44 protein-coding genes, 2 tRNA genes and 3 pseudogenes (1 of these 49 running past the window's edge) are annotated in these 57,671 nt (G+C 73.6%); 24 read left to right on the forward strand and 25 right to left on the reverse strand.

The features are described from left to right. Positions 1–96: 96 nt before the first annotated feature. Complete coding sequence (locus LY71_RS23180; protein ID WP_146146166.1) at positions 97–327, reverse strand: hypothetical protein; 231 nt, start codon at positions 325–327, stop codon at positions 97–99. Between the two features lie 767 nt (positions 328–1,094). Here LY71_RS23180 and LY71_RS16845 point away from each other — a divergent pair. Then, entirely contained in the window at positions 1,095–2,354 is a 1,260-nt protein-coding gene (locus LY71_RS16845) for an NAD(P)/FAD-dependent oxidoreductase (protein ID WP_106279762.1), read from the forward strand. A gap of 739 nt (positions 2,355–3,093) precedes the next feature. On the opposite strand, the gene LY71_RS24185 is transcribed toward LY71_RS16845, so the two are convergent. Further along, a complete protein-coding gene (locus LY71_RS24185; protein WP_245887967.1) occupies positions 3,094–3,759 on the reverse strand; it encodes an SHOCT domain-containing protein in 666 nt (221 codons plus the stop codon). 1,891 nt (positions 3,760–5,650) lie between these two features. Between LY71_RS24185 and LY71_RS16865 the strand changes: the two genes are divergently transcribed. Next, positions 5,651–6,157, forward strand: a complete 507-nt coding sequence (locus LY71_RS16865; protein ID WP_211297391.1) for a transposase — start codon at positions 5,651–5,653, stop codon at positions 6,155–6,157. A gap of 1,553 nt (positions 6,158–7,710) precedes the next feature. On the opposite strand, the pseudogene LY71_RS16875 reads toward LY71_RS16865, so the two are convergent. From LY71_RS16875 to LY71_RS16885, 3 genes and pseudogenes are all read right to left on the reverse strand, one after another. Continuing rightward, a pseudogene (locus tag LY71_RS16875) lies at positions 7,711–7,842 on the reverse strand (IS5/IS1182 family transposase); the annotation flags it as partial. A 139-nt stretch (positions 7,843–7,981) separates the two neighbouring features. Further along, entirely contained in the window at positions 7,982–8,743 is a 762-nt protein-coding gene (locus LY71_RS16880; protein ID WP_146146167.1) for a hypothetical protein, read from the reverse strand. 183 nt (positions 8,744–8,926) lie between these two features. After that, positions 8,927–9,778: pseudogene (locus LY71_RS16885) on the reverse strand (IS5 family transposase). 485 nt (positions 9,779–10,263) lie between these two features. On the opposite strand from LY71_RS16885, the gene LY71_RS24190 reads away from it, so the two are divergent. After that, complete coding sequence (locus tag LY71_RS24190; RefSeq protein ID WP_170121403.1) at positions 10,264–10,794, forward strand: hypothetical protein; 531 nt, start codon at positions 10,264–10,266, stop codon at positions 10,792–10,794. 229 nt (positions 10,795–11,023) lie between these two features. On the opposite strand, the pseudogene LY71_RS24730 reads toward LY71_RS24190, so the two are convergent. After that, positions 11,024–11,200: pseudogene (locus LY71_RS24730) on the reverse strand (helix-turn-helix domain-containing protein); the annotation flags it as partial. A gap of 351 nt (positions 11,201–11,551) precedes the next feature. On the opposite strand from LY71_RS24730, the gene mobF reads away from it, so the two are divergent. From mobF to LY71_RS24520, 3 genes are all read left to right on the forward strand, one after another. Further along, complete coding sequence (gene mobF, locus LY71_RS16895) at positions 11,552–15,127, forward strand: MobF family relaxase (protein ID WP_106279981.1); 3,576 nt, start codon at positions 11,552–11,554, stop codon at positions 15,125–15,127. A gap of 169 nt (positions 15,128–15,296) precedes the next feature. Then, complete coding sequence (locus tag LY71_RS16900) at positions 15,297–15,530, forward strand: helix-turn-helix transcriptional regulator (protein ID WP_106279775.1); 234 nt, start codon at positions 15,297–15,299, stop codon at positions 15,528–15,530. 999 nt (positions 15,531–16,529) lie between these two features. Next, positions 16,530–16,739 (forward strand): hypothetical protein, encoded by a 210-nt coding sequence (locus LY71_RS24520; RefSeq protein ID WP_281261618.1) that lies wholly within the window; start codon positions 16,530–16,532, stop codon positions 16,737–16,739. 16 nt (positions 16,740–16,755) lie between these two features. On the opposite strand, the gene LY71_RS16910 is transcribed toward LY71_RS24520, so the two are convergent. Further along, positions 16,756–16,829, reverse strand: a tRNA-Ile gene (locus tag LY71_RS16910). A 134-nt stretch (positions 16,830–16,963) separates the two neighbouring features. Here LY71_RS16910 and LY71_RS16915 point away from each other — a divergent pair. Next, positions 16,964–17,383 (forward strand): hypothetical protein, encoded by a 420-nt coding sequence (locus LY71_RS16915; RefSeq protein WP_106279777.1) that lies wholly within the window; start codon positions 16,964–16,966, stop codon positions 17,381–17,383. A gap of 328 nt (positions 17,384–17,711) precedes the next feature. Further along, a complete protein-coding gene (locus LY71_RS16920; protein WP_106279779.1) occupies positions 17,712–17,990 on the forward strand; it encodes a DUF4190 domain-containing protein in 279 nt (92 codons plus the stop codon). 11 nt (positions 17,991–18,001) lie between these two features. On the opposite strand, the gene LY71_RS16925 is transcribed toward LY71_RS16920, so the two are convergent. Continuing rightward, positions 18,002–18,433, reverse strand: a complete 432-nt coding sequence (locus LY71_RS16925) for a DUF1707 SHOCT-like domain-containing protein (protein WP_106279781.1) — start codon at positions 18,431–18,433, stop codon at positions 18,002–18,004. Between the two features lie 447 nt (positions 18,434–18,880). Between LY71_RS16925 and LY71_RS16930 the strand changes: the two genes are divergently transcribed. Next, positions 18,881–20,113: a M23 family metallopeptidase gene (locus LY71_RS16930; protein ID WP_245887968.1), complete on the forward strand. Its 1,233-nt coding sequence runs from the start codon at positions 18,881–18,883 to the stop codon at positions 20,111–20,113. 13 nt (positions 20,114–20,126) lie between these two features. Here the strand turns inward: LY71_RS16930 and LY71_RS16935 are convergent, their stop codons facing one another. Beyond that, on the reverse strand, positions 20,127–21,041 hold the full coding sequence (locus tag LY71_RS16935; RefSeq protein ID WP_106279785.1) for a maleylpyruvate isomerase N-terminal domain-containing protein: 915 nt from the start codon (positions 21,039–21,041) through the stop codon (positions 20,127–20,129). Between the two features lie 499 nt (positions 21,042–21,540). On the opposite strand from LY71_RS16935, the gene LY71_RS16940 reads away from it, so the two are divergent. Next, positions 21,541–22,041, forward strand: a complete 501-nt coding sequence (locus tag LY71_RS16940; protein ID WP_106279787.1) for a DUF3145 domain-containing protein — start codon at positions 21,541–21,543, stop codon at positions 22,039–22,041. Positions 22,042–22,303: 262 nt separating this feature from the next. Here the strand turns inward: LY71_RS16940 and LY71_RS16945 are convergent, their stop codons facing one another. The 6 genes from LY71_RS16945 to LY71_RS16970 form a co-directional block, all read right to left on the reverse strand. Beyond that, on the reverse strand, positions 22,304–23,716 hold the full coding sequence (locus LY71_RS16945) for an acyl-CoA carboxylase subunit beta (RefSeq protein WP_106279789.1): 1,413 nt from the start codon (positions 23,714–23,716) through the stop codon (positions 22,304–22,306). Between the two features lie 119 nt (positions 23,717–23,835). Continuing rightward, on the reverse strand, positions 23,836–25,065 hold the full coding sequence (locus LY71_RS16950) for a beta-ketoacyl-[acyl-carrier-protein] synthase family protein (protein ID WP_106279791.1): 1,230 nt from the start codon (positions 25,063–25,065) through the stop codon (positions 23,836–23,838). A 102-nt stretch (positions 25,066–25,167) separates the two neighbouring features. Beyond that, positions 25,168–25,404 carry an acyl carrier protein gene (locus tag LY71_RS16955; protein WP_106279793.1) on the reverse strand — a complete coding sequence of 79 codons (237 nt, stop codon included), beginning with the start codon at positions 25,402–25,404 and terminating at the stop codon, positions 25,168–25,170. Between the two features lie 77 nt (positions 25,405–25,481). Next, complete coding sequence (locus LY71_RS16960; RefSeq protein WP_211297393.1) at positions 25,482–26,447, reverse strand: beta-ketoacyl-ACP synthase III; 966 nt, start codon at positions 26,445–26,447, stop codon at positions 25,482–25,484. Beyond that, positions 26,444–27,670, reverse strand: a complete 1,227-nt coding sequence (locus LY71_RS16965; RefSeq protein ID WP_245887970.1) for an acyltransferase domain-containing protein — start codon at positions 27,668–27,670, stop codon at positions 26,444–26,446. Before LY71_RS16965 ends, LY71_RS16960 begins: the two co-directional genes overlap by 4 nt. Positions 27,671–27,843: 173 nt before the next feature. Further along, positions 27,844–29,022, reverse strand: a complete 1,179-nt coding sequence (locus LY71_RS16970) for a PucR family transcriptional regulator (RefSeq protein ID WP_106279795.1) — start codon at positions 29,020–29,022, stop codon at positions 27,844–27,846. A gap of 44 nt (positions 29,023–29,066) precedes the next feature. Here LY71_RS16970 and LY71_RS24525 point away from each other — a divergent pair, with 44 nt between their 5' ends. The 3 genes from LY71_RS24525 to LY71_RS16985 all read left to right on the forward strand — a co-directional run bounded on the left by LY71_RS24525 (position 29,067) and on the right by LY71_RS16985 (position 31,749). Continuing rightward, positions 29,067–29,786, forward strand: a complete 720-nt coding sequence (locus LY71_RS24525) for a phosphatase PAP2 family protein (RefSeq protein WP_281261619.1) — start codon at positions 29,067–29,069, stop codon at positions 29,784–29,786. Continuing rightward, positions 29,783–30,271, forward strand: a complete 489-nt coding sequence (locus LY71_RS16980; protein WP_106279798.1) for a pirin family protein — start codon at positions 29,783–29,785, stop codon at positions 30,269–30,271. The genes LY71_RS24525 and LY71_RS16980 overlap by 4 nt, the downstream gene beginning before the upstream one ends. 77 nt (positions 30,272–30,348) lie before the next feature. Then, positions 30,349–31,749: a GH1 family beta-glucosidase gene (locus tag LY71_RS16985; protein WP_106279800.1), complete on the forward strand. Its 1,401-nt coding sequence runs from the start codon at positions 30,349–30,351 to the stop codon at positions 31,747–31,749. A 39-nt stretch (positions 31,750–31,788) separates the two neighbouring features. Here LY71_RS16985 and LY71_RS16990 read toward each other — a convergent pair whose 3' ends face one another. Both LY71_RS16990 and aceE read right to left on the reverse strand, forming a co-directional pair. Beyond that, a complete protein-coding gene (locus tag LY71_RS16990; RefSeq protein WP_245887972.1) occupies positions 31,789–32,736 on the reverse strand; it encodes an FAD-dependent oxidoreductase in 948 nt (315 codons plus the stop codon). Between the two features lie 11 nt (positions 32,737–32,747). After that, positions 32,748–35,546, reverse strand: a complete 2,799-nt coding sequence (aceE, locus tag LY71_RS16995; RefSeq protein WP_106279802.1) for a pyruvate dehydrogenase (acetyl-transferring), homodimeric type — start codon at positions 35,544–35,546, stop codon at positions 32,748–32,750. A 324-nt stretch (positions 35,547–35,870) separates the two neighbouring features. On the opposite strand from aceE, the gene LY71_RS17000 reads away from it, so the two are divergent. The 3 genes from LY71_RS17000 to LY71_RS17010 all read left to right on the forward strand — a co-directional run bounded on the left by LY71_RS17000 (position 35,871) and on the right by LY71_RS17010 (position 37,021). Beyond that, positions 35,871–36,296: a DUF3052 domain-containing protein gene (locus tag LY71_RS17000; RefSeq protein ID WP_106279804.1), complete on the forward strand. Its 426-nt coding sequence runs from the start codon at positions 35,871–35,873 to the stop codon at positions 36,294–36,296. A gap of 100 nt (positions 36,297–36,396) precedes the next feature. Beyond that, on the forward strand, positions 36,397–36,858 hold the full coding sequence (locus LY71_RS17005; protein WP_106279805.1) for a peroxiredoxin: 462 nt from the start codon (positions 36,397–36,399) through the stop codon (positions 36,856–36,858). 91 nt (positions 36,859–36,949) lie between these two features. After that, a tRNA-Val gene (locus LY71_RS17010) sits at positions 36,950–37,021 on the forward strand. 101 nt (positions 37,022–37,122) lie between these two features. Here LY71_RS17010 and LY71_RS17015 read toward each other — a convergent pair. After that, complete coding sequence (locus LY71_RS17015) at positions 37,123–37,923, reverse strand: esterase/lipase family protein (protein ID WP_211297394.1); 801 nt, start codon at positions 37,921–37,923, stop codon at positions 37,123–37,125. Between the two features lie 208 nt (positions 37,924–38,131). Here LY71_RS17015 and LY71_RS17020 point away from each other — a divergent pair, with 208 nt between their 5' ends. Then, positions 38,132–39,040 carry an alpha/beta fold hydrolase gene (locus tag LY71_RS17020; protein ID WP_245887973.1) on the forward strand — a complete coding sequence of 303 codons (909 nt, stop codon included), beginning with the start codon at positions 38,132–38,134 and terminating at the stop codon, positions 39,038–39,040. Here LY71_RS17020 and LY71_RS17025 read toward each other — a convergent pair. The 7 genes from LY71_RS17025 to LY71_RS17055 all read right to left on the reverse strand — a co-directional run bounded on the left by LY71_RS17025 (position 39,015) and on the right by LY71_RS17055 (position 51,497). Beyond that, positions 39,015–40,547 carry a long-chain-fatty-acid--CoA ligase gene (locus tag LY71_RS17025; RefSeq protein WP_106279807.1) on the reverse strand — a complete coding sequence of 511 codons (1,533 nt, stop codon included), beginning with the start codon at positions 40,545–40,547 and terminating at the stop codon, positions 39,015–39,017. The genes LY71_RS17020 and LY71_RS17025 overlap by 26 nt on opposite strands. 79 nt (positions 40,548–40,626) lie before the next feature. Then, positions 40,627–43,581, reverse strand: coding sequence for a wax ester/triacylglycerol synthase family O-acyltransferase (locus LY71_RS17030; protein WP_106279809.1), 2,955 nt, complete (start codon positions 43,579–43,581; stop codon positions 40,627–40,629). Beyond that, on the reverse strand, positions 43,578–45,824 hold the full coding sequence (locus LY71_RS17035) for a glycerol-3-phosphate 1-O-acyltransferase (protein ID WP_106279811.1): 2,247 nt from the start codon (positions 45,822–45,824) through the stop codon (positions 43,578–43,580). Before LY71_RS17035 ends, LY71_RS17030 begins: the two co-directional genes overlap by 4 nt. Before the next feature lie 103 nt (positions 45,825–45,927). After that, positions 45,928–46,935, reverse strand: coding sequence for an NAD-dependent epimerase/dehydratase family protein (locus LY71_RS17040; RefSeq protein ID WP_106279813.1), 1,008 nt, complete (start codon positions 46,933–46,935; stop codon positions 45,928–45,930). A 63-nt stretch (positions 46,936–46,998) separates the two neighbouring features. After that, the gene (locus tag LY71_RS17045; protein WP_106279816.1) at positions 46,999–48,402 is read right to left on the reverse strand and encodes a WS/DGAT/MGAT family O-acyltransferase; all 1,404 of its coding nucleotides are present in this window, start codon (positions 48,400–48,402) and stop codon (positions 46,999–47,001) included. 105 nt (positions 48,403–48,507) lie between these two features. Next, on the reverse strand, positions 48,508–49,488 hold the full coding sequence (locus LY71_RS17050) for an alpha/beta fold hydrolase (protein WP_245887975.1): 981 nt from the start codon (positions 49,486–49,488) through the stop codon (positions 48,508–48,510). A 56-nt stretch (positions 49,489–49,544) separates the two neighbouring features. Further along, positions 49,545–51,497, reverse strand: a complete 1,953-nt coding sequence (locus LY71_RS17055; RefSeq protein ID WP_106279818.1) for an FUSC family protein — start codon at positions 51,495–51,497, stop codon at positions 49,545–49,547. Positions 51,498–51,715: 218 nt separating this feature from the next. On the opposite strand from LY71_RS17055, the gene LY71_RS17060 reads away from it, so the two are divergent. The 7 genes from LY71_RS17060 to LY71_RS17090 form a co-directional block, all read left to right on the forward strand. Further along, a complete protein-coding gene (locus LY71_RS17060) occupies positions 51,716–53,182 on the forward strand; it encodes an FAD-dependent oxidoreductase (RefSeq protein ID WP_211297395.1) in 1,467 nt (488 codons plus the stop codon). A 186-nt stretch (positions 53,183–53,368) separates the two neighbouring features. Next, positions 53,369–53,854: a GNAT family N-acetyltransferase gene (locus tag LY71_RS17065; protein WP_106279820.1), complete on the forward strand. Its 486-nt coding sequence runs from the start codon at positions 53,369–53,371 to the stop codon at positions 53,852–53,854. Positions 53,855–53,865: 11 nt separating this feature from the next. Beyond that, positions 53,866–54,711 (forward strand): Nif3-like dinuclear metal center hexameric protein, encoded by an 846-nt coding sequence (locus tag LY71_RS17070; RefSeq protein ID WP_106279822.1) that lies wholly within the window; start codon positions 53,866–53,868, stop codon positions 54,709–54,711. 36 nt (positions 54,712–54,747) lie between these two features. Then, on the forward strand, positions 54,748–55,071 hold the full coding sequence (locus LY71_RS17075; protein ID WP_106279824.1) for a DUF3311 domain-containing protein: 324 nt from the start codon (positions 54,748–54,750) through the stop codon (positions 55,069–55,071). 3 nt (positions 55,072–55,074) lie between these two features. Beyond that, positions 55,075–56,718 carry a monocarboxylate uptake permease MctP gene (gene mctP, locus LY71_RS17080; RefSeq protein ID WP_106279826.1) on the forward strand — a complete coding sequence of 548 codons (1,644 nt, stop codon included), beginning with the start codon at positions 55,075–55,077 and terminating at the stop codon, positions 56,716–56,718. Positions 56,719–56,744: 26 nt separating this feature from the next. After that, a complete protein-coding gene (locus tag LY71_RS17085; protein WP_106279828.1) occupies positions 56,745–57,485 on the forward strand; it encodes a zinc ribbon domain-containing protein in 741 nt (246 codons plus the stop codon). Beyond that, positions 57,482–57,671 carry the beginning of a bifunctional RNase H/acid phosphatase gene (locus tag LY71_RS17090; RefSeq protein WP_106279830.1) on the forward strand. Its footprint extends 908 nt past the window's final position, so only the first 190 of its 1,098 coding nucleotides appear in the window; it begins with the start codon at positions 57,482–57,484; its stop codon lies off the right edge, out of view. The genes LY71_RS17085 and LY71_RS17090 overlap by 4 nt, the downstream gene beginning before the upstream one ends.

Below are 57,671 nucleotides of genomic sequence, written 5' to 3' on the forward strand. Positions count from 1 at the left end.
ACGTGCCCGAGGCCCGGTTGCTGTTGTTGGCGTTGGCGATGGCCTGGAACACCTCGAGGTGCTCCAGCACCTTCCCGGGAGGCACGTCCACCGCGATCACAGCGACCACTCCGGCGCGGTCGGCTTCGCAACGGCGGGCCCGTCGGTAGAAATGATCAGAGACCAGCGGTCCGCTGCTGACCTGAACGCGGCTTGCTGACCGGGATCCAGTCCGCCAATAATGCCTACCTCGATGTTGTAGCCTTGACCTTCGTTTGCCACCGTCATTGCTCCCTTGGTAATAGCGCGGTCTCTGCTGTATTCATGCGGTGAGCGGTAGAAGGCCACCCTCGTCCCCCCGTGCCCGGTCTGCGTCGTGATACAAAGCCTTCCGGGCGTGCGTCACCGGCACGTCACCGACTCGCCATCGCTTTAAAGCTTGTCTCAAGTGGAGAGCTTCTTATAGCAGGAGAGCGTTGCGGCCAGGGTGAGTGATGCGGTGAACAGCCGGGCGCAGGGCTCATCGCGCAGGCTCAGCCGGCGGTAGCCGGTCAGCCAGGCCAGGGAGCGCTCGATGACCCAGGGGTGCCGGCGCAGCCGATCGCTGGTCTCGATGCCGCGGCGGGCGATCCGGACGTGATCTTCGACATGATTGACGGGTGAGCCGCTGACCTGCGCGGATCACCCGAACCAGCGCTTTGAGCGGCGTTTATGGGTGAGGGAGGTGGTTGACTCTTGATGGCCAAATATGGGCATCCTGCGGACTCTGTGCGGACTACGACTCCGCGACCGTCCCCTTGGACCGCTGCCCGGGGAACTTGACATCCGATCCTGGCGGGCCTCGCCTTTCGCGGCAGCGCCTCGATCCTCAGGGGGCTGATCGATCCATCTGCGCATCGCCCACTGGACGTTGGAGCGGCATCCGCCCAGGACCCAACGGCCTCGGAGCGTCATGACCGCCCGGGGCTGGGAAGTGCCGGTGACGTTCCGGTGACGCGCCTGCCTCTAGCCTCCGAGTCCCGGTCGGCGGGCTACCCACCGTCCACCGGCCCGTCGCAGCGCCGTCAATAGGCAAGTGCCGCGCCGCCTGAGGGACCGAGAAGGGACAGGTCGTCATGTCAGAGACATCCGACGTTCTTGTTGTCGGCGGCAGCCTCAGCGGCTGCACGGCGGCGATCCTCCTCGCCCGGCAGGGCCTCCGGGTTACGGTGCTCGAGCAGCACCGCGACCCAGGCCACTACAAGCGCGCGTGCACCCACTACATCCAGCCCAGCGCCACGGCGGTTTTCGAGAGACTAGGGCTCGTCCCACAGCTGGAAGCAGCCGGAGCCGTTCCGAACAGCATCGACCTCTGGACGCGGTACGGGTGGATCCGACCGCCCGACGAAAGACTTCACGGGTACAACATCCGGCGCAGCGTTCTAGACCCCATCCTGCGGCAGACCGCCGCTGCCACGCCGGGAATCGACCTCCAGCTCGGTGTCAAGGCGACGCAGCTCATCCGGGAGCAGGGGCGCGTGCAGGGAGTGCGGGGCGTCGACCACACCGGCGAGGAGCAGAAGTTCAGCTGCCACGTGGTAGTGGGTGCCGACGGGCGGCAATCGCCTGTCGCCTCGTGGGCCGGGGTGCCCACGAAGGAGAAGAAGCACGGGCGCTTCATCTACTTCGCCTCATTTGAGGACCTCCGTCTCACCCGAGGGTCACGATCATTGATGTGGCTTACGGACCCCGACGTCGCCTACGTGTTCCCCAACGACGGCGGTGTCACCGTCCTCGCCGTCATGCTCACGGCAGACAAGCTGGCCGACTTCCGCCAGGACATCGACGGCAACTTCCGCCGCTTCTTCGCGGACCTCCCGGATGCACCCGACCTCGGCCAGGCCCGGCGGGTGTCGGACTACGTAGGCGTTCCGCACTACCCGGACGTGAGCAGGAGGGCGGGAACACCGGGCCTGGCCCTGGTCGGTGACGCTGCCCTGACGACCGACTACCTGTGGGGGGTGGGCTGCGGATGGGCGCTGGAGTCCTCCGCGTGGCTGGCCGACACAGTCGGACCCGTCCTGGCTCAGCCGGCTCCTGCCGCGGCCGACGTCGACCGCGCCCTCCAGCGCTACGCCCGTCGACACCACCACGCGCTAGCCGCACACCACTTCTTCATCGCCGATCTCGCCGGCGGACGGATGCTAAACCCCCTCGAGCGCCTCATGTTCGCCGCGGCCGCGCATGATGAACGATTGGCGTCGAGCCTGGCCCACTACGGGGGAAGGCTGATTTCGCCCTGGCGGTTCCTCAGCCCCGCCAAGATTGCTCGTAGCCTGCGCGTCTCAGCGGTGGCTTCCAAAGCGACGCGAGCCCGCACCGCTGTCACCCGATAGTGACGCAAATGCGCTTGATGCGCATAAAGCGCTGCGCCCGCTAGAACGCGGCACCACAACCAGGCCACCGCTTTCGACCCGAAGACCATGCGTTATGAATTTAAGTCACCACGGTGCACGACAGGGACGATGTCGGCCGCTGTCCCTCACCTCGGCCAGCTGACCTGCGCCCCAATGCGCGGGTAGGTAGCGCGTCGACCCTCGAATATTTGGTCGTACTTTGACGTAGAACTGCCCCGGGATGCACGGCTGTGTGCGGTAATCGATGGAACCCGGGCTTGACCTGCTCCTTCAGGGTTAGGCGTCGTTGGCGGACGACGAGCGGTTCTGGCTGACTTGCGGACCTTCTGCGGACCCTGCGGTCTGTGTGCGGACCGGGAGCACGCTGCTCCGCGTGGCCATCCGAGCCGTCCTGAGGGGCAGGGAAGCCGCACACCCGGCCGACGGTGTCGGCTGCGGGAAGCGGCCGGACTTGTGTGGAGGGGCGTCGACTCCTGCGTCACATCCCCGCCGCGGGGCCCCGTGCGGCGCCGAGAAGACGCAGCGGACAGAACGCGGCATCTTCGCGAAGCCTGCCGCCAGCTACCGGGTCAACCATCAGGCCACGGCAAGTAGCTCAATGCGTAGTCCAGGGAGGCCCAGCGAGTGACAATCCTGTCACTACCGGGCAAGGGCCGCCGGCGCACTGCTCTATAGGGGTGTCCAACGGGACGAGTAAGACGTCGGCCATTGTTTGAACCTACATATTGTTCAGAAGTCGAGCCTTTGTCTCATCGAACTCCCGATGCGTAACGACGCCAGCGTCGCGAAGTTCGGCGAGCTTACGGAGTTCGTCCATGGCGCTTGCGTGCGCTGTTGATGATTCAGCCGGGGCAGGCAGTGCCGTGATGTCCTGCGCAGCAGCGTTACCTGTTCCGGTCACTTCCGCGGCGAACTGTCTGGCCACCGTCTTCAGCATAGGCGCGACGCTCAAGACCCACTGGAACTCCGGCCCAGTGATGGTCAACCACCACTCCCGGTCGTCAATCTTTTTCTGCCAGCCATGCGCCCCAGGCACTAGGGTCCGTGTAAGCGTTGAGCGAGCACTAACGGCTCCGACCTGATCCAACACTGCCGTCACGCCAGCCACCGGAAAGCATTCTGCTTCGGCTGTGAGGTTCGTAATGGATCCCACGCTGGCGAGTCCGGGCAGGCGAATAATCCGGTCAGAAAAGAGGTGGACGTCCGAAAACTCGGCGACCCGCTCCTTGCGATGTTCCTTCACGTACAACTTGAGGTCGGCTCGGTACGCCTTGTCCGCCTCGGAGCGCTTCTGCGCCTCGGTGCGGCGGTGTTCGCGCTCCTGCTGTCGTTCGGCCTTACGTTGCTCCCGCACCGCTCGCTGTCCCTCATCCCGTCGAAACATTCAGGTCTCCATCGTCAGGCGCGGTCAGCGGCAGGATCCATTACCGTTGGCGGCGAACTCCGCGGCACAGTCTGTCCACTTTAACCTGTCGAGAGGTCCTGCTAGTCACACGAAGGGATGGAACGGCCAAGCCTTACCGCTAGGTAGTCCCTTTGGGTGACGGACGCGGCCGAGGCGGTGCCGCCCACACCTGAGAACGACGAGGGCGGTCCACGAGAGCGCAGGAGGCAGGTCCGCAGCATTGGCCAAGCACGGACACCGCGAGCAGGAAGATGAGGGCAAGGTGATGCCGCTGTTCGCCGCCGGTGCCCGGGGAGCCGGAGCTAGCAGCGCCCGCGAGGTGCTGGTGGTCCCGCCGACGGCCGGCGGAGGGCGACCGGGTACGGCGAGGCCCCATCTCGGCTTCGAGCCCGGCGGCTTTCGCCTCGGCCGCTGCGTCACATACCGGCGTCAGGACGTGGAACCTCTGGCTGACCGAACATCGGCAAGCCCCGTGCCCGTACCGACAACTCGCTCCGAAGGGCCCTTTCGACCGGACGACCGACTCAAGGATTAGGAAACCGATCCAAGCGTGCTCCTGACCTGGGCTCCGCTCGCTCATTGTGGCCTTGACCTGCGGTGTTGTGCCGAGCTGATGTCTCGGTCGCCGAAAGGGCGCTCCGCGTCCCTTCGGGATGAACCTACGGCCCACCCTTCCCCCGCCCTGCGACGGCCGGAGGAGCGCCGGCTGTGAGGAAGCGGCCAGGACTGTGGACGCGGCGAGTCACCGAGACCCAGGACGGAACCACTGACGCGCTCCTGCGCGCAGTGGGTCTTGTTTCCGGCGGCCCTCGACGGGGACATCACCTCGGCGACGCCACTGTCCCCAAAGGCGGCCTATGGGACATGGGCGGCGGTGGCTGCGGACCCAAGGCCCGACCCTTAGACCGCCCGCTGCTCAGGATCTGCCGGCCCGGTCGAGGGACCTGTACCGGTGAGGTTGTAGCGGCGGCGCGCCCAGGCGCGAAAACCAAGTACGACGACTAGCAGTAGAGCGACGTTGATCAGTCCCGCCTGCCATCCCAGCGTCAAGAGTCCGACGACAAACATGATGAGCAGGAGCGGAAGTTCCTTCGCCGGAGTCCGGAGGACCGGTCCCCCGAAGTGGCTTTGCACCCAAGCGGCTCCTTGCTGCTCGTCGCGGGCCTTGCCCGCTTCATAGCGCTGCTGCCACGACCGATTCGGTCCCGAGGTCGTCATCGCACTCTCCGCCCAGGTGGTCGGGCGCGCACGGCTCCCCCCAGCGGATCGCAGCTGGCCAGCACGACGTCGCTGCCCATCTTGCGGGCTTGCGAAAGGCACCGCGATTGAGGGCCACGATCGTGTCCCATAGTGGGCCGCTACGGGACAGCCTTCGAGGCCCTCAGGCGGCGGGCCTCTAGGGAATGTCGTCGACTGGTGTTCGCTATTCCGACTGCTGACCAGTCGCCCTGCGCGCCGCACGTCTCGGACGGCTGCGACGCTCGCAGTACGCGTACCAACTGAACGCCGTGACCAGCGTGGGCGGTAGGAACGTCAGTCGGCCGTACTCGCACACCCACGACCAGCCCAGGAGCCAGGCGAGGCCGAGGACCACGCCATCGACCAGGAGGACCCAGAAGCAGAGCAGGAGTTGATCTCCCAGGGTGAAGCGATGGAGAGGTGTCGCAGGCTCTCGCCGTCGGAAGTCCTCCAGGGTCCGCGCCCGCTGCATCACGCCATCCTTCTCGGCAGACCGCCCGCTGTCCCTAATGGGGCTGCATCCGATCGGTTGTGCAGCAGGATCGGGTGTCCGAGCCGCCGGCGGGTGAGGACTGCATGTCCCGGGCCCGTTAGCCGAGGCCCACGCTCAGACCGTGCCTACGCCGCCGCGGTGCGTTCGCTGGTCACCGTGATCTACGCGCTGGTCAGCCAGACCGAGGTGCTCCACAGCGAGGTGGAGGCGGGTTTTGGCCGGCACCCGGACGCTGAGATCTGCCTGAGCCAGCCCGGGCTCGGGCCGGTCCTCGGCGCCCGGGTGCTCGCCGAGTTCGGCGACGATCCCCACCGCTACGCCAATCCCAAGGCCCGCAAGAACTACTCCGGGATGGCACCAATCACCCGCGCCTCGGGCACCCGACGCATCGTGCTGGCCCGCTATGCGCGCAACCGCCGGCTCGCCGACGCCCTCTACCACCAGGCCTTCACCGCACTCGGCGTCTCACCCGGAGCCCGCGACTACTACGACCGCCAGCGCGCCCGCGGCGCCACTCATCACCAGGCCCTGCGGGCCCTTGCCAACCGGTTGGTCGACATCCTGCACGGCTGCTTGCGCCACCACAGCCGCTACGACGAGGCCATCGCCTGGCACGCAGACTGCGAGAACACCGCCGCCGCTTGACGACTTACGGCCGTGGGATGTCTGAGTGGGCCGCTCAGAGACAGAGGCGGCTCAGGGGTCCCGCAGGACTTACGTCGCTCAAGTCAGGACGCGGAATGCCGCGGCCACCCGAACAGCATCGGTGCGAGTGCCACTCCTCTCCACGAGGGCGCACGACTCCCGCCGGGCCTGGCCGTCCACACGGCCGGTTGCGAGCGCGGTGCTGATCAGGCCGGCGAGTGCCGACTCCGCCTCCTGCCGGTTAATCCAAACCGCTTGTTCCGCGTCGCTGGCGGTGCCCGGGTACGAAGCCAGCTCCGACAGATCCTCGTACACGGACTCAAGCAGCTCGCGTGCGTGTGGCGTCAGCATGGCCCGCTGACCGTGCCACAGTCCGCCGAGGTCAAAGGGCCGGTTGGAAGCGGCAAGATGTGTCCCTTAGAAGACGTTGCATCAGTTGGTCGGTAGGCATCGGGCGCAAATGAGGGTGACGGCCCTTTGAGGCGGCCTCACTCGGGGACACATGGCCCTACCTGGAGAGGGGCCACTTCGCAGCCTCAGGTGTGGGGAAGGCAGGGCAGGGGTTGTCAATGGTTGAACCGGGCGCTCATGTCGACGGCGGGGGAGTAAAAAGCCGTGTCGGAGGGGGTTCTCGTAACCCGTAGCCGCCGGGATACTGGCTCACCGGTGGGAGGAGGCGCATGATGACCGATCGTGCGAGAACGAGTCGCGATCAACTCTCTCGGCCGGCGAAATTCCGAAAGTCGATCAGCAAGCACGCCCAGAAGATCGCGAACGGGTTCAATGAGCTTCACGCGCGGATTGAGAGTCTTGGGCCACTGCTGATCGCCGTGGTCGGGCTGTTGCTCCTCGTTGGTGTAACGACCAACGATGTCTTACCTGCACTGGTCCGCAATGCTCCTCTTCAAATGGCAATCGTGAGCACCCTGCTTATCGGCCTACCACTTCTGGCCGAGGTCTTCCTCGCGGACACGGCCGTCCCTTGGACGGTTGTTGGCCTCATGACGGTAATAGCCCTCTGTTTCGTCATCTTCACGGCAGCCTGGTCACCTACGGCGGCCACCGCCCCATTGCTGAGCGTCGGACAGGATACGCAGACTCAGTTCGTTGTCACCGCTAGTACGACTAGGTTACAGAACGACGAGCACATGTATCTACAGATAGAGTCATCGAATCAGCCTTGCACTCTGCCGAGCAAGCCTGGCGATCGAGGTTACGGCGTTATAGGGAACGGCAACGGCGACCAGCGCGTCCTTTACTCTGCGAGTTCTAACGGAGACGGGACAGGTGAAGCTTTCATCAAGTACACCTTTGCGCGATCCCTCGCGGGGGATGCGGCGTGGCTCTGTGTATGGGCAAGGACGCCACCACGGTGCGGCTGGAAGCTGGGCACTCTGTGCCTCCCCGGCAACCACCCCCTCGACTCGTACTCCTTTGTCTACCTGAACTAACGGTTGGTTGATGCCTGTTGAACTGAAACGGACGGGTTTCCTTGCGAGGTCCTGCTCGGCAGGAGACCGTGTCTGAAATAAGCCTGTACGCGGTTTGGCCTGACGGTCCGAGGTCCCGGGCCGGCCGGTGCGGCCGTGCACGGCCGGCTTGCGCGGTGGGATCAGCGGCTTGACCAGCGCCCACAGCTCGTCACTGGTTAGCCGCGGCGGCGGGACAGACACCGACGACGACATGCCCCGCACCCTGCGCCGAGCCATGACCGACCGGCGGAGCCTGAGGACCTAGTTCCGCAACGTCTTCTTATGGCCGGTACCTGGAGACGTGGACGGAGCCGCGGGACCGCTTGCGGTTGACGTCTGTCGGCGTCGGGCCTCAGCCAGGCGGCTCGTGGCGCAAGATGTCTTCAGGTGCAGCCATGAGTTGTTGCGACCTCTCGCCCTCCCACTGCCGCACTCTCAGATACTCCTCATGCAGCTCGCGGTAGCACGCTCCGACAGGTCCGGGGATCTCAAGGTCCTCGTCCGTAATCCAAAGGGTCTCGACCGCCAAGTGGGGGGCCCCGAGGACGACCACCCCCGCGTCGAGGGTCTCAGAGGCGCCGTCGCGGGTCAAAGATATCCGCACCCGATACATGTGAGTGCCCACGACGTCCTCGGGCTCGGGCACCTGCATGGAGAACTCGAAGCGGTCGGCTTGAGCGGGCTCGATCTCTTGCGCGACGTCAACGTTCAAGACCTGATTTGGCTCTGGATCGAGGGGCAGGGTCACATCGTATGTCTGGCTGACCATCAGTGCTCCCCCGGCCTCGCACACATCGAAAAAGGCATGATCGAGGATCTCGAGTCGCGCACCTTCCACCACAGAAACCTGATCGCCGACGTTCCGGATGGCGATCTGCACCCTCGGGGACACAATCTCGAACTCGCCTTCCCGCTGGCCGTTCACTATTGAGCCGTCTAGGACCGCGATGTCGACGATCTCGAGATCGGTACGAGGTTGATTCACCCACCATGTGATGGCTGCGCCCACCGCGGCGACGAGAATCGGGGCGATCACGAAGGTGGCAACCTTCTCTGCTGTCAGCCAGCGTACTGTCGTCCCCGCTCCACCGGATCGGTCCGGTTCATTCGCCATCGGGCCTCCATGGCGGCAGGAAGCAGGGTTAGGACGCTCCTGACTCAGTTCGATAGCGCTAACTAGCAGGTGGGGTGATGTTGGCCTATCTAGCGTCACGGATCCGTCACCGCGGCGTCACCACTTCGCGCCGCACTGCGAGCAGGGCGCTCGTCCTGCTGAGCTTCAGCAACTTCGGCCTGCTTAGACCACGTTGCGATAGTTCGCCGGTAGGCGTCGGGCGCAGATGAGGGGGATCGCGAGTCGGGCCAGCACGGTGATGGTCACCGCGGTGCGGTCGTAGCGCAGCGCCAGGCGTTTGTAGGACAGCAGCCAGCCGAGGGTGCGCTCGACGACCCAACGGTGGCGGCCGAGGCGGGCGCTGGAGTCCCGGCCCAGGCGGGCGATCCGCGCAGCGATCCCGCGGCGGCGCAGGTAACGGCGGACCGACAGGTTGTCGTAGCCCTTGTTGCCGTGCAACTTGACCGGCCGCCGACGGGGGTGGCCGCGGCCGCCGCGCTAGATCGCCGGCATGCCGTCGAGGATCGGCTCGACGAACAGGCTGTCGTGCCGGTTGGCGGCCGAGACCAGCACGTTGATCGGCAGCCCGTGCGCGTCGACGAGCAGGTGGTAATTGCTGCCGTGTTTCGCCCGGTCGGTGGAGTTGGGGCCGGTCAGCTCACCCCTTTCGCCCGGACGCTCACCGAGTCCAGGCTGGCCCGCGACCAGTCCAGCCAGCCCTGCTTACTGAGCCGGTCGAGCACGGCGTGGTGCAGGCGGTCGAAGACGCCGGCCTCGGCCCATTCGTGCATCCGGCGCCAGCAGGTCCTGCCCGACCCGTAGCCGAGCTCGGTGGGCAGCTTGGACCAGCCGATGCCGGTGGAGAGCACGACGGCGATGCCCTCGAGCGCGTCGCGATCGGAGGTCCGGGGCCGGCCGGTGCGGCCGTGCACCGCGGGGCGGCTGGGGCGGGATCAGCGGCTCGACCAGTGCCCACAGCTCGTCACTGATCAGCCGCTGCGGCGGGGAAGACGCCGGCGACGACTTGCACCGCAGCCTGCGCCAACCCGTCAGGACGGGATCGAGCCCGACGACCTACTTATGCAACGTCATTTTAGCGGGCACCGGCGCGCACGGCCCGCCCCTCTATGCTTAGGCCTGGGTCGTGCTGGACCCGCGCACCGCGGCGCCGAATTATGTCGCAAGCGCAGTTCAAGCAGCCGATCCTCAGCGGTGCCCTCGACTGGCATCAAGGGCTAGTGTTAACTCTTCCGGCATCCTCAGCCGCTCGCCTGTGGGCAACCCGAGAACGGCGTCAGTAGCGTCTTACGGCGCCAAGGAGGGAGCAACCGTTGCTGGCTAGTCTGCTTCCCGGCTTGAGGGAAGTGCGAACCCCGCTGGCCGTAGATTATCTGTGGCTGCTCTTGACGTGGTTGCTAATTGCCGACAGGGTGCCAAGGTTACGACCAGAAGGGGGCGGCTTAGTCTCAGCCCTATTCGATCTGCAGATCCTGCTCGGGCAAGGTGCCGTACTTGCGGCCGTGTCCTTCATCGCGTATCTGATCGGGGCCCTACTCTCACTGCCCCTGGAGGGTCCGGTTGCCACTCGCCTCTTCGATGCTATTCGGCCGGACCGCCACGGCGCCCGAGATGAGTATCAGGAGCATTTGTTCCAACTGCAGGCCTTGATCAACAGAAACCAGGAGAAACTAGGCGATGAACTGGCTCAGGCGCTTAGCGCGGAGTTGGCACGCCCTCCGAGCCGTGAAGGCCTGCGGACCAGGCTGTTAGTCGCAAACGAATCCCTATATGCCGAGTACGACCGCTTGTCCGCCGAAGCGGCATTCAGAGTGAACATCGCCCCGCCCTTGGTGGCACTGTCGTGGATTGTAGGAGCACAGGCTGGTCTTGGGTGGGGACTAGCTGGCACAGTGCTGTCGGCTTTCCTTGCGTATCAAGGCGTTCGCCGGAGAAATGTGTCAGACGAAATCTTTCGCCGCGCAGTTGTGGCAGGGGTGATAGAACTGCCCGTGGCCGCCAAGATAAAGCAAGCGATAGCGGAGGCCAACTGACCACCGTTCTCAGTAGCCGCAACGGGCGACGACAATCCAGCCCGGGCAGGGTGTAGTCCATGGCGAACTTCGCGTGCACGACCTCGGCGATGCGCGGCAACGTCCAGCACTGGTCATTCCGGCCCCAGGCGGCCGGGCCGGCGCCGAGCACCACTTGTAGTTCGTCGAGTTGCGCCGGGCTCAGCCTGCGGCGCGCCCCGCCAGGTCCCTTCGAGGCCAGCGCCGGCCGGCCGCCGGCGGTCAGCGCGCGGTGCCACCGGTTTGCTGACATCCGGGTAACCCGGAAGTGCTCGGCCACCTCCCGGTCGGTGGCCCCTTCCTCGAACCACTCGGCCGCCGCCAGCCGCACCCGCTCTCGGCGGGTGCGCTCCTCGGCGTTCAGCCCGCCACCATCGGGGTACCTCATGCCTCCGGCATCGCGCCGCCTGCCCCGACTGTCAGTAGGGCTTATAACGTCCGCCGTTAACAATCTCTCGATTGTCGGGGAGCGGGCGATCGTTGAGATCGAGCAACCCCGCAGGCAACCAACAAGCTGACCCCTGGGCCCACCCTTCGATACAATTTTCAACAGCTACCGTCAACCACAAAGCCTTTACTGAAGAACGGCACGCATGCTACCAATATAGGTAGTCCGGGCCCCGCTTTGCGGGACCCGTCGGCGTCTTCAGGGGAGACCTGTTGGCCATTGTTGGACGGCGTTGACAATGCGCGGCGGACTAAAATCTACGCCGGCCCGCCAGCCGCTGCCCGGCGGTACCTGGAGGCCGGCCGCGGACGTGCCGATGACTACTACTTGACCGAGGGCACAGGGATCGCCCGCCGCTACACCGCCACCGCCGGTCGAGTACAAGAGCTCGCGGCACTGACCGGGGACGACTACGAGTCTTGGGTGGCCGGCCGGGACCCGGACACGCGCGAACCGCGTGGCCGGCTGCGTACGGATGAGCGCGCGGTGCGATTCGTCGAGGTCGTGGTCAACGGCCCGAAGTCGTGGTCGCTGGCGGCCGCGCTGCACCCCGAGATTGCCGATGCCTATGACGCGGCCCAGGACCGCGCCGCCGCCGAGATCATCGGCTGGCTCGCTCAGCATGCGACCACCCGGGTGGGCCCGCGGGGCGAGCAGGTGCAGCTACCGGTGGAGGTGGTGGAGGCGGTGACCGTGCGGCACTACACCTCCCGCGCCGGCGACCCGCACCGGCATCTGCACCTGCAACTCAACGCCCGAGTGTTCGCCGCCGACAAATGGCGCGGACTGCACACCGTCGGCGTCCGCGATTTCCTGACCGCGATCAACGGGACCGGCCATGCCGCGATGGCGTGCGATCTCCAGTTCCGCACAGCGCTGGCCGCGCACGGCTACAGCCTCGACGCGACTGGAGAACTACAAGAACTCGCCAGTTACGTTGGGCCGTTCAGCGCGCGGGCGGCGCAGATCGGGCGCAATCTGGACCGCTACGAACGCGACTGGAGGACCGCGCATCCCGGCGAATCCCCGGGGTCCGCGCTGCGGCGGGCGTGGGATGCGCGGGCGTGGGCCGACGGCCGCCCGGACAAGATCCTTCCACGCTCGGGTGTCGACCTGATCGCACGCTGGCGGGCAGAGCTGACCGCTCTCGGCTACCGCGACCCCGGAACCCCGGTTCAGCCGCGGCCCACTCCGGTCGGGGCGCTCGACCGCGACGGCGCCGTTCAGATGATGCTCACCCGGCTGGCCGCGAGCCGTTCGGCCTGGAACGCCGCCGACCTGCGTGGCGAAGCCGAACAGCTGATCGCCGCCACTGGGATCGTCGTGGAGCCTGCGGTTCGCACCGACCTGGCCGAGGACATCACCGCCCGCGCCCTGTCCCGCTGCATGCCGCTGCTGGAGCGCGAGGGCGTGCCCGAGCGCATCCGAGCCTGGACCTCGGCGGCGGTGCTTGAGGTCGAAGCCGATCTGACCGCTCGCCTCGCCGCCCGCGGCGACTCCACCAGCTGCAATGCCGACCTCCGGCTGGACCGGATTGCCTCGCTGGAGCGGCTGGATGACGGGCAGGCAGCCATCGCGGCCGCGCTCGCGGGGTCGCGGCCCCTGGTTGTCGTGGAGGGTGCCGCTGGAACCGGAAAGACCACCACCCTGGCCGCCGCCTGCCGACTGCTGGAGCGGCAGGGGCGCCGTCTCGTCGTTGTCACCCCCACCCTCAAGGCGGCTCAGGTCGCCGCGGGCGAGGTCGGCACGGCCGCCGGGTCGGCGGCCTGGCTGGCCTTCCAGCACGGTTGGCGCTGGACCGCCGACGGCGCTTGGAGCCGGCTCACCGCCGGGCAGACCGACCCCAGCACGGGTGTGGTCTACGCCGGGCCGGCCGACGACGCGCGGCTGCGACCACGGGATCTCCTCGTAATCGACGAGGCCCCCATGCTCGACCAGGACACCGCCCGCGCCCTGTTAGCCGTCGCGGACGAGGGCGAGGTCCGGATCGCGCTGCTCGGCGACCGTCACCAGCTTCCTGCGGTGGGCCGCGGCGGCGTGCTCGACCTCGCCGTCCGCGCCGCCGATCCGGCCGCCTGCCTGACTTTGGAGGCGGTGCACCGCTTCGTCCGCACCGACGAGGCCGGCCCTGCCGTGCCCGACACCCAGTACGCCGAGCTGACCCTGGCCATGCGCGGCGGCGTCGATCCTGGCGCGGTGTTCGACGCTCTGCACCTTCGGGGTCAGATCCGGCTACACCCCGACGCCGCTGCCCGGCTCGAGGCACTCGTCGCCGTCGCCGCCGCTTCAACTCTTGATGGTCATGCGGTGACCGTGGTGGTCGGCACCCGGGAGCAGGCCGCCGAGCTCAACGCCGCCATCCGCGACCGGCTGGTCGCCGAAGGCCGAGTCGACGACACCAGCGTCGTCATGACCAGGGCGGGGCAGCGGATCGGCGCCGGGGATCGGATCGCCACCCGCCGCAACGACCGCACCCTGGGCGTGGCCAACCGGGACACCTGGACGGTCGCCGCGGTCACCCCGCACGGGAAGTTGGTCGTCACCCTCGTCGGCCCCACCAGGGGTAACGTCACCCCAGATGTCACCCCGTCCGGCCCGCCCGGCCGGGTGCTGCCCGCCGGCTACGTCGCCGAGCACGTCGAGCTGGCCTACGCCTCCACCGCGCACGGCGTCCAGGGCGACACCGTCCCCGCCGCCCACATGCTCATCGGCGAGCACACCGCCGCCGCAGCCACCTACGTCGGCATGACGCGCGGTCGCACCGCCAACACGGCTCATCTCGTGGCTGCTGACCTCGCCGCAGCTCGCGCACAGTGGATCACCGTCTTCGGCCGCGACCGCGCCGACCTCGGCCCCTCTCATGCCGCCGAGCTGGCCGCGAGCGAGGCCGCCCGTTACGCCCGACTCCAACCGCTCGCGCAGGTGCTCACCGATCTGCACAGCGCCTGGACGGCCGAGCAGAGCTGCCTTGACCGGCTCGACGCGCTGCAGCTGCGCCGAGAAGTGCTGCGCACGATCGTCGCGGCCGACGCCGACCACGCCTCCCAGCTGCTCGCGCTGGAGGACCGGCAGCGGCAGGCGGCGATCGCCGCGAGGCAGGCGACGGACAGAGCCGCGGCCAGCGGCGCGGTCGTGACCGCCGAGGCCGGCCGCCTCCGTGACACACTGCTCACCCGGTGGGCGGCCCAGCGTGAGGATGCCCATCGGGCCGCCCAGACCGTCCTCCACGACCCGGGCCGGCTCCGCCGGCGCCGCGGAGCGTTCCGCCGGGCGGAAGAGCAGCTGACCGGCTGGGCCGACCGTTGGCGGACCTACCTGTCCAACCTGCCCACCGAGCCCCGTCGGCTCGCCTCCGTCGCTTCCTCGCCCGACGACCGGCCACGCCTCCAAGCGGCGTTCGATGACGCCGCCCGCCGCATATCCGAGGCTGCCCATCCCGAACAGGCCCGGCTTCGCGCGGCCGCTGACGCCGCACAGGCCGTACACGGCCACGCCTCACGAGCTCTGGATGAAGCGCGCCGCCGGCAGGAGGACCGGCTCAGCCGCCTCACCGCGCACGGGCAATTCCTGGGCGCTTCCGGTCGGCTGGCCACTGCCCAGGATGGCGTCACCGCCGCCGAGCACGAGCTGGCCGCCGCCCGGGCGCGCATCGCCGAGCTGACGTCCGACCCGACACTGTTGGCCCAGCCGCCCGACCGCCTGACGCAGGAACGCGATGCCTGGCGCGGCCGCCGGAACGCAGAGCGGGCCGAGCGCCAGGCAACCCCCTCCTCGCCGCTCGCGCCGCCACCGACCGACGGCGTTCGACCGCCGAAGCCGGTTCACCTGACGCCGTCACTCGGCAGGAGCCCGAGCATCGGCTGTTGATCGGAGCACCGCCGCTCATGAGCTCACGGGCCGCCGCCCGCGTGCAGGGGCCTGGAGACAGACCGGAGAACGACCGGAGATGTTGGCGGTGGGCTGTCACCAATGGCCGAGATCTGGCGCCTTCTGCCAGTGCACCCCCGACCACAGCCGTCCAGCCCAGGAGTCAGCCTTGGTCCACGAGACGCCCAGCCGGCGGCGCGCCACCGAGCCCGTCCCCGAGCTGCTCACCATCACCGAAGCCGCAGAGCTCCTTCGCGCCCCCGTCGCCACCCTGCGCTACTGGCGCCACCTCGGCACCGGCCCGCGCAGCTTCCGCCTCGGCCGCCGGGTGCTCTACCGCCGCGACGACCTCAATGCGTGGATCGGTGCGCAACACGAGCAGGGCGGCTCGCCGGCGGGCTGATCGGTGGACCGTGTCGGACCCAGTTGCCAGGCTCCGTGCGACCCCTTCGGTCCTGTAGCCGAGAGCGCCAACGGAGGCACCCCATGGCCAGCATCAAGCGACGGGCGGACGGTGTCTGGCGGGCTCGGTACCGGGATCCGGCCGGCAAGGAGCACGCGCGGCACTTCAGCCGCAAGGTCGACGCGCAGCGCTGGCTCGACGAGGTCACGTCGACCGTCGTCACCGGGACCTATACCGACCCGGCCCTCTCACGAGTGACGGTGGGGGAGTGGGGACGCCGCTGGCTCGACGGCCACGCGGCGCTCAAGCCGTCCACCCGCGGGCGTTACGAGTCCTTGATGCGCTGCCACATCGAGCCGCGGTGGGGGACGACCTCGATCCGCGCCGTGAACGTCGCGGACGTGGAGAGCTGGTTGGCGGACATGATGGCCCGCGGCCTGGCCGCCTCCAGCGTCCGCCAGGCGTACCGCGTCCTCTCACTGATCCTCGAACACGCCGTGCGCGCCGGGCGGCTACCACGCAATCCGGCCGGGGGCGCATCCCTTCCCAGGGCCCACCCGCGCGACAAGCGGTTCCTGAGCCACGCGGAGGTCCAGCGGCTCACGACCGCCGCCGGTGACTACCGGCTGGTCGTCGAGATGCTGGCCTTCACCGGCCTGCGCTTCGGTGAGCTCGCGGCATTGCGGGTCGGGCGGGTGGACCTGCTCCGTCGCCGCCTGGAGATCGCCGAGTCGGTGACCGAGGTCAACGGGGCAACGGTGTTCGGTACGCCGAAGACCCACCATCGCCGCTCCGTGCCGATCCCGCGATCGCTGATCGACGAGCTGGCGCAGGTGGTCGCCGGCCGGGCGCCGGGCGAGCTGCTGTTCACCAGCCCCGAGGGCGGGATCCTGCGCGTCGGTAACTTCCGGAAGCGGGTCTTCGACCGTGCGGCCCTCCGAGGCGGGCCTGCCCGGGCTCACCCCGCACGAGCTCCGGCACACCGCGGCCAGCCTCGCGGTGTCCGCCGGAGCGAACGTCAAAGCCGTCCAACGCCTCCTCGGGCATGCCTCGGCCGCGATGACCCTGGACGTCTACTCCGGGCTGTTCGACGACGACCTGGATGCCGTCGCTGACCGCCTCGACGAAGCCGCAATCCGCGCTCGTGCGGACTTTCTGCGGACTGAGCGAGGCTCCGACGTCGTCCCGATCAAGCCTGCACGGCGCTGACCTGCATGAACACCGGTGGGGCGGGTGGGGCTCGAACCCACGACCCAGGGATTATGAGTCCCATGCTCTGACCGGCTGAGCTACCGCCCCGTACGAGCGCGGTCCAGCCTGCCAGACGTCGTCGACCGGCTCCCCGGGGCGTCCAGCCGACTCTCAGCGGGCACGCGGCCCCAGCGCAGGCCCAGGCGTGACCGTGGGGCTTCCCCCGGACCGCGAGGAGCCACGTGAACGAGCAGCAGACCCCGAGTGCCGACCGATGGGAGCCGTCGGGCACCCCGCACCACACGGCCACGGCCCGGGTGCCGGCCGCTCCGGCCCCGTTCCCGGCCTGGACGGCGACCGGCAGGCCCAGCCGGCTGCCCGCTCGGCTGCGACAGCGGGCCGCTGTCGGCGCCGCGGCTGCCGCCCTGCTGGCGGTCGGCGGCATCGGCGGGTTCGCCGTCGGCCAGGCCGCGGCCGGCGACGGGACCCCGTCTCTGGTACACCAGGGCGGCCTCCCGGGCGGCAGCGCTCCCGACGGCACGCCGGACTTCCCACCCGGCGGCGACCCCGGAACGCCGCCCGGCTCCGGCGACACGGCCCCGGACGACGGCGCCACGGACGACGGCGCCACGGACGACGGCACCACCGGCGACCCCGCGTGAGCGCCGCCGTGACTCCCGCTCAGGGAGGCCGGCGGCCACCGCTCCCTGGGCGGCCCGTCGCCTGACGCGGGTGCCCGTCGCCGCCGGCTGACCCGCAGACCCGACCGTCCGCGTCCACAGCCGACCCGTCGTCCACAGGTCCGGCCGGGCGCTGCCTCGACTCACGCGCCCCTGATGGGCTGCTCCGTGAGACGAGCAGCCGGCGCGGTGCCGGCCGGGAGGAGGAGCGGTGACGGGTCAGGGCGCAGCGGAACGAGTCGGGGGCCACGTCGGGGAGGGCCCGCCGTGGCCTCCGGGCGCGGGATCGGCCGCCTCCCGGCCGGGCGGGATGGCCACCGGGGGGCTGGGCTGCAGTCTCGCCGCGCTGCTCCCGGTCCTCCTGCGCCTGGCGGACGTCGTCGTGCCCGCACCTCTCGTCCCCGGTGCCCTGCAGGGTCCGACCCTCCTCGCCTCGCCGGTGCTGGCGATCACCGGCGTCGTCCTGTCGGGTGTCGCGCTCGGCACCGGGTCCGGGCGCCGCGGCCGGGCCCTCGCCGGCGTGCTGGTCGGCAGCACCTGGCTCGTGCTGCTGTCGGCTCTCCTGCTGCTCCTGGCCGCGGCGGTCTAGGTGACCGGACCTCAGCGCGGGCTGCGGGGGCCGTCCCAGCGGTCGAAGCCACCGGGGCCGCCGTCGAACAGCGCGTGCAGCGTCATCGAGCCCAGCGCCACGAGGACGACGAGCGCGACGACGGCCAGCAGCGCGAGCCGGAGCGCGGCCGGGCCGCCACCACGGGCGGTGGTGACCGTCGCTCGCACCTGCTCCCAGGCCAGCAGTCCGAGCGGCCGCCAGCCGGGCGCGGTCCGGTCGGGCGCCAGCGGCGGGAGGTCGGCGGTCAGCGGCGCCAGGTCGCGCAGGTGGACGGCGGCGAAGGCGGCGGCCATCCGGTCGCTGCCCTCGTCCGGCGTGAGCATCCCCCGTGCGACGGCGTCCTGCAGCCGGTGCACCGTGGCCGCCCGGTCGCTGTCGGCCGCCCGCATCGGCGGGCCCTGCACCGGGGTGGGGTCGTCCATGTGGTTCCTCCTGCTGCGTGCCGGTCCGGCCGGCCAGGGTGCCCGCCGATCCTGTGACGGAGCTGTGAGCTGCGGCACTGAGCGGTACCGCGACCTGCCAGGGAGACATGGTGTGGCACACGGTGCACTGGTCCGCACGTCCCGTGAACGCCGCAGGTGAGGAGGTTGAACGCGCAAACAGGCGCGCCGGGATCGTCACCGTTCCGTGATCTGGGGATGGGGCGGCCGTGTAGGTTCTCCCGCGGTCCTGCCGGGCCTCAGCTCCTCGAACCGAGGGCCCCGGGCAGGCCCCGCCTGACTGCCCGGCCTGCGCGCCGGGGGACCGGGGACCTCTGGGAGTCCCCGGATCGGTCACGCCCGCGGACGCCGGACGCGGGTACGGGCGCGCCCTGGTGGGGTGCACCCGACGGCCCGACGGGCGGCCGCGAGGAACGGAGAGACGCCCTCTTGGCGACCCTGCACCACCGCACCGCCCTCGGCGCCCGCCCCGTCCTGCCCCGCCGTCTCGGCCGCGCCGTGCTCGCCGCCGGGATCGCCCTCGGGGTGGTCCTGACGGCACCCGCGCCCGGCCTGGCCGCCCCCGAGGACGACGTCGCGGCCGCGGAGGCCGCGGAGCGCGACCTCGTCGCCGAGGTGGACCGCATGACGGCGGAGGTGGCCGCAGCGGAGGAGGCGCTGCAGCGGATGACGGTCGAGGCCGAGGCCGCCGCCGACGCCGCGCTCGTCGCCCAGGCGGAGCTGGCCGGCGCGCAGGAGGCCGCCACCCGCGCCGCGGAGGAGCTGCAGGCCGCGCGCGACGCGGTCGCCGCTGCCGAGGACGAGGTGGTCGAGCTCGGCCGCGAGGCCTACATGGGCAGCGGCGGGGAACTCGGCGGAGACGTCACGGTGCTGCTGGACAGCGAGGGCCCCCGTGAGGTGCTCGAGCGCGCGGCCACCCTCGACCTGCTCGGCGTGCAGCGCGCGCAGACGCTGCAGGAGTTCGAGCTGCTCGAGGCGCAGGAGGAGGAGGCCGATGCCGCCGCCCGCGCCGCCGTCGAGGAGCGGGACGCCGCCGCGCGCGTCGCCGCCGAGGCGCAGGCCGCCGCCGACGCCCGGCTGGCCGAGGCCCAGGGCGACTTCGACGCGCTGTCGGCGGAGAAGGCCGCGCTCGACGGGCGGCTGCGTGCCGCGGAGGTCGAGCTGCTCCGCCTGCGAGGCATCGCCGAGGCCGAGGCCGCGTGGGAGGCCCAGCAGCAGGCCGAGCAGGCCGCCGCGGTCACCGTGCAGTCCACCGGGGGCGGGGTCGCCCCGACCACCGGCCGGGTGACCTCCTGCTACGGCGCCCGCTGGGGGACCATGCACTACGGCATCGACATCGCCGCCCCGATCGGGACGCCGGTGTTCGCACCCGCCGGGGGTGTCGTCCTGCAGGCCGGTCCGGCCAGTGGCTTCGGCCAGGCCGTCTACGTGCAGCACGACGACGGCCGGGTCACCGTCTACGGCCACGTCAACCAGTTCTTCGTCTCCGCCGGCCAGGTGGTCAGTGCCGGCGAGCGGATCGCCGAGGTCGGCAACAAGGGCCAGTCGACCGGGCCGCACCTGCACTTCGAGGTGCACGAGGGCGGTCTCTACGCCAACCGGGTCAGCCCCATCCCGTGGCTGAGCGCGAGGGGCGTCTCCCTGGGCGGCGGCTGCACCTGACCGGTCGTGGGCGTCACCGGCGCCCGCGCAGTCGGCCGAGCAGGTCACCGGCGCCCCCGACGGTCCGCGCGGCGAGCGCCAGCACGGGGGCGCCGGGGATGCCCGGGGCCGACTCCACGATGGGGGCCAGCCGCACCAGTCCGGGCAGGTGGTGCACGCGCAGTTGCCGGCGCACCAGCGCCGCGGCCGGGTTGGTCCGGCCCGAGGCGGCGGCCAGCAGCACATCGGCCCGCGCCTCGACGGTGGCCCCGCGCGGGCGGCCGGCGTCCAGGCGCCGGACCGTCCAGCCCCCGGTGTCGGCGGCGAAGCCCCACCCGCCGTCCGGGGTGACCAGTGCCGCCCCGCCGGTGATGCCCGCGGCCGCCGCGAGCGCCCCGGTCACGTCGGCGAGCGCGGCGAGACCGGACTGCAGCACCGATGCCGGCGGGGGAGGGGCGCCCGCGTCCGCGAGGTCGAGCCCGTGGACGGCGAGCTCGTAGGCCTGTCCGAGCACCACCGACAGGAGCGGCAGTCGGCCCACCGTGGACACCGTGGGCGCGGTGTCGAGCTCCTCGGGCTCCTCGGTCAGGTAGCGGACCGTGGCCTCGCGGTTGCGGCGCAGCGCGGCGAGCACCTCCTCCCGCGGGGCGTCGCGGTGCGCCGCCGTCACCCGGGCGTTGGTGCCGTCGACGTCGGCCGGCGTCCCCGTGCCACCGGCGCGGGCCGAGGCGACCAGGCCGGCCAGGGCCTCGTGGTCGGGCCACGCGCCCAGGTGCACGCACACCTCGTGCACCCGCCAGCCGGGCAGCCGCGTCGGCCGGCCGAGGTCGACGGCCGCGGTCTGGTCGAGGAAGGCGTCCCAGGCGTCGAGCACCATCGGCCCCACCACGTCCCGGCCGGCGTCGGCCAGCCCGTGCCGCCGCGCCTGCCCACCCCGGTCGCCGGTCATGCCGGAGGCCCTACCCACCGCCGCGCCACCACGACGCCGTCCCGGCCGCCGTGCTGCCCGCCCGCGGACCAGGTGATCCCTGCCCAGCGGCTGCACACCGGACCCAGGCGTGGCGGGGACCGGGTCCGCGAACTCCTTGGGTGGTCACCGGTCCTGCGTGGCGGTCACCGACCGTGATGCCGGAACGATGGAGTCCAGCAGGGGACACGAGGTCCCGCGACACCTGGTGACGGCGCCGCCGGTGTACCGTCAGGACGATCCCGGACCGGGTTGGACGGTGGGGTCGCCGTCGTGGTATGGCGCTGACCAGCACTTCCGTCGTGCCCGAGATCACGCCCGTCACTTCTGACGCATGTGGCGCATCCGCACTGGCGCGACGGGTACCTCATCGTGCACACTGTCCCCGGAGGCCCTGATCCGCCGCCGCTGACCACAGCCTGTCACCGAACCGATCGTCCGTTGGGGAAGACGAGACCGATCGAGTCGATGGAGGTGCCTCGTGCAGCGACGGTCTACCCAGGGTGTCGTCTTCGTGCACTCCTGCCCGAAGGCGCTCTGCCAGCACGTCGAGTGGGCGCTCGAACGCGTCGTCGGCGCGCCGGTCTCCCTGTCGTGGGCCGACCAGCCCGCGGCGCACGGTGCCTACCGCGCCGAGGTCGCCTGGACCGGGTCCCCCGGGACGGGAGCCAAGCTGGTCGCCGCGCTGCGCCAGTGGCCGATGCTGCGCTTCGAGGTCACCGAGGAGGCCAGCCACGGCAACGACGGTGAGCGGATGTCCTACGTGCCCGGGCACGGGGTGTTCCGCGCGCCGACGAGCGCCAACGGCGACATCGTGGTCACCGAGCAGCAGCTGCGCACCCTCGCGGCGACCGCCACGTCGGTCGAGGCGTTCCGCCACGGCGTCGATCAGCTCCTCGGCGCGGCCTGGGACGCCGACCTCGAGGTGTACCGCTACGCCGGCGACGGCAGCCAGACGACCTGGCTGCACCAGGTCGTCTGAGGGAACACGCAGGTCACGATCCGGGCACACGAGATGAGGACCTGCGGGAACTCGTCGTAGGCTCCAGACCAGGTCGACCGGACGCCGTCGGGGAAGCGGCGTCCGGGAGACCTCACGAGAGGCCCGCCACCGCTGCAGCGGTGGCGGGCCTCTCCTCTCGTGCGCCCCCGGACGGGCGTCCTACTGCACCGCAGCGTGTCCCACGTGACCGCCCACCGTCCGCTGGGACGCGCGACGATCAGGTCACCTGATCGTCGCCCCCTCAGAGCGGGATGTTGCCGTGCGCTCCCCGGCCGGCCGGTGCACCGGCCAGCGCGGCCACCAGCGCCCGCCGGGTGCGGCTCGGCTCGACCACCTCGTCGACCACGCCGATCTCCAGCGCCCGGTCCACCCCGCCTGCGATCCGCTCGTGCTCGGCGGCCAGCTGCGCGTGCAGGGCCTCGCGCTCGGCGGGCGGCACGGCGGCCAGCCTCTTGCGGTGCAGGATGCCGACGGCGGCCTTGGCGCCCATGACGGCGACCTCCGCACCCGGCCAGGCGAACACCGCCGTGGCACCCAGGGAGCGGGCGTTCATGGCGATGTACGCGCCGCCGTAGGCCTTGCGGGTCACCAGCGTCACCCGCGGCACCACGGCCTCGGCGAAGGCGTGCAGCAGCTTGGCGCCGCGCCGCACCACGCCGTCCCACTCCTGGCCGACGCCGGGCAGGTAGCCGGGGACGTCGACGAGCACGACCAGCGGCACCCCGAACGCGTCGCACATCCGCACGAAGCGGGCCGCCTTCTCCGCCGAGGCCGAGTCCAGGCAGCCGCCCAGCCGCAGCGGGTTGTTGGCGACCACGCCGACCGTCCGCCCGCCGAGCCGGCCCAGGGTGGTCACCACGTTGGGCGCCCACCGCGGGTGCAGCTCCAGCCCGGGCCCGTCGAGGACGGCGGCCACGAGCGGCCGGACGTCGTAGGCGCGGTTGGTCCGCTCGGGCAGCAGCGCCCGCAGGTCGACGTCGGCCTCGGCGGCGGCCGGTGCGAACGAGCCCTGGGCGGCCAGCAGGTGGACCGCCTGGCGCGCGGTCCCCAGCGCGGCGTCCTCGGAGTCGGTGACCACGTGGACGACGCCGCTGCGGCGGCCGTGGGTGTCGGGCCCGCCGAGGCTCTCCATGTCGACGTCCTCGCCGGTGACCGAGCGGACGACGTCGGGGCCGGTGACGAAGACCCGCCCGGCCGGGCCCATGACCACCAGGTCGGTCAGCGCCGGGCCGTAGGCGGCGCCGCCGGCGGCCGGGCCCAGGACGACGGAGACCTGCGGCACCCGTCCCGAGGCGCGCACCATCGCGGCGAACACCTCGCCGACGGCGTGCAGCGCGGTGACCCCCTCGGCCAGCCGCGCGCCGCCGGAGTGCCAGATGCCCACGACCGGCAGCCGCTCGCGCAGCGCCGTGTCGATGGCGTCGACGACGTGCCGGCAGCCGTCGGCGCCCATGGCGCCGCCCATCACCGTGGCGTCGGTGCAGTAGGCGATCACCGGAGTGCCGGACACGGTGCCGCGGGCGGCGAGGACGCCGGAGGTGTCGCGGGGGGCCAGCAGGGTCGCCGACCCGGCGTCGAGGAGGCGCAGCAGTCGGTCCTCGGGGTCGCGCGGGTCGGCGGTGGGCAGCGTCGGGACGGCGTGCAGCGTGGTCACGGGGTCTCCTGAGGCCGGCGCGGGGCCGGTGGGGGTGGCCGGCCCCGCGGAGCCGGTGGGTGGCCCCGTCCGGAGGCTCACCCCGAGCCTGCGAGGGGTGAGGGGGACGGGGTCCTTCTTCAGGCGCTCGTGAAGACCAGCGCGATGTTGTGGCCGCCGAAGCCGAAGGAGTCGTTGACCGCGGCGGTGAACGAGGCCTTCCGCGGCTCCCGGCGGACGATGTCGAGGGCCTGCACGGCGGCGTCGTCGTCGGGGTCGTCGAGGTTCGCCGTCGCGGGGACGACCTGGTCGCGCAGCGCCAGGATGGTGAACACCGACTCCAGCGCGCCGGCGGCGCCGAGCAGGTGGCCGGTCTGGCTCTTCGTCGCCGTCACCAGCACGTGCTCGCCGACCGAGTCGCGGATGGCCGCGGCCTCTGCCGTGTCGCCGACCGGCGTGGAGGTGGCGTGCGCGTTGACGTGGCCGACCTCGGTGGCCGACAGGCCCGCGTCGCGCAGCGCGGCGGAGATGGCGCGGCCGGCGCCCTCGCCCTCCGGGTGCGGCGCGACCAGGTCGTAGCCGTCGGCGGTGGCGCCGGCGCCGGCCAGCCGGGCGTGCACCTGGGCGCCGCGGGCGCGGGCGGAGTCGGCGCGCTCGAGCACCAGGGCGGCGGCGCCCTCGCCGAGCACGAAGCCGTCGCGGGCCTTGTCGAAGGGGCGCGAGGCGCGCTCGGGCTCGTCGTTGCGGGTGCTCATCGCGCGCATCGCGGCGAACCCGGCCATGGGCAGCGGGTGCACGCACGCCTCGGCGCCGCCGACCAGGACGACGTCGGCGCGGTCGAAGCGGAGCAGGTCCAGCCCCCAGCGGATCGCCTCGGCACCGGAGGCGCAGGCGCTCACCGGGGCGTGCACGCCGCCTCGGGCGCCGACCGCCAGGCCGACCGCGGCCGCGGGGCCGTTGGGCATGAGCATCGGGATGGTGAAGGGGGAGACCCGCTTGGGGCCCTTCGCCTCCAGGACGTCGTCCTGGCCGAGCAGGGTGAGCGCGCCGCCGATGCCGGTGCCGAAGACGACGGCGACCCGCTCCGGGGCCACGCCGGCGTCGGCCGCGCCGGACTCCCGCCACGCCTGCTCGGCGGCGATGACGGCCACCTGCTGGCTGCGGTCCAGGCGCCGGGCGCGGACCCGGTCGATCTGCTCGGCCGGCTCCTGCGCGAGGCGGGCGACGAGCTTGGCGGGGAACTCGCTGGCCCAGTCGTCGGTGATGCGGCTGACCCCCGACCTCCCGGCCAGCAGCGCGTCCCAGGTGCTGGCGACGTCACCACCGAGTGGCGTGGTGGCGCCGAGGCCGGTGACGACGACGTCGGTCATGACGGTTTCCTCCTGGGAGCGGTGCGGCCGGGGGCCGGGGGGCCGGCCACCCTTCGGGTACCCACGCCGAGCTCGCGCGGCATGGGGGGAAGGGTGGTCCTGCTACTGGTTCTTCTGGATGAAGCTGATGGCGTCGCCGACGGTCTTGATGTTGCCGAGCTCGTCGTCGGGGATGGCCACGCCGAACTTGTCCTCGACGGCGGTGGCGATCTCGACCATCGACAGGGAGTCGACGTCGAGGTCCTCGGTGAACGACTTCTCCGGGGTGGCGTCGGCGGGGGCGACCCCGGCGACCTCCTCCAGGATCTCGGCCAGACCTGCCTGGATGTCCTCGCTCACGCGGGGTCCTCTCTCTCGGTGGGGGGCGGGGGCTGCCCGCCGTCGGGCCCGGGTGGGTCCGGGGGTCACAGTGCCCGTCAGGGCAGGCGGAACACCTGGCCGGCGAAGGTCAGGCCCGCGCCGTAGCCGAGAACGAGGGCGAGGTCACCGCTCTTGGCCTCGCCGGACTCCAGCAGCGCGCTCAGCGCCAGCGGGACCGACGCGGCCGAGGTGTTGCCCGACTGCACGATGTCGCGGGCGACGACGGTCTTCTCGCCGAACCCGAGCTTGCGGGTCATCGACTCCACGATGCGCAGGTTGGCCTGGTGCGGGGCGAACACGTCGATGTCGTCGGGGCCGACGCCGGCGGCCTCCATGGCCTCGACGAGGGTGTCGGTCAGCTTGGTGGTGGCCCAGCGGTAGACGGCCTGGCCGGCCATCGTCATCGTCGAGCTGCCCGCGGCGATCTCGATGGCGTTGTACTGGTCGCCGTCGCTGCCCCAGACGACCGGGCCGATCTCGGGCTCCTCGGAGGCGCCGATGACCGCGGCACCGGCGCCGTCGGCGAAGATGACCGCCGTCGAGCGGTCGGTCTGGTCGGTGACGTCGGTGAGCCGCTCGACGCCGACGACCAGCGCGTTGCGGGCCGAGCCGCCGCGGATGGCGTCGGAGGCCACCCCGAGGGCGTAGCAGAACCCGGCGCAGCCGGCGTTGAGGTCGAAGGCACCCGGCCGGGGGATGCCCAGGCGGTGGGCGACCTGCGGGCCGATGCCGGGGATGGGGGCCCGGAGGCTGGCGCTGGCCAGCACGACCAGGTCGACCTCGTCGGGGGCCAGGCCACTGGCGGCCAGCGCCTTGCCGCCGGCCGCGACGGCCATCTCCACCAACGTCTCGTCGTCGGAGGCCCAGCGGCGCTCGGCGATGCCGACCCGGCTCTGGATCCACTCGTCGTTGGTGTCCATGACCTGGGCGAGCTCGTGGTTGGTCACCCGCCGGCGGGGCCGGTAGGAGCCCAGGCCGAGGACGCGGGTGCCGGGGGCGCCCTTCTTGAGGTGGATGCTCACGCGGAGACCTCCGGGTAGAGACGGGCGAGGGGGTCGCCGGCGTCGACCAGGTCGCCGTCCTGGACCAGCCACTCGGCGAGGACGCCGTCGTAGCCGGCCGAGACGTCGGCCTCCCCGCGGCGGCTGCGGATGCGGCCCAGCGGCGTGCCGGCCGGCAGCCGGGTGCCCTCGGCGACGTCGGCGGGGCTGACCGTGCCGCGGACGGGGGAGACGACGACCCGCCAGTCGGGCTGGTGCTCGGGCTCGGGGCGGCCGCGGGCGGCGTCGATGAGGGCGCGGGCGCGGTCGAGGTCACCGGGACCGGACAGCGCGAGCACCTCGATGTCGGCACCCTTCCACTCGCGCTTGGCCAGGCCGGCCAGCGCGCCGGCGGGCGGGAGCTCGATGGCCGCGGTGACACCGAGGTCGCGCAGCGTGGCCAGGCACGCGTCGAAGTGGACGGGGCTGGTGACCTGGGTGACCAGGCGGGAGAGCACCTCGGCGCCGGAGGAGACCGCGGCGCCGTCGGCATTGGACAGCAGCAGGCGGCTGGGGTCGGCCGGCTGCAGGCCGCCGACCAGCGCCTCGAGCTCCTCGCGGGCCGGTGCCATGTAGGGGGTGTGGAAGGCGCCGGCCACCGACAGCGGCAGCACGCGCGCCCCCGCCGGCGGCGCGGCCTTGAGCGCGGCGAGGCCCTCGAGCGGCCCGGCGACGACGGTCTGGCCGCCGCCGTTGAGGTTGGCCGGGGCCAGCCCGTGCTGCTCGAGCGCGGCGGCCAGCTCGTCGGCGTCGCCGCCCAGGACGGCGGACATCCCGGTGGGGGTCAGCGCGCACGCCCGGGCCATCGCCCGGCCGCGCACGGCGGTCAGCGCGATGGCGGCCTCGACCGACAGCACGCCGGCCAGCGCCGCGGCGGTGAGCTCGCCGACGCTGTGCCCGGTGATGACGACGTCGCGGCCGGTCTGCGGCGAGTGCGCGACCGGACCGGGCAGGCCGCCGAGCTCCCGGGCGACGAACAGGCTCATCGCGACGACCAGCGGCTGGGTGACCGCGGTGTCCTTGATGGCCTCGGCGTCGCCGGTGGTGCCCAGCGTCAGCAGGTCGGCGTCGGCGATCGCGCCGGCCCAGCGGAAGAAGGACTCGGCGCCGGGCAGCTCCAACCAGGGGGTCAGCATCCCGGGCTTCTGGGCACCCTGTCCGGGGGCGAGGACGGCCAGCACGTCCTCCACCGTGTCAGAGGACACCGGCGCCCGCGCGTCCGCCGCACACGAAAGCGCACCGGTGTCTTCTGTGGGAACCCTCCAAAGCGGAGCCCCAGACGCGCCGTCGCGGGCCCGTTCAGTGGTGGACACCACTAGAAGGACCCCCGTGCCCCCCACCGCTCGCAAGCTCGCCGCGGGCCCCTGCACGGGGGCCGTCAATGCCAGAGGGAGCGGCCGCCGTCGAGGTCGGCGAGGACCAGGGCCACCTGCAGCGTCCAGGCGCCGCGGGGGTCGGTGGCCACCTGGCCGGTCAGCTCGCTGGCCCGCTTGAGCCGGTAGCGGACGGTGTTGGGGTGCACGAACAGCGCCCGCGCGCTGGCCTCCAGGTTGCCGCCGCCGGCGAGCACCGCGCGCACCGTCTCGAGCACCCCGCCGCCGGCGCCGCGCAGCGGCCGGACCACCCGCTCGGTGAGCGCCGCACGGGCCAGCGGGTCGCCGTCGAGGGCGCGCTCGGGCAGCAGGGCGTCGGCCCGCACCGGGCGGGGCGCGCCGGGCCAGGCGCGGGCGGCCCGCCAGCCGGCCAGCGCCGCGGCGGCCGACCCGCCCGCGTCGCTGAGCCGGTCGACCACCGGGCCGAGCACCACCGGGCCCGGTCCGAACTCCTCGGCCACCCGGTCGGCCGCCGTCCGCACGTCGTCGGCCCCGCCGAGGACGACGACGAGCTGGTCGGCGTGCACCCCGACCATCACCTCGCAGGACTGGGAGCGGGCGGCCCGGCGGACGGCGGCGTGCGCGTCGCCGACGTCGGGGGCGGCGCCGACCAGCACGGTCACCGGGCTGGTGTCGGCCCAGCCGAGCGCCGCGGCGCGGCCGGGCAGCTCCTCCGAGCGCTCCCCGCGCACCAGCGCGTCGACCACCAGCGCCTCGAGCCGGGCGTCCCAGGCGCCGCGGTTCTCCGCGAAGCTGGCGTAGACGTGCGCGGTGGCGAAGGCGACCTCGCGGCTGTACTGCAGCACCGCCACCCGCAGCGCGTCGACGTCCCCGGGCTCGGCGACGGACTCGACGTGGTCGTCCATGACCTCGGCGGTGAGCTTGACCAGGTCGACGGTGTGCTTGAGCGGCATGACCCGCACCAGCTCCCGGGGGGCGGCGCCGAAGACCTCGCCGGTGAGCCGGGGCGGGCGGCCGGGGTGGCGGCACCACTCGACGAGCGAGGCGATGCCGGCCTGCGCCACCAGCCCCACCCAGGAGCGCTGGTCGGCGGGCAGCATGCGGAACCACGGCAGGTCGTCGTCCATGCGCGCCACCGCGCGGGTGGCGATCGCCCCGGAGGCGCGCTCGAGCCGCCGCAGCGTCGCCGCCGACGGCGGGTGGGCGCTCACCCGGTGGGCCACCCGGTCAGCGTGTCACGGCCCGGCGGGTCGGGGAGAGTGGGGGAGTGGAGCCCACCGGACCGGTCACCGCACCGGCCACCCCGCCGGCCCCCGTCCCGCATCGCACCCGCCGCCGGGTGCGGGCCGCGATCGGCGGCTGTGTCGCCGTCCTGGTCGTGCTGGGCGCGGGGGTCCTGACCGGCTTCGCCCCCCAGGCCCGCCTCGACGAGGCGGTCAGCCGGTCGCTCTACGCCGGTGACGACCGCAGTGCGCTGGTTGGCGGGCTGCTGGAGGTGCTCACCACGCCGGGGGTCACCTGGTTCCGGGTGCTGGTGTTCCTCCCCGCGCTGGTCTGGCTGGTCCGCCGCCGGCGGTGGCGCACGCTGCTGTGGGTGGTCCTGGCGATCACCGCCATCGGCCCGGTGACCACCGCGCTCAAGGAGCTCGTGGGCCGCGCCCGGCCGGCGTTCGAGAACGGCGGGCTGACCTACGAGGGGCTGTCCTACCCCAGCGGGCACTCCTCGGGCATCGCCACGCTGGTCACCGTCGGGCTGGTGCTGGCCTGGCCGCGGCTGACCGCGCGCGCCCGCCGCGGCGCCCTCCTCGCGGGGGTGGCCCTCGCCGTCCTCGTGGCGCTGACCCGGATGTGGCTGGGCGTGCACTTCCTCTCCGACGTCCTCGGCGGCCTGGCCCTGGGGACGGCGTGGTCGCTGGCGGTCGCGCTGGTCGCCCGCGGCCTCCCCGGCGGCGCCGCGGCGCTGCCCGAGCGCGGGGCGCCGCGGTGACCGGCCTGGTCGGCCGCACCCTGCTCGAGCCGGGCGACGGGTCGCTCGGGCCGCTGCTGCGGGTCACCGAGGACCGGCTGGGCCCGGCCACCGGCTACGGCCGCCACGACCACCGGGCCGTCGATGTCGTCGCGGTGGTGCTGGCCGGCTCGCTCACCCACGCCTGGGAGGCGGGCGCGCCGATGTCCGCCGGGGACGTCGGCGTGCTGCGGGCCGGGACCGGGCTGGCCCACGACGAGGTGGCCGGCCCCGACGGGGCGCGGGTGGTGCAGACGTACCTGCGGGCCGCCGATCCCGCCGCGCCGCCGTCGCACGCGGTGCACCGGGCCGTGCGGGGCTGGCTGGACCTGGGCCGGCCCGACGCCCGCCTGTGGGTCGGGGACGACGGCCCCGGCGTGCCCGACGGCGTGGTGCTGCGCCCGGCGGACGGTCCCGTCCTGGTCTGGCAGGTGGACACGAGCCGGCCGTCCTGGAGCGAGGACTGAGCGACCGCCGGGAGGGCCGCCGCGGGCGTGGTGTAGACCCGCAGGGAACCGTTCCCTGCTCCCGGAGGTCCTCCCCCATGACGACCGACGCCCCGCGCGAGGACCTCCTCGCCGGCCTGTCGTTCCCGCCCGGCTTCGTCTTCGGCGCCGCGACCGCGGCCTACCAGATCGAGGGCGCCGTCGACGAGGACGGACGGGGCCGGTCGATCTGGGACACCTTCAGCCACACCCCGGGCCGCGTGTTCGAGGGCCACACCGGCGACGTCGCCGTCGACCACTACCACCGCTACCGCGACGACGTCGCGCTCATGGCCGACCTGGGGCTGTCGGCCTACCGGTTCTCCGTGGCGTGGCCGCGGGTGCTGCCCGAGGGCAGCGGCCGGGTGGAGCAGCGTGGCCTGGACTTCTACCGCCGCCTGGTCGACGCCCTGCTGGAGGCCGGCGTCGACCCGTGGCTGACCCTCTACCACTGGGACCTGCCGCAGACGCTGCAGGACCGCGGCGGGTGGGCCGACCGGGACACCGCGGCCCGCTTCGCCGACTACGCCGCCGTCGTCGTCGACGCCCTCGGCGACCGGGTGCGGCACTGGTCGACCCTCAACGAGCCGATGGTCAGCGCGCTGCTCGGCCACGTGGCCGGGGAGCACGCCCCGGGCCTGCAGGACCCGGTCGCCGGCGCCCGCGCCGTGCACCACCTGCTGCTCGGCCACGGCCTGGCCGCCGCCCGGCTGCGCGAGGCCGGGGTCACCGACCTCGGCATCACGCTGAACTTCACGCCGATGCGCGCGGCGAGCGACGCGCCGGCCGACGTCGACGCCGCCCGCCGGCTCGACGGCCAGCAGAACCGGGTGTTCCTCGAGCCGGTCGTGCACGGCGCCTACCCGGCCGACGTCGTCGCCGACCTCGAGGCCGCCGGCGCGCCGCTGCCGGTGCGCGACGGCGACCTCGAGGTGATCGCCGCGCCGCTGGACTGGCTGGGCGTCAACTACTACTTCGAGAACACCGTGCAGGCCGGCCCGCGCCCCGCGGGGAAGGGGCCCTCGCCGTTCATCGGCGGGCACGACGTCGTGGAGCTCGACCCCGAGGGGCCGACGACGACCATGAGCTGGGGGATCAACCCGGAGGCCTTCACCGAGGTGCTGCTGTGGCTGGGCGAGCGCGCCCCGGGGCTGCCGCTGGTGGTCACCGAGAACGGCTCGGCGTGGGCGGACGAGGTCGACGCCGAGGGGGCCGTGCACGACCCCGAGCGCGTCGACTACCTGGTGCGCCACCTCGCCGCGCTCACGACGGCGGTCGACCGCGGCGCCGACGTCCGCGGCTACTTCGCCTGGTCGCTGCTGGACAACTTCGAGTGGGCCCGCGGGTACGCGCAGCGCTTCGGCCTGGTGCACGTCGACTACGAGACCCAGCGGCGGACGGTGAAGGACAGCGGCCGGCTCTATGCCGACCTGCTCCGCCGCCACCGCGAGCGGGCCTGACCGAGGGCGCCGGGCGCGGGCGGCCGCGCCCGGCGCACCTCACACCAGGGCGACGACGTCGGCGGCGCAGCCCCAGGAGAGGGTGACGCCCGCGCCGCCGTGGCCGTAGCAGGCGACCGCCGGCCGGCCTGCCTCCGCCACGCGCTCGAGCCGGACGGTGGGCCGGCCCGGCCGCAGCCCCACCTGGCGGGACAGCACCGGGGCCTCCCGCAGCGCGGGGACCAGCGCCCGCGCCCGCGCGAGGACGGCGGCCTCGACGTCGGGGTCCGGCTCGGTGCCGGTGGCGCCCTCCACGGCCGTGCCGCCGCAGACGACGTCGTGGCCGCGGGGGATGACGTAGGTCAGCCCGTCGGGCCCGTCCTCGTCGAGCAGCCAGTCGGTCAGGCCGGGGTCGGCCAGCCGCACCACCTGCCCCTGCACCGGGACGCCGCTGTCGTCGCCCAGCAGGGGACCCGAGGCCAGTCCGGCGGCCACGACGACCACGTCGCCCGGGACGTCGTCGAGCCGGTCCACCCGCCGGCGGACGACCTCCACCCCGGCCGACCGGACGGCGCCGGCCAGCCACGGCAGGTACCGGACCGTGTCGACGACCGGCACCGTGCAGCGGGTGCCGCCGGGCACCCCGGGCGGGAGCTCGGCGGCGGTGGCGGGCCGGTGCGCCAGCCCGGCGGTCCACCACAGGTCGGGTTCGCCGTTCCGGTGCACGACGGTGCCCGGCCGCAGGGTCACCCCGGTGGCCGGGTCGTCGGCGAGCGCGGTGAAGACGGTCCGCGAGACGAGGCCCCACCGGAGCACCGCGTCCACCGGCGCGGCCCGGTAGGGGAACCAGATCGCGGCGGCCACGGCCGAGGTCGTGGCCTCCGGCGGGTCGGCGGCGTGCACTTGCACCCGGTGCCCGGCCCGCGCCAGCTCGAGGGCGCAGGTCAGGCCGACCACCCCGCCGCCGACGACGGCGACCCGCAGACCCGGGCCGCCGTCGTCTCTCACGGGGTCCTCGTTCAGGTGGCCGGGCTGGGGTCCGACCGCTGCTCCTCCGGCGCCTTGCGGACGTCGCGGATCTGGTACTTCTCCACCGCCTCGCGCACTCGCGCCCGGTCGACCTGGCCGCGGTCGGCCAGCGAGGCCAGCGTGCGGACGACGATGCTCTCGGCGTCCACGTGGAAGTGCCGCCGCAGCGCCGGGCGGGTGTCGGACAGGCCGAACCCGTCGGTGCCCAGGGTGGCCATGCCGCCGGGGACGAACGGCGCGATGAGGTCGGGGACGGCCTTCATCCAGTCCGACACCGCCACGACCGGGCCCTCGGCGTCCTGCAGCCGCTGGGTCACGTAGGGCACCTGCGGCTCGTCCTCCGGGTACAGCAGGTTGTGCTCGCCGACCTCGTCGGCCTGCCGCCGCAGCTCGTTCCACGACGTGACCGACCAGACGTCGGCCGACACGCCCCAGTCCTCGCGCAGCAGCTCCTGCGCCCGCAGCGCCCACGGCACCGCGACCCCGGAGGCCAGCACCTGCGCCCGCGGCCCCTCGCCGGAGCCGGGGGCGTAGAGGTACATGCCAGCGAGCAGGCCCTGCACGTCCAGGCCCTCGGGCTCGGCCGGCTGCTGGAACGGCTCGTTGTAGACCGTCAGGTAGTACATGACGTCGGGGCTGCGGTGCCCGCCGAGCGGCGCGCCGGGGTCCTCGCCGTACATGCGGGCCAGCGCGTCCTTGACGATGTGGCCGACCTCGTAGGAGAAGGCCGGGTCGTAGGACACGACGGCGGGGTTGGTCTGCGCCAGCAGCAGCGAGTGGCCGTCCTCGTGCTGCAGGCCCTCGCCGTTGAGCGTCGTGCGGCCGGCGGTGGCCCCGAGGACGAAGCCGCGGGTCATCTGGTCGGCGGCGGCCCAGAACGAGTCGCCGGTCCGCTGGAACCCGAACATCGAGTAGAAGATGTAGATCGGGATCATCGGCTCGCCGTGCGTGGCGTACGACGTGCCGACGGCGGTGAACGACGCCGTCGAGCCGGCCTCGTTGATGCCCTCGTGCAGGATCTGGCCCTGCTCGGACTCCTTGTAGGCCAGCATCAGCTCGCGGTCGACCGAGGTGTAGCGCTGGCCGCCCGGGTTGTAGATCTTCTGCGACGGGAACAGCGAGTCCATCCCGAAGGTGCGCGCCTCGTCGGGGATGACCGGCACGAACCGCGGGCCGAGCTCCTTGTCCTTGAGCAGCTCCTTGAGCAGGCGGACGAACGCCATCGTCGTCGCCACCTCCTGCTTGCCGGAGCCACGGCGCAGCACGTCGAGGGCCTTGTCGTCGGGCGCCTTGAGCTGCTTGAACTCCGAGCGCCGCCGCGGGACCGCGCCGCCCAGGGCCCGCCGCCGCTCGAGCATGTACTGCATCTCGTCGGAGTCCGGGTCGGGCTTGTAGTACGGCGGCAGGGTCTTGTCGAGCTGCTCGTCGGGGATGGGCAGGTAGAGCCGGTCGCGGAAGGCGGCGAGGTCCTCGGCGGTCAGCTTCTTCATCTGGTGGGTGGAGTTGCGGCCCTCGAAGTGGCTGCCCAGCGTCCAGCCCTTGATGGTCTTGGCGAGGATGACCGTGGGCTGGCCCTTGTGCTCCACCGCCGCCTTGAACGCCGCGTAGACCTTGCGGTAGTCGTGCCCGCCGCGGGAGAGGTCCCAGACCTCCTTGTCGCTCATGCCCTCGACGAGCTTGCGGGTGCGCGGGTCCCGGCCGAAGAAGTGCTCGCGGACGAACGCGCCGTCCTCGGCCTTGTAGGTCTGGTAGTCACCGTCGGGCGTCTGGTTCATCAGGTTGACCAGGGCGCCGTCGCGGTCGGCGGCCAGCAGCGGATCCCACTCGCGGCCCCAGATCACCTTCACGACGTTCCAGCCGGCGCCGCGGAAGAAGGACTCCAGCTCCTGGATGACCTTGCCGTTGCCGCGCACCGGGCCGTCGAGGCGCTGCAGGTTGCAGTTGATGACGAAGGTGAGGTTGTCGAGCTCCTCGCGGGCGGCCAGGCCGATGAGGCCCAGCGACTCCGGCTCGTCCATCTCGCCGTCACCGAGGAACGCCCACACGTGCTGGTCGGAGGTGTCCTTGATGCCGCGCGCCTGCAGGTAACGGTTGAACCGCGCCTGGTAGATCGCGTTCATAGGGCCGAGGCCCATGGACACGGTGGGGAACTCCCAGAAGTCCGGCATGAGCCGCGGGTGCGGGTAGCTGGACAGGCCGCCGCCGGGGTGGCTGACCTCCTGCCGGAAGCCGTCGAGCTGCTCCTCGGTGAGCCGGCCCTCGAGGAAGGCGCGGGCGTAGATGCCGGGGGAGGCGTGGCCCTGGAACCAGATCTGGTCACCGCCGCCGGGGTGGTCCTTGCCGCGGAAGAAGTGGTTGAAGCCCACCTCGTACAGCGACGCGGAGGAGGCGTAGGAGGAGATGTGCCCGCCGACGCCGATGCCCGGCCGCTGCGCGCGGTGCACCATGATCGCGGCGTTCCACCGGATGTAGGCGCGGATGCGCCGCTCGGTGTCCTCGTCGCCGGGGAAGTAGGGCTCCCGCTCGGGCGGGATCGTGTTGATGTAGTCGGTGCTGCGGAGGGACGGGACGCCCACCTGCTGCTCACGGCTGCGCTGCAGCATCTTGAGCATCAGGTAGCGGGCCCGCCCGCGGCCTGCGTGCTCGACGACGCTGTCGAGCGACTCCACCCACTCCTGGGTCTCGTCGGGGTCGGTGTCGACCAGCTGGCTGGGGAGTCCGTCGGTGATGACCGCGCGGGGCTGGCCGGCGTCGCGGGTGGGGTCCCCACCCTGCTGCGGTGCGCTCATGCCCCCATCGTCGCGCGTCCGGGCGGTCTGCGTCACGTCAGCACTGCGCGTCGGCGGCGTACCGCCTGGTACCGGCGTGGTGTGGTCCCCGCGGAACGCTTGCGCCTGACCAGGCATGCCCTACGCTCCTGCCCACGCGGACCGACGCCGTCGGCCCCGCGCGTCCGGGCACGAGAGGGGTGACATGACCAGGCAGCGGGTGGCACCCCCGCCGGTCGTGTCCGCCGTCGGCCCCCACACACCCCCGCGTGCACCCGGGGACCGGTGCCGCGCGTGCGCCGGCGCCGGGTCGGCGGCCATCGATCCTCCGGAGGAACACCAGGGATGAGCGTCGACTCGGGCAGCGCCGGCATGGCGGCCCGGTTGGGCATCAAGACGGGCATGGTCGTGCAGGAGCTCGGCTGGGACGAGGACGCCGACGAGGACCTGCGCGACTCCATCGTCGAGGCCTCCGGCAGCGAGATGGTCGACGAGGACACCGACGAGGTCGCCGACGTCGTCCTCCTCTGGTGGCGGGAGGACGACGGCGACCTGTTCGACGCGCTGACCGACGCGCTGACCTCGCTGGCCGACGACGGCGTCGTCTGGCTGCTGGTCCCCAAGTCGGGCCGGCCCGGCCACGTCGCGCCCGGCGACGTCACCGAGGTGGCGCCGACCGCGGGCCTGTCGCAGACCAGCAGCATCTCCGCGGCGAAGGACTGGTCGGGCATCCGGCTGGTCACGCCGAAGGCGGCCCGGAGCCGCCGCTGACGAGGGACCCCCTCGCCCCCCCACCGCTCGCACGCTCGCGGCGGGCCCCTGCGAGGGGGCCGCTCCAGCCCGTCGCCGGGGGTGGGGCACGATCGGGCGCATGAGCCTCTCCGTCGGCGACGTCGCGCCCGAGTTCAGCCTCCCCGACCAGGACCGCCAGGTCGTCTCCCTCGCCGAGCTGCGGGGCAGGCCGGTGCTGGTCGTCTTCTACCCGTTCGCCTTCTCCGGCATCTGCACCGGTGAGCTCTGCCAGCTGCGCGACGAGCTGGCCACCTACACCGACGCCGGCGTCACCGTGGTGGCCATCAGCACCGACCCGGTGTTCAGCCTCAAGGCGTTCAAGGCGCAGGAGGGGCTGGAGTTCCCGCTGCTGAGCGACTTCTGGCCGCACGGCGCCACCGCCCAGGCCTACGGCGTCTTCAACGACAAGGCCGGCATGGCCCTGCGCGGCACCTTCCTCGTCGACGCCGAGGGGAAGATCGCCTTCGCCGAGGTCAACCAGCCCGGCGACGCGCGCGAGCAGTCGGGCTGGAAGGACGCCGTCGCGAGGATCGCGGCCTGAGGAAGGACCCCGCTCGGGTGGCCCCGCTGCAGGGCCCCGCCGCGAGCGTGCGAGTGGTGGGGGGCAGCGGGGTCCTTAAGCTGGGCGGGCGGGGCGCGTAGCTCAGCGGGAGAGCTCTCGCCTTACAAGCGAGCGGTCGCAGGTTCGATCCCTGCCGCGCCCACCTCGCCCCGCGCCCGGCGTCGACCTGGGGTGGTCTCAGGCGGGTCGAGACGACCCCAGGTCGACACGGGACGGTGCCGAGGTGCCGAGGTGCCGGAAGCCTCAGGCGGCCGCGGCGGTCTGCGGGAGCGGCGCCGGGACGTCCGGGCGGGGGAAGCAGGGGCGCAGCGCCAGTGGGGCGCGGAACGGCCGCCAGGTGCCCTCGGGCTGGGCCAGCCGGTCGGCGACCGCGTAGATGACGGCGGGGTGGTGGCCCATGCCCAGGTGGCTGGCGTAGACGGCGATGTTCTCCGTCTGCGGAGAGAGCCGGTCCAGGCACGCCTGCCAGGCGACGATCCCGTCGTGGTGGGAGTAGATCGAGGTGGCCGGCACCTGCAGCGGCGTCGCCTCGCTCGCCAGCGGCAGCGTGCGCCGCTCCACGTGCAGGTGGGAGTACCGCTCGAAGACCCGGTTCGCCCGGGTCTGGCTGTCGCGCTGCAGCGCGAAGGGGCTGCCCAGGGTGATCACCTGGCGCACCGAGTCGGGCACCTTGCGGGCGAGGTCGCGGGCGAAGATGCCGCCCAGACTCCAGCCCACCAGGCTGATCGGCCGGCCGTAGCGGTCGCTGAGGTCGTCGATGCGGCGGGCCATGCCCTCCACGCACTCGGCGGTCGGGCCGATGTTGCGGCCCAGTCGCCAGCCGTGCACGCGGTAGCCGAGCCGGCGCAGCGTCCGGCGCAGGGTGCGGGTGGAGGCGTCGTCGGCCATCAGGCCGGGCAGCACCAGCACGGGGTGTCCGTCGCCCACCGGCAGGCGGGGCAGCAGCGGTCGGGCCGCGAGGTAGAGCCCGTAGTCCGCGCAGGCCCGGCCGACCTCGGTGAGGTACAGCGGCAGTCCCGGGCCGTCGTACTGGTGTCGCGACACGTCGTCCTCCTCGCCGGACGGCCCCGTCGCCGTCTCCGTACTGGCCGGTACCACGGTGGCGTCCCGGCCACACTTCTCCGAGGCGGCGCGCGGGGTCCTGATACGTCCGCTGTGGCCCCCGCCACAGCCGTCGCACGCACCCCACTGCGCGCGGGCGGACCGGGCGCGTGCGACCGTGCGGACGGCACACACGGCGGGAGGAGCACAGGTGGAACAGCCCGGGACGAGCCGGACGGTCGACCTCGGCGGTCCGGTGCACGTGGTCGACTACGGCGGTGCCGACGACGGCCCGGCCGTGGTCCTGGTGCACGGGCTGGGCGGCTCGCACGGCAACTGGGACCTGCTCGCCCCGCTGCTGACGCCGTCGGCCCGGGTGTGGGCGCTGGACCTGCCCGGCTTCGGCCGCAGCGAGCCCGGCGGACGGCGGACGACGGTGCAGGCCGACGTCGGCGTGCTGCGGGACTTCCTGCACGAGGTGGTCGGCGAGCCGGCGGTGCTCGTCGGCAACTCGATGGGCGGGATGGTCTCGCTGTTCACCGCCGCGGCCGAGCGCGACCGCGTCACCGGCCTGGTGCTCCTCGACCCCGCGCTGCCCGGGGGCCGCCGCCGCCTCGACCCGTTCGTGGCCGCGACCTTCGCGCTCTACGCCCTCCCCGGCGTGGGGGAGCGGGTGCTGCGGCTGCGCCGGTCGCGGCAGACGCCGCTGACCCGGGTCCGCGCCATGCTGCAGCTGGTGGGCGTCGACCCCGACGAGCTGCCCGCGCCGGTCGTCGACCGGGCGGTCACCCTGCTCGAGCAGCGGGAGGACGTCGCCGGCATGGACCGGGCCTTCCTGACGGCGGCCCGCTCGCTGCTGGGCATCCTCCTCGACCCGCGCCACTACCGGGCGGCCATGACCCGCGTCGCCGCGCCGGTGCTGCTGGTGCAGGGCGACCGCGACCGCCTGGTGCCCGTGGACGCCGCCCGCGAGGTGGCCCGGCAGCACCCGCACTGGCGCTACGAGGAGCTGGCCGGCGTCGGGCACGTGCCGCAGCTGCAGGTGCCCGACCGCCTGGCCGCCCTCGTCCTCTCGTGGCTGCGGGAGACCGTCCTCAGCGGTTCCGCAGCTCGGTCTTGAGCACCTTCCCGCTGGGGCCCTTGGGGAGCTCGTCGATGACGACCACCTCGCGCGGGTACTTGTAGGCCGCCAGTCGCTCCTTGCAGAACGCGACGACCTCGCCGGGCTCCGCGGAACTGCCCGGGCGCAGGCTGACGAAGGCGACGACCTCCTCGCCGAGCCGCTCGTCGGGCCGGCCGATGACGGCGGCCTCGAGCACGGCGGGGTGGGTGTGCAGCACCTCCTCGATCTCGCGCGGGTAGACGTTGAAGCCGCCGCGGATGACCAGGTCCTTCTTGCGGTCGACGATGTAGAAGAAGCCGTCCTCGTCGCGGTGGCCGAGGTCGCCGGTGTGGAACCACCCGCCGCGCATCGCCTCGGCGGTGGCCTCGGGCCGGCCGAGGTAGCCCTTCATGATGTTGTGCCCGCGCAGCACGATCTCGCCGACGTTGTCCGGACCCGGGGGCAGCTCCCGGTCGTCGGGGTCGACGACCCGCACCTCGCAGCCGTAGAGCCGCTTGCCGATCGACAGCACCCGCCGGTCCTCGGCGCTGCGGTTGAAGGTGGCCAGCGCGGAGGTCTCCGACAGGCCGTAGCCCTCGAGGATCGTCGTCCCGGGGTAGGCGGCCTCGAACCCGCGGATCACCTCACCGGGGATGGAGGCGCCGCCGGACACGCAGACGCGCAGGGTGGACACGTCGCGGCCGGTGAGGTCGGCGTGCACCAGCGCGACGAACATCGTCGGCACCCCGCAGAAGACCGTCACCCGGTGCTGCTCGAGGGCGTCGAGGACGGCGTCGACCTCGAAGCGCGGCACGAGCACGAGGGTCGCGCCGGCGCGGACGGCGCTGTTCATCACGCTGGACAGGCCGAAGACGTGGAACAGCGGCAGCACGGCCATCGCGACGTCGTCGTCGCCGTAGCCGAAGGTCTCCGCGGCGACGGTGGCGGCCATGAACATCTGGAAGTGGGTGAGCTCGGCGCCCTTGGGCCGGCCGGTCGTGCCGCTGGTGTAGATGACGACGGCCGTGTCGTCGGGGGACATCTGCTCGACGTCGGCCGGGTCGGCACCGGCACCGGCGGCGACCAGCTCGTCGAACGGCGTGGTGTCCGCGGGCAGCTCGCCGCCGCCGGGCGACGGGACGACGTAGACCCGCACGTCGCCGGCCTCGGCCGCGCCCTTGACCGCCTCGTCGGCGAACGCGTCGAAGGTGATCAGCAACCGGGCGCCGCTGTCGGAGAGGTGGTAGGCCACCTCGGGCGCCTTGAGCAGCGGGTTGAGCGGCACCAGCGTCAGCCCGGCCCGGAGCGCACCGAAGTAGGCGAGCACGAACTGCGGCACGTTGGGCAGCTGCAGGGCCACGGTGTCGCCCCGCCGCAGCCCGGCCGCGCGCAGCCCCGCCGCGACCTGGGCCGAGAGCTGGTCGACCTGGCCGTAGCTCAGCGTCGACGGGCCGAGGCGCAGCATCGGCTTGTCGGGGTGGGCGAGGGTGGACTCGCGCAGGATGGTGGTCAGGTTGAAGCTCATCGCCGCTCCTGGACTGTGACGTGCGTTACGTCACGGTCCAGTACCGCGTCAGCCGGTGCGTACACCTGCCCGCCGGTGCTCAGCGGCCGAGGGCGACCACCTCGTCCAGGCCGGCCTGCAGGTCGGCGACCAGGCCCGCCGGGTCGGTCACCGCGGCGGAGTCCACGTTGACGCCGATGCAGCACTGGCCCTCGTGGGAGAGCAGCGTGACCATCGCCGCGCAGCCGGGCAGCGGGCCGAAGGGGTACATCCGGTCGATCCGCGACCCGGCGATGTAGACCGGGTGGGTCACCCCGGGCACGTTGGACACCTGGACGTCGTTCGCGCTGGTCAGCCGCCCGGAGACGGCACCGATGACCGGTGCGGGCAGCCAGCTCAGCGTCGGGGCCAGCAGGTCGGTGACCACGCTGGAGCCGCTGGTGTCGCCGCGCACCGACAGCACGAACTCGCGGATGGTCCGGATGCGCACGGCGGGGTCGGCCTCGTCCAGCGGAGCGGGGAACCGCGCGCCGGTGAACCGGTTGCCGCCCTCCGGCGCGTCCTGGGCGCGCAGGCTGATCGGGATGCCCACGGCGAGCGTGCCGAGCGGGGAGCCGTGCCGCTGGTGGTAGCGGCGGAAGCCCCCGACCACCGCGGCGAGGAACCCGTCGTTGAGCGACCCGTCGGCCGCCTTCGCGCCGGCCTTGAGGTCGGCGAGCGGCACCTCGAGCACCTCCAGGTGCCAGTCGCCGCCGCGCGGGGTGAGCAGGGTGGAGCCGGGGCCGGGCGGGGTGAGGGTGCGTCCGGCCGAGGTCACCGACCCCAGCGCGGAGGTCACCGCGTCCCAGGGCCGGGCGCCGGCGGTCAGCGCCCCGACGCCGCGGCGCAGCACCGCGAGCGGGGCCGAGCGCGCCGTGCCGACCAGCTGCTCGGTGAGCAGCGCGGTGCGCGAGACGTCGTCGTCCGGGGTGGGGACCGGCGGCTCGGGGCGGGCGGGGTCGTGCTCGGCGGTGCGGCTGTGCAGCCGGCTCATCAGCTGCACCGCCCCCAACCCGTCGGTCGTGCTGTGGTGGGTCTTGACCACGTAGCCGGCCCGCCCGTCGGACAACCCCTCGACCAGCATCGCCTGCCACAGCGGGCGGTCGCGGTCCAGCGGCGCGGAGACGAACTCGCCGACGACGTCGAGCAGCTGCCGCATCGACCCCGGCTCCTCCAGCCGCACGCGCTGCACGTGCGCGTCGAGGTCGAGCCCGGGCACGGTCAGCCAGCGGGGCGCGCCGATGCCGAGCGCCGGCTCGACGACGCGCTGGCGCATCCGCGGCACCATCCGCGAGGCCCACTCGTGCGCGGCCCGCAGCCGCTCCCAGTCCGGCGCGGGGTCGAGCAGCTCGAGCAGCGCCACGTTGGCGCGCAGCCGCGGGTCGGCCACCTCGGCGCGCCACATCGCCGTCTCCAGCGGGTTCATCTCCGGCGCGCTGCCCCACGCCAGCGGCGGGGCGGGCACCGGGGGGCCGGCGTCGGCGGTCGGCTCCTCCGAGACGACGGGCCGCTCGGCCCGGCCCGACCAGTTGGCCAGGGTGCGCAGGTACCGGTCGTGCACCTCGGCGACCCGCTGGTCGATGTCCGCGACGGTCCACCCGTCGGTGGGGATCGGCGGCAGCACGCGCACCTGCACCACGCCGGGGTGGATCGTGGTGGCGCCGCGCCACATCAGCTCGCCGGTGTTGCGCAGCACGATCGGCACGATCGGGACGCCGGCCTGCATGGCGACGTGGAAGGCGCCCTTCTTGAACGGGCCGAGCGTCGGGGTGGCCGAGCGGGTGCCCTCGGGGGCGATGACCAGCGAGATGCCCTCGCGCAGCCGCTCGACGGCGGGCTCGAGCGCCTTGCGCGCCTGGGCCGGGTCGCCGCGGTCGACGAAGGCGACGTCGGCCAGCCGGAAGGCCAGCCCGAAGCCCGGCGTCCGCGCCAGCTCCTTCTTGGCCACGGCGGTGAAGCCGCCGCGCAGCAGCTTGGCGAGCACGAGGACGTCGAGCTGGCTCTGGTGGTTGAACAGGAAGACGGCGGGCCGGGTGGCCAGGTGCTCGGCGCCCTGGACGTCGAGCTTGACGCCGGCCAGCGCGCTGCCGAGTTCACCCGCGAGGGTGATGCCCAGGTCGACCGCCTCGCGGCGGGAGCCGCTGAGCGCGCCCACGGCCAGGCCGGTGGCGAAGCCGCCGAACATGCCGCCCACGCCGGCCACGGTGCGGGCGAGGTCGACGGGGGAGGCGCTGCCCCGGCGGCGGAAGCGGGCGATCGGCCAGGAGTTGTGCCGGGCCGCGGCGGCCAGCCCCCGGCCGGGGTTGAGCGCGCGGGCGCGGCCGACGGTGCGCAGGAACGGGACGTCCTCGTCGCCGTTGGAGTAGGCGTAGCTCTGCAGCAGGTCGATGCCGTGCTCCGCGGCGAAGGTGCGCACCGCCTCGGCCTTGCCCTTGCGCCACAGCAGCGGGCCCCCGGGGCGGCCGGTGCAGACGCCGTCGACGATCTCCACCGGCGAGACCAGCACGTGCTCGACGCCCAGCGCGCGGGCGGCCGGCTCCACCTGGAAGCGGGTGGCCGAGGAGGCCAGGACGACGGTGTGCCCGGCCTCCAGGTGGGCGGTGACCAGGCGCCACGCCTCCGGGTAGAGCGACCCGGCGATGCCCTGGACGAACAGCCGCTCGCCCAGCTCGGCCAGCTCGTCCTCGGTGCGGCCGGCCCAGGCGCGCATGCCGGCCACGGTGAACCGCTCGAAGTCCTCCTCGGTGGTGACCCCGCGCAGGCCGTTGAGCAGCAGCTCGCCCATCGCGGCCGGGGTCACGTGCAGCGAGCGCAGGTGGTGGCGGGCGAAGGCGGCCAGCGAGTAGCCGTCGATGACGGTGCCGTCGAAGTCGAAGAACGCCCCGACCCGCGGGCCGCGCGGCGCGGCCTCGACGTCGGCGATCAGCTGCTCCTCGGTCCAGACGCCCGACCGCGCCATCGCCGCCGCCTGCCGGCCCAGCCCGCCGCCGGTCGCCGTCCCCTGGTCGGCCGTCACGGCTCCACCCCCACGTTCTCCCGCCGCGCCGCGGCGTCCAACTCGTCGATCACTCCTACTCGGCTCACCACGTCCCGGACTTGAGCCGCCCACTCCTGCCGCCGGCGGGCCAGGTCCTCCCGGCCGGGGTCGACCAGGTCGAGGTTGGCGGCCAGCTGCAGGGCGCTGGCGAACAGCTCGCGGGACAGCGACTCCGGCCCGTGCAGCCGGCCCTGCAGCAGCATCTGCTGGCCGACCCCGCTGCACTCGGCGAGGAAGTCGGCCTGCACCACCGGCGTGCGCGGGTCGCGGGCGGCCAGCCGCTCGGCGACCACGAGCTGCGCGTCGACGAAGGACCGCAGCACCCGGTGGGCCAGCAGCAGGGGCGCGCGGCACAGCACCTCGCGGCCGTCGGCGGTCTCCCACTGGGGGTCCAGCAGTGCGAGCTCCTCGGCCAGCCGGTCGCGGTAGGCGTCGCGCTCGGGGAAGAAGAACTCGAACTTCAGCTGGTCGCGCAGCCGGAAGGCCTCCTCCCAGCGGTCGACCGGGTCGCGCAGCAGCACCAGCTCGGCGATGGCGCGGTCGACGACGTGGTGGATGGCGCTGTTGCGGTAGAACGCGGCCACCAGGTGCTGGCCGCGCTCGATGGCGTAGACCGGTTCCTCGCCGCCCTCGTAGGCGGTGACCACGCCCTGCTGGGCCAGCGCGGTGAGCACCCGCCGCACGCCGCCGCTGGTGCGCAGCGCCGCGCCGGAGTGCGGGCGGCCCTGCTCGGTGAGGTAGTCCAGCAGCGGCTCGAGCACCCGCTGCACCTGGGCCAGGGTCAGGGCCCGGTCGCGGACGCCGAGCAGCGCCAGGGTCACCAGCGCCGTCGCCGTGGCGGGGGTGACCGCGTTGATGCCGACGGCGACCTGGAAGGCCACCTTCTGCAGGGTCAGCCGGCGCGCGTCGGGGTCGGTGGGGTCGGCGCCGCTGCGCAGCGCGGCGGCCAGCGACAGGGGCTCGGCGAAGCCGACGTGCACCGTGCCCAGCGGCGTGCGCACCTGTTCGCGGATGTAGGAGGCCATCCACGACAGCCCCTCCCCGCGCTTGGCCGCCCCGCGCTGCTCGGCGGCCATGCTCGACACCTCGCGCAGCTGGTCGTAGGTGATCGAGACGGGGACGACGTAGACGTCGTCGACCCGGCCGCGCTCGACGGCGTCGGCCACGTAGCGCAGCAGCCCGTGGCGGGGCGGGCGCAGCTTGCCCGTCCGCGAGCGGCCGCCCTCCATGTACCACTCGAGGTTGAACCGCTTGGCCAGCAGGAACGCGAAGTACTCCCGGACGGCCAGCTTGTAGACCTGGTCGTCGCCGAAGCTGCGGCGGATGAACACCAGCCCGGCGCGCTTGGCCAGGGCCCCGACCGGCCAGAAGTCGAGGTTCTCCCCGCCGAGGACGTGGTTGCGGGGGAAGTCGTGCCGGGCCAGCACGTCGGCGAGCACCAGCGGGTCGACGTAGGACCGGTGGCTGGGCAGGAACACCAGCGGGTGGCGCCGGTTGAGCTCGCGCAGGTCGTCGAGCCGGGCGGTGTCGGCCTGCACGTCCCAGGCGCGGGCGTGCACCGGCCGCAGCAGGCCGGTGAACACCTCGACGGCGACCGGGTCCATGGCGGCGGCCAGGCCGCCCAGGTCCTCGACCGCCTCGGCGAGCACCTCCTCCTCCGGCCGGTCGAGCTGCGCGGCGAGGGCGGCGATCTCGCGGCGGAAGTCGGGGTCGTGCTCGATCGCCTCGACGACCTGGCGCGGCACCTTGGCCCGGTCGCCGACCACCGAGCGCTCGGCCCGGTCGAGGGCCAGCGCGGCCTGGTGGGCGACGAACCCGGCCAGCGAGCCGCTGCCGTCCCACCGGCTGGTCAGCTCCGCCACGGTGGCCGGCTCGGCGACCACCACGCGGGCCCGCTCGGGGTCGCGGCGCAGCGCGGCGGCCTGCAGCGGCGCCGGCGGCCGGCGCCGCAGCGAGGGCCGGGCGTCGTGCAGCCGCCCGCGCGCCGACCGGCCCGGGCGGGGCGCGGGAGCCCGGCGGGGCGCCCAGGCCACCCGGACCGCCGTCACCACGGTGTCGGGAGAGGCGGTCGCCAGCGGCCCGGCCAGGGCGGTGCCGCTCAGCGGCAGCACGGTGACGCCGTCGCCGTCCGGCAGCGCCTCGGCCACCAGCCGGCGCTCCACCTCGCTGCCGACGTCGGTCAGCACGATGCGGGGGACGGCGGTGTCCACCACCTCGGTCATGCGCACCTCTCTCGGGACGGGTCCGGCGGGGTCGCCGCGGCGCGGGCGCGGGACGGCGGCGAGGGCAGCCTGCCCTCCCGCGACCGGCCGCGGTAGCCCCGGGTCACCTCGAGCGGAGCGTGGCGCGCAGCGCCTCCAGGCCGCTGTAGCGCGGGGTCCAGCCCAGCTCCTCGCGGGCCTTGGTGGTGTCCATGATCGCCGGGTGGCTGGCGGCCTCCACCCACTCGGCCACCGGCGGCAGGAACGGCAGCCTCGACACCGCGCGCGCGGCGAACTGCGCCGGGCCGGGCGGCAGCGGCAGCGGCAGCGCGCCGTACTCGCGGGCGACGTCGGCGACCGTGAGCACGCCGTCGCCGGCGATGTTGTAGGCCCCGGGCGGGCCGGCCGCCACGACGCACCGCAGCAGCGCCTGGCCGACGTCGTCCTCGTGGATCACCTGCAGCGGCAGGGCCGGCACCGCGACCGGCACCGGGACCGGCAGCCGCCGGGTGCTCTGCTCGGCCAGCCACCGCCCGAGCGGGGCCAGCGGGCCGGGCAGCAGGTCCTTGGCGCCCACGGTGTGCGGGCCGAGCACCACCGGCGGGCGCAGCAGGTACAGCGCGATCTCCGGGTGGGCCTGCGCCTCGGTGTGCAGCAGCTGCTCGAGCTCCGCCTTCTCCTGGGCGTAGAAGAGCCGGGACGCCGGGCGCACCGGCCACTCCTCGGTCATGCCGACCGGGTTGTCCGGGTGGAAGCCGTAGGCGGCGAGCGAGGAGGCGTAGACGAACCGGCGGGCGCCCGCCGCGGCGGCGGCGCGGAAGGCGTTGAGCGTGCCGTCGACGTTGATCGCCCGGGTGGTGTCGCGCGAGGCGTTGCCGGTGATGAGGAACGCCAGGTGCACCACGACGTCGGCCCCGGCGAAGGCCTCCCGCAGGGCGTCGGCGTCGCGGACGTCGCCGCGCCGGTAGCTCATCTTCGTCCAGCCGCGGGCGGCCGGGTCGAAGGGCCGGCGGGCGATGCCGACGACGCGGCCGATGCGCTCGTCGGCCTGCAGCAGCGGCACCAGGCCCTCGCCGAAGGTGCCGGTGGGGCCGGTGACGGCGACGGTCAGGTCGGTCTCGGGGGCGGTCACCCGGGTTCCGCTACCCGGCGTCCCGCGCGGTGAACCCGGTCCGCGCGCGGGACGCCGGGCCGGTCACCGTGCGGCGGCCGCGGGCTGCTCGGCGGCCAGCGCGACGAGCTCGTCGACGCCGCGGCGGATGCCCTCGGAGAGCACGTCGACGTCGGGGAAGGCGTCGAAGTCGGCGTTGATCCCGAAGGTCATCGAGTTCAGGTAGCTGAAGATGCCGATCGAGATGCGGGTGCCGCCGGCGATGGGCACGTAGGGGTGCGCCGACACCATCCGCCTGCCGAGCAGGTACAGCGGCACCCGCGGACCGGGCACGTTGGTGGTCACCGCCTGGCACCACGTCTGGCCGGCCTGCATCGAGGCGCGAACGCCGAGAGCGAGCATCGTCGGGGCCATGAAGTCGCCCATCGCGATGATCGAGCGGGCGTCGACGGCCTGCATGGTCCGCTTGTGCTCGTCCATCTGCCGGCGGATGGCGGCGAGCCGCTCCCGGGCGTCGGGCACGCCCACCGGCAGGTCGACGAAGACCGCCGTCACCCGGTTGTCCAGGGAGCCGCGCTCGCCCTCCTGGCGCACCGAGATGGGCACCATCGTGCGGACGACGGTGTCGGCGCCCAGCGCGCCGCGGCCCTTGAGCAGGTCGCGGAAACCGCGGGTGATCGCGGTGAGGACGACGTCGTTGACCGTGCCGCCGAGCGCGGTGCGGGCGGCCTTGAACTCGGCGAACTCCGCGTCGGCCCAGGCCCACCGCCGGTGTGGCCCGATCGGGCCGGTGAGCGTGCGGGCCGTCGGGGTGAGCGCCTGCCGGGCCAGCGCCGGCAGCGCGGAGGCGGCCGCCCGGGCGCTGCTGACCAGGCCCTTCGCGCCGCCGGTGACCGCGGCCGGGCCGGCGGTGAGCTGGCGCAGCGGTGCGGTGACGCTCTCGGTGAGCGCGCCGGCGACCAGGCCCACGCCCGAGGGGCTGCGCTGCGGCGTCCAGTCGCGGGGCGTGCCGTGCTCGGCGTCGGGGTCGAGGTCGAACATGACCTGCATCAGGTCGGTGCCGGCGATGCCGTCGACCATGCAGTGGTGGACCTTGGAGATGATCGCCCAGCGGTCGTCCTCCAGGCCCTCGACCAGCCAGACCTCCCACAGCGGCTTGGCCATGTCCAGCCGCTGGCCGAGCACCCGGCCGGCCAGGTTGCGCAGCTGCTCGGGGCCGCCGGGCCTCGGCACCGCGGTGTGCCGCACGTGGTAGAGGATCTGGAAGTGCGGGTCGTCGACCCACACCGGCCGGCCGAGGTCCAGCGGCACCCGCCGGACGCGCTGCCGGTAGCGCGGGACGAGGGGCATCTTGCTCAGCAGCAGCCGCACCAGGTCGCCGTAGGAGGGGGGCGGTCCCTCGAACACGGCCACGGAGCCCACGTGCAGCGGGGCGTCCTCGCTCTCGGCGTAGTAGAAGCCGGCATCGGTCGCGCTCAGGCGGTCCACGGTCGCTCCTCGATGGTCGGGACGGTGCCGTCCGGTGGCGTGACCAGCGGACCGGTCACCGCACGCACGGTCGTGTGGTGCCGGACACGCTAGGCGTGCCGCTGCTCACCCCGCCTGCCGGGCGGCGTCCGGGCCGGCGGCCTCCACCCGGTCGAGCAGGTCCAGCAGCGCGCGGTCGACGACGGCGGTGCGGGTGAGGTTCACGCTGTGCCCGGCGCCGGGGACGACGACCAGCTCGGCGCCGTCGCCGATCAGCTCGGCCAACCGCCGGCCGTGCGCGGCCGGGGTCAGCCGGTCGTACTCGGCGGCGACGACGGTGACCGGCACCCGGCCCAGCACCGGCAGCGACGCGGTCTCGTCGTGGTCGAGGAAGGTGCCGTAGAAGGCCATGGTGATCGGCAGCGGCGTCTCCTCGAGCATGTCCTGCACCAGCCGCACGGCCTCCGGGGTGGCGTCGTCCCGGCCGAACAGGTAGCGGCGCATGTAGTGACGGCCGATGCGGGTGCCGCGGCGCCGGAACCGCTCCAGGGTCGGCGCGAGCAGCCGCAGCCACCACAGGTACAGCGGCAGCAGCCGGAGCCGGCGCATCAGCCCGACCACGGTGCCCAGCAGCCCGGAGGCGACCAGCCCGCCGGCCGAGGTGGCCAGCAGGAAGGCGCCGACCACGCGGCTGCCGAACAGCTCCGGCCGCTGCCGGGCCAGCGCCATGACCGTCATGCCACCCATCGAGTGGCCGGCCAGCACCACCGGTCCGCGGGGGACGACGGCGTCGAGCACCTGGGCCAGGTCGCGGCCGGTGCGGTCGATGGTCGCGCTCCTCGGGTCCGCCCAGCCCGAGCGGCCGTGCCCGCGCTGGTCCCACAGCACCACGCGGGCGCGGTCGCGGACGGCGTCGCGCTGCAGGTCCCACTCGCCGAGCCGGGCGGTGAAGCCGTGGCTGAACACGACGGTGAGCGGCGCGTCGGCGCGGCCGTCGACCTCGACGTGCAGGTCGACGCCGTCGTCGGTGCGCACGGTGCGTGAGCCGGGCGGCGGCGGACCGGGCTGGCGGGGGACGGGGGAGGCGTTGCCGGGGGCGGTGGGCACCGGTCCATGACAGCGCAGGCCCGGGACCCCGGCGACTCCGCGCGGTGGAGGACGGGTCAGCCGCCCGGCGCCGCGGCCTCCGGGCGGCGGCCGGGCGCGGCGTCGCGGACCAGCCGGCGGGCGGCGTCGACCTCGCGGGCGACCGGGGCGAGCACGCCGTCGGCGAGGATCTCGGCGTCGTCGGGCGGCCGGTGCGCCCGGACGTCGTCCTCCAGCTCGCACAGCGCCCTGCGCAGCACCGCCACCTGCGCGGGGTCGGGCGCCGGCTTCCCGCCGCCGACGGCGATGACCGCCTCGGTGACCGCGTCCGCCGTCCGCTCCAGCTGCACGATCACCGGCCACCACGCGGCGGCGCGGGTGCTGATCGGTGGCGGCTCGGCCAGCCGCCGCTGCAGCTGGGTGTGCAGCTCGGTCAGCGCGCGGTAGGCGCGCCGCCGGGCCCGCCGCCGCAGCGTCGGGTCGTCGCCGAACGCGGCGTCGACGAACCCGTCGAGGGCGAGCACCGCGGCGCGCAGCGCCTCGTCCAGCGGCGCGCGCCAGGTCTGCGGCCACAGCAGGTAGCCGGCGACCAGCACGATGGCGCAGCCGATGAGGGTGTCCACCAGCCGCGCGCCCACCAGCCCCGGGCCGCCGGGGACGGCGAGGTCGAGCAGCAGGATGATCACCGGCGTCTGGAAGACGGAGAACAGGCCGAAGTTCGCCCCGCGCGCCCACGGCAGCAGCCCCGCGGCGACGGCCATGGCGACGACGACCCAGCCGTTGCGCGGCAGGACCGACAGCAGCACCGAGCCGATGAGGACGCCGAGCAGCGTGCCGGCGCCGCGCTGCACGGCGCGGGTGAACACCGACCCGAAGTCGGGCTTGAGCACGATCGCGACGGTGAGCAGCACCCAGTAGGGCCGCTCGATGGGCAGCAGCTGCCGGGCGACCTCGGCGATCGACATGCACAGGACCAGCCGGACGGCGAAGTCGCGGGTGTCGGGGCTGCCGAGGGTGCGGTCGGCGAGGTCGCGCAGCCGCTCGCGCCAGGGCGGCCGCGCCGGCGCGACCGCGGCGCCGGCGCGCTCCTCGGGGTCGCCGACGACGGTCCAGGCCAGCCGCACGCCGTGGCGCACCGCGCGGCGGACGGCGGGCCCCTCCTCCAGCGCGGGCGGCCGCTCGGCGGGCAGTGCGCGGGTGCCGGTGACCGCGGCGGCCAGCGCGTGCACCGCCGTCACGTCGTGCGGGTCGGCCTGCACGCCGGTGCGGGCTGCGGCCACGGTGGCCTCGACGAGCGGGGCGGCGGCGTTGAGCACCCCGGCCAGCTCGGCGAGCTCCCGGTTGCGGCCGGCGGCGAGGCTGCGGGTGCGGATCACCCGGTCGTAGGCGGCGTTGAGGGCGGTGGTCAGGTCGCGTCGGGCGTCGTCGGTGCGCTCGGTCCCGACGGCGGTGAGCAGACCGGCGAGGCGGGTGAACACCGTGGCGACCGAGGCGCGGTCGGGGTCGCTGGGCTCCGTGGCGGCCTGCACGAGGGTGGCGAGCGTGGCCCACGCCGCGCCGGCGAAGAAGAACGCCACCTCGGCGGCCTGCGACAGCGGGGTGACCAGTCCCGACGCCAGCGCCGTGTAGACGAGCAGCTGCAGCGCGCCCAGCGACATGGCCGAGTTCACCGCGCTGATGACGGCGGCCGCGGCCGACAGCGCGGCGACCACCAGCACCGGCAGCCAGCCGCCGCCGGCGGCGTACTGCCCGGCGACCAGGCCGACCGCGCCCAGACCGACCGCGGCGGCCGTGCGGCGCAGCCGCTCGCGCAACGGCCCCGCCTGGGGTGCGAGGGTCGCGGCGAGCGCCCCGGTGGTGGCGAAGACGCCGGCACCCAGCGCGCTGGAGCCGCCGAGGACCAGGGCGACGGCCAGCGGCGCGGGCACCGCGACGGCGAACCGGGCGACGTCGCGCCACGGGATCGGCGGGGGAGTGGTGCGGACCAGCTCCTCGAGCCACGCCGGCGCCCGCAGGGCCCTCTCCGCCACGCTCCCGAGCCTGCCACCCGGGCTGCGGGGCGGCCGCGACGATCAGGTCACCTGGTCATCGCGTGTCCGACCCGACGGTGGGCGGTGGGGTCGGACGCGCTGCGGTGAGGGAGGACGTGCCGCGGTGGCGGTCCGGTCGGCGTATCAGGCGACGAGGGAGCGGCCTCTGGTCGGTCAGGAGCCGCCCCGGGGAGGGCCGGCGCGACCGGGAGGTACCGATGACCGTTCCCACCGGCGGCGAGGACGGCACCGCCGTCGTCATCGGCGCGAGCATGGCCGGCCTGCTGGCGGCCCGCGTCCTCGCCGAGCACGTCGGCCGGGTCGTGGTGCTCGACCGCGACACCCTGCCCGAGGACGCCGTCGCGCGCGGCGGCGCCCCGCAGTCCGCGCACGCGCACGGGTTGCTCGCGCGCGGCCGCCGGGCCCTGGAGGAGCTGCTGCCGGGACTGACCGCGGACCTCGTCGCGCGGGGTGCTGTCCCCGGCGACATGCAGGCGGACTTCCGCTGGATCAGCCAGGGCCTGCCGATGGCCGCGGCCACGTCGGGGCTCGAGGGCCTGATGGTGAGCCGGCCGCTGCTCGAGCGGGAGGTGCGCCGCCGTGTCCTGGCCGACCCGCGGATCGGTGTCCGTGAGCGGGTCGACGTCCGGTCCCTGGTGCACGACGCCTCGGGCCGGGTGACCGGCGTCGCGGGGCTGGACCGGGACGATCCCGGCGGCGACGGGCTCCGCCGGTGGGACGCCGACCTCGTCGTCGACGCCTCCGGACGGCAGTCCAGCGCGCCGGAGTGGCTGGCCGCGTCGGGCTTCGAGCCGCCGGAGGAGGAGCGGGTCGAGGTGGACGTCGCCTACGCCACGCGCCTCTACCGCCGCGAGCCCGGCCATCTCGACGGGGCCCTCGGGATCGCCCTGGCCGGCACGCCGGACAACCCGCGGGGCGGCGTCCTGCTCGCCCAGGAGGGGGACCGCTGGATCTGCGGGCTCGGCGGGATCCTGGGGGACCGGCCGCCGCTGGACCCCGCCGGGTTCGAGGCCTACGCGGCGAGCCTGCCCTCGCCGGCGCTGTACGAGGTCATCCGCTCCGCCGTGCCGCTCGGCGAGCCACGGCGCTTCCGGTTCCCCGCGTCGGTGCGCCGGCGCTACGAGCGGCTGGCGCGGTCGCCGCGGGGGCTGCTGGTCACCGGCGACGCCGTCTGCAGCTTCAACCCCGTGTACGGGCAGGGGATGGCCGTGGCCGCGCTGGAGGCGCTCGCACTGCGCGACGTCCTCCGCGGTGGACTGGACCGGCCCTCGCTGGCCCAGGAGTTCTGGCGGGCGTGCGCGCCGGTCGTCGACGTCCCGTGGCAGATCGCGGCCGGCGGGGACCGGCGCTTCCCCGGCGTCCCCGGGCCGGTGGACCGGCGCACGCGGCTGCTCAACGGCTACGTCGCCCGGGTGCAGCGCGCGGCCGCCGTCGACCCCGCGGTCGGGACGGCGTTCCTGCGGGTGGCCAACCTCGAGGCGCCGCCGCCCAGTCTGATGGCGCCGTCGGTGCTGGTCCGCGTCGTGCGCGCGTCGCGTCGCGTGCCGGCGGTGCCCCGGGTGCCGGCGGCCGCGACGATCAGGTCACCTGATCGTCGCGTGTCCGACCCGACGGTGGGCGGTGAGGTCGGACGCGCTGCGGTGAGGTCGGACGCGCTGCGGTGAGGTCGGACGCGCTGCGGTGAGGTCGGAGCCTGGGTGTGCGGCGCCCGCCCACGGGGTGTGCACGCAGCGCGGACCAGGTGCCGCGAGATCCGCGCTGGGTGCACGAGGCGTCGACCGGGCAGCTGTCACCGCAGGGGATCGGGCAGCCGCTGGTCGAGGGCGCGGCGGCCGCGGCAGCATGACGGCGTGGACGAGACCGTGCGGGACGCCGAGCCGGCCGACCTCGCCCGCCTGCCCGAGGTCGAGGCCGCCGCCGATGCGCTCTTCGCACCGCTCGGCACCACCGACCTGCCGCCGCCGCAGACGCCGGAGCAGCGGGCCGCCGCCTGGCGGGTCCTGGTGGCCGGGCGCCCGGTCGCCGGGTTCGCCGTCCTCGAGCGGGTCGACGGCGACGTGCACCTCGAGCAGCTCTCGGTGCACCCCTCGGCCGGCCGGCGGGGCCTGGGGACGGCGCTGCTGGCTGCCGCCGTCGACGTCGCCCGCGCGAGCGGTGCGCGGCGTCTCACGCTGACCACCTACGCCGACGTGCCGTGGAACGGCCCCTGGTACGCCGCCCGCGGGTTCGCCGAGCTCGCCGACCCGGGTCCGGAGCTGGCGGCCCTGGTCGCGCACGAGGCGGCCCTGGGGCTGACGGCGCACGGCCGGCGCGTGGTGATGGCGCGGGCCACCTAGGGTCGGCGGCCGTGACCGCCACCCTCGGCGAGGTCGTCGCCGCCCTCGAGGCCCGCTACGACCCGGCGCTGGCCGAGAGCTGGGACGCCGTCGGGCTGGTGTGCGGCGACCCCGCCGATCCGGTGGAGCGCGTGCTCGTCGCCGTCGACCCGGTCGCCGCCGTCGTCGACGAGGCGGTCGAGCGCGGCGCCGGCCTGCTGGTGACCCACCACCCGCTGTTCCTCACCCCGGTGCACGGCGTGCCCGCCGACGACCCGAAGGGGCGGCTGGTGCACCGGCTGGTCCGCGCGGGCTGTGGGCTCTTCGTCGCGCACACCAACGCCGACCGGGCCGCGGAGGTGGGCGTCAACGACGCGCTGGCCGCCGTCCTCGGCCTGCAGGCCACCCGGCCGCTGGAGCCGGTCGCCCCCGGCTCGCGGCAGGGGCTGGGCCGGGTCGGCACGCTGGCCGAGCCGACGACGCTGGCCGCCTTCGCCGCGCACGCCGCGGCCGTGCTGCCCGCCACGGCGGGCGGCGTCCGGGCCGCCGGCGACCCCGACCGGCCGGTGCGCACGGTGGCCGTCTGCGGCGGCAGCGGCGGCTCGCTGCTGCCCGCGGCGGCGGCGGCCGGCGCCGACGTCCTCCTGACGAGTGACCTGCGCCACCACCCGGTGTCCGAGGCGCTCGAGGACGGGGGTCCGGCACTGTGTGACGTGGCACACTTCGCCACCGAGTGGCCCTGGGTGCCGGTGGCGGCGAAGGTGCTGGTCACCGACCTGTCCGGCAGGGTCGACGCGGCCGTCTCGCGACGGCGCACCGACCCCTGGACCGTGCACACCGGGAGGAACGGGGAGCCGGCCGCGCACGCGGCGGGCTGAGGTCCGGGGTGCGGCCCCGGGAGGAGGAGGCCGGCGATGGCCAGCTCATCGAGACCACCCGTGGACGGGCCGGCGCGGGGCGGGACGCCCGTGCGCAGCGACCGCAGTCCCTGGAACTGGTTGCTGCTCGTGCCGATCGTGGTGCCGCTGATCGTGCCGCTCTACAACCACGTCGAGCCGACGCTGTTCGGCTGGCCGCTGTTCTACTGGCTGCAGCTGGCCTTCGTCGCCCTCGGCGTGCTGACCACCGTCCTCGTGTACCGGGCGACCCGTCGCTCCCCGCAGGAGCGGGCCGCCGCCCGCGCCGCCGTCGAGCGCGACGGCGCCCGACCCACCTCCACCCGAGACCAGGAGCGCTGAGCCGTGGACGGGGTCAACGTCGTCGAGCTGACGATCGTCATCGTGCTGTTCCTCGTCGTCACCGTGATGGGGTTCGTCGCCTCCCGCTGGCGGCGCGCGGAGAGCCTCATGCACCTCGACGAGTGGGGCCTGGGCGGCCGCAGCTTCGGCACCTGGATCACCTGGTTCCTGCTCGGCGGTGACCTGTACACCGCCTACACCTTCGTCGCCGTGCCGGCGCTGATGTTCGGTGCCGGTGCGGCCGGGTTCTTCGCCGTCCCCTACACGGTCGTGATCTACCCGCTGGTGTTCCTCGTGGTGATCCGGCTGTGGTCGGTCAGCCACGTGCGCGGGTTCGTCACGCCGGCCGACTTCGTCCGCGCCCGGTTCGACTCGCCGGGGATGGCGCTGCTGGTCGCGCTCACCGGCATCGTCGCGACGATGCCCTACATCGCCCTCCAGCTGGTGGGCATCGAGGCGATCCTCAAGGCGATGGGTGTCGAGGGCGAGCTGCCGCTCATCGTCGCGTTCGTCATCCTGGCGCTCTACACCTACAACTCGGGGCTGCGGGCGCCGGCGCTCATCGCGTTCGTCAAGGACACGCTGATCTACCTGACGATCATCGTCGCGGTGATCGTCATCCCGACGAAGCTGGGTGGCTGGGACGCGATCTTCGGTGCGGCCGAGGAGAAGTTCTCCGCCGGCACCGGGGCCGGTGTCCTGCTCCCGGCCACCGGCCAGCTGGGTTACGCGACGCTGGCGCTGGGGTCGGCGCTCGCGCTCTTCCTCTACCCGCACTCGATCACCGGCGTGCTCGCCGCCAGCAACCGCGACGTGCTCAAGCGCAACATGAGCGCGCTGCCGGTCTACAGCCTCGCGCTGGGGTTCATCGCGCTGCTGGGCTTCATGGCGATCGCCGCGGGCGTCACGCCGATCGGCGAGGACGGCAACACGATCGTCCCGGTCCTGTTCCAGGAGATGTTCCCGAGCTGGTTCGCCGGCATCGCCTTCGCCGCCATCGGCATCGGCGCGCTGGTGCCCGCGGCGATCATGTCCATCGCGGCGGCCAACCTGTTCACCCGCAACATCTACAAGGAGTTCCTCAAGCGGGACGCGACCCCGCGGCAGGAGGCCCAGGTCGCCAAGATCACCTCGCTGGTGGTCAAGGTCGGCGCAGTGGCGGCGATCCTGTTCATCGACCCGCAGTTCTCCATCGACCTGCAGCTGATCGGCGGCGTGATCATCCTGCAGACGCTGCCGGCGGTCGCGCTGGGCCTCTACACGCGGTGGCTGCACCGCGGTGCGCTCATCGCCGGCTGGGTGGCCGGGATGGCCGCCGGCCTGCTGATGCTCTACAACGTCCAGCGGCTCGGGCCGGACGGCAGCGTCGTCCGGGAGCACTTCGGCGGGTCGTCGTTCGCGCTGGCCAAGCTCGGCCTGGACGTGCAGTCCAGCGTCTACGCCGGCTTCCTGGCGCTGCTGGTCAACCTCGTCGTCACCGTGCTGGTGACCGTGGCGCTGCGCGCGGCGAAGGTGCCCGACGGCGTCGACGGGACGGCGGAGGCCGACTACACCGCCGAGCGCGAGGACCCGACCTTCCGCGACCTGCCCGACCCGCTGGAGTCCGCCCCGCCGGGGACGGGCGGGGCGGCGCGCAGCCGGGGGTGAGCAGCGCGTCCCGGTAGGTTGAGCGGGTGAAGGCCGACCACTTCGAGCAGCAGAAGCTGCTGGCCCTGGCCGACGAGGACGTCGCGCTCACCCAGCTCTCCCACCGGCGGCGCACGCTGCCCGAGGTCGCCGCGGTCGAGGCCGCGGCGGAGGCCGAGCGCACCTTCGCCGAGGCGGTGGTCCGCGCCGAGACCGAGGTGCGCGACCTCGACCGCGAGCAGAAGCGGCTCGAGGCCGACGTCGACACCGTCCGGCAGCGGGCGGCGCGCGACCAGTCGCGCATCGACTCCGGCGCGGCCACGCCGAAGGAGATCACCTCGCTGCAGTCGGAGCTGCAGTCGCTGGCGCGGCGGCAGTCCGACCTCGAGGACCAGGTGCTCGAGCTGATGGAGCGCCGGGAGACCGCCGACGCCGCACTGGTGGCCGCGCAGGAGGGCCGGGCCTCGGCCGTCGCCGACCGGGAGCGCGCCGAGCAGCTGCGCGACGACGCCCTGGCCGACGTCGCCGACTCGACCGCGCGGCACGAGGCCACGCGGGCCGAGGTCGCCGGCGGGGTCTCCGACGCGCTGCTGTCGCTGTACGACCGGATCCGCACGCAGACCGGCACCACGGGCGCGGCGGTGCTCAAGGCCCGCCAGTGCCAGGGCTGCCGCATCGAGCTCAACGGCCGCGAGCTCGCCGCGGTGCGCAACGCCGACCCGCACGAGGTGGTGCGCTGCGAGAACTGCGGCCGGATCCTGGTCCGCACCGCCGAGTCCGGGCTGTGAGCGGCCGACGGCTGGTCGTCGAGGCGGACGGCGGGTCGCGGGGCAACCCGGGCCCGGCCGGCTACGGCGCCCTGGTGCGCGACGCCGCCACCGGGCGGGTGCTCGCCGAGCGCGCCGCCTCGGTGGGCCGGGCGACCAACAACGTCGCCGAGTACGGCGGGCTGGTCGCCGGGCTGCAGGCCGCCC

Source organism: Geodermatophilus tzadiensis, assembly GCF_003002915.1.
Lineage (GTDB): Bacteria > Actinomycetota > Actinomycetes > Mycobacteriales > Geodermatophilaceae > Geodermatophilus > Geodermatophilus tzadiensis.

Excerpts from the sequence above, each read along its gene's own strand:
- LY71_RS16880 (WP_146146167.1), bottom strand. The coding sequence starts at position 8,743 with ATGGCGAATGAACCGGACCGATCCGGTGGAGCGGGGACGACAGTACGC.
- LY71_RS16950 (WP_106279791.1), bottom strand. The coding sequence starts at position 25,065 with ATGACCGACGTCGTCGTCACCGGCCTCGGCGCCACCACGCCACTCGGT.
- aceE (WP_106279802.1), bottom strand. The coding sequence starts at position 35,546 with ATGAGCGCACCGCAGCAGGGTGGGGACCCCACCCGCGACGCCGGCCAG.
- LY71_RS17025 (WP_106279807.1), bottom strand. The coding sequence starts at position 40,547 with ATGAGCTTCAACCTGACCACCATCCTGCGCGAGTCCACCCTCGCCCAC.
- LY71_RS17035 (WP_106279811.1), bottom strand. The coding sequence starts at position 45,824 with ATGACCGAGGTGGTGGACACCGCCGTCCCCCGCATCGTGCTGACCGAC.
- LY71_RS17060 (WP_211297395.1), top strand. The coding sequence starts at position 51,716 with ATGACCGTTCCCACCGGCGGCGAGGACGGCACCGCCGTCGTCATCGGC.
- LY71_RS16985 (WP_106279800.1), top strand. The coding sequence starts at position 30,349 with ATGACGACCGACGCCCCGCGCGAGGACCTCCTCGCCGGCCTGTCGTTC.
- LY71_RS24185 (WP_245887967.1), bottom strand. The coding sequence starts at position 3,759 with ATGTTTCGACGGGATGAGGGACAGCGAGCGGTGCGGGAGCAACGTAAG.
- LY71_RS17075 (WP_106279824.1), top strand. The coding sequence starts at position 54,748 with ATGGCCAGCTCATCGAGACCACCCGTGGACGGGCCGGCGCGGGGCGGG.
- LY71_RS16925 (WP_106279781.1), bottom strand. The coding sequence starts at position 18,433 with ATGGACGACCCCACCCCGGTGCAGGGCCCGCCGATGCGGGCGGCCGAC.
- LY71_RS16935 (WP_106279785.1), bottom strand. The coding sequence starts at position 21,041 with ATGACCGGCGACCGGGGTGGGCAGGCGCGGCGGCACGGGCTGGCCGAC.
- LY71_RS17005 (WP_106279805.1), top strand. The coding sequence starts at position 36,397 with ATGAGCCTCTCCGTCGGCGACGTCGCGCCCGAGTTCAGCCTCCCCGAC.
- LY71_RS17000 (WP_106279804.1), top strand. The coding sequence starts at position 35,871 with ATGAGCGTCGACTCGGGCAGCGCCGGCATGGCGGCCCGGTTGGGCATC.
- LY71_RS16845 (WP_106279762.1), top strand. The coding sequence starts at position 1,095 with ATGTCAGAGACATCCGACGTTCTTGTTGTCGGCGGCAGCCTCAGCGGC.
- LY71_RS16920 (WP_106279779.1), top strand. The coding sequence starts at position 17,712 with ATGGCCACCGGGGGGCTGGGCTGCAGTCTCGCCGCGCTGCTCCCGGTC.